This window comes from Microbacterium longlingense (assembly GCF_058349825.2).
In genome coordinates, this window is record NZ_JBYRJA020000001.1 from 113,861 (window position 1) to 171,239 (window position 57,379).

The window sequence follows — 57,379 nt, forward strand, 5'->3', positions numbered from 1 at the left end:
GGGCCGAGCACCTCAACTATGTGCGTGTGCGGGAATGGTTCGATGTGCACCGCCAGCTGCAGACGCTGGCCCGACAGCTCGGGGAACGGGACGCCCGTCCATCACGCGCGCGCGACGACACGCGGCGCCGCGATCGCCGCCCGGAGACTCCGCAGGACGCAGCAGGGGCGGAAGCGCCAGGGGGCACCGGCGCGGCAGACCCCGATGCCGTGCACCGCGCTCTGCTGAGCGGGCTGCTCTCGCAGATCGGCATCCTCGACGAGCGCACCGCGCAGAAGGAGGCCGGCCGCACCAGCCCCCACGAGCGCAAGCGCCGCGCCACGGAGTACCGGGGCGCCCGCGGCATCCGGTTCTCGATCTTCCCCGGCTCCGGTCTGCGCAAGAAGAGCCCCCCGGCGGTGATGGCCGCCGAGATCGTGGAGACCTCGCGCACCTACGCGCGGATGGTCGCGGCGATCGACCCCGCCTGGGCAGAGTCCCTCGCACCAGACCTCGTCAAAAGGCAGTTCTCCGAGCCGCACTGGTCGAAGGACGCCGGGGCCGCCGTGGCGTATGAGAAGGTCACGCTCTTCGGTGTCGACATCGTGCCGCGCCGCCGCGTGCAGCTCGCCCGCATCGACCGCCCCGCCGCCCGCGAGCTGTTCCTGCGGCATGCGCTCGTCGAGGGCGAGTGGGACCCGACGCGCATCGACCGAAGGGCCTCGGTGTTCTGGCGCAGCAACGCCGAACTGCGCAAGCGCCTGGAGAAGCTCGAGGAGCGCGAGAGACGCCGCGACATCCTCGCCGGCGACGAGGCGGTGCTCCGGTTCTACGACCAACGTATTCCGGTTGACGTATACGATGTGCGCTCGTTCGAGAAGTGGTGGCGCGAGACGCTGGAGCGCACACCCCGTCTGCTCGTGATGCGCGAGAACGACCTGGTGGACGCCGACGACCGTGCCGATCAGAGCGAGTTCCCCACCCGGTGGGCTCAGGGCGACCAGATCCTGGGGCTCGCCTACCGCTTCGAGCCAGGCGCGCCGGACGACGGCGTGAGCGTCGTGGTGCCGTTGGCCCTTCTTCCGCGCTTGCAGGACGCCGGCTTCGACTGGCAGGTGCCGGGGCTGCGCGCAGAGCTCATCACCGGGCTGCTGCGTGCGCTGCCGAAGGCGATCCGGCGGCACGTCGTGCCCGCCGCGGACTGGGCCGAGAAGTTCGGCGCCGAGCTGCAGGGTGCTGGCCCGGAATCGCACGGCGGCCTGCCGGAGAAGCCGCTGCTCGAGGCACTCGCACGGCTGGTCCAGCCCCTGGCGAACCAGCCGGTCAGCGCGGCCGACTTCGATCTCGGGCGCGTCCCGCCGCATCTGCTCATGGGCTTCCGCGCTGTGGACGAACGCGGCCGCGTCGTCGGAACAGGTCGCGACCTGCGCCAGCTGCAGGAGGAGCTGTCCGATCGCGTCCGCGCCAGCGTCGCGCGCACGGTGGCACGGCCGGATGCGGCGACCGCGCGCCGGGGCGCTCCCCGAGCGAATGCCGACGCCGTCGCCGCGGCGTCCGCCCGCGCCCCGATCGAACGTTCCGGGCTGGCGAGCTGGACGATCGGCGATCTTCCGGAGGTGCTCGACACCCGCGTCGCCGGTGGCATCGTGCGCGGTTATCCCGCTCTCGTGGACGAGGGGAAGACGGTCGCGCTGCGGGTCGAGGCGACCGCGGAGGCAGCCGCCGCTGCGACCCGCGACGGCGTGCTGCGGCTCGTGCTGCTGGCCGTGCCGTCCGCGTCGTCGTACGTGCAGGAGCATCTGACCGCGGCAGAGAAGCTCGCCATCGCCTCATCCCCCTACCCCTCCGCCGTCGCTCTGATCGAGGACTGCCGGGCCACGGTCGCGCGGGCGCTCATCGACCAGGAGGCTCCCTCCGGTGTGGTGCGCACCGAGGAGGAGTTCGCGCGGGTGCGGGACGCGGTGAGCGCCGGCCTCGTGGAGGCGCAGTTCGCGTGCGTGTCGCTCGTCGCGCGCATCCTGACCCTCGCGCGCGACGTGGAGCGGGGCATCAAGGGGCAGAACTCCCTCGCCCTGCTCGGACCGCTCAACGACATCCGCGGGCAGCTCACCGGTCTCGTGCACGCCGGGTTCGTCTCGGAGACCGGCCTGGCTCGGCTGCATCACCTTCCCCGATACCTCGACGGCATGCGCGAGCGTCTGCGCGGGCTCGCCGAGGCCCCGGGGAAGGACCGCACGCGGATGACCGAGTTCGAGCGGATGGCCGAGGCCTACGCCGCTGCCGGCGGAACCGTTCCCCCGGCGCCGGGCGCACCGCCCCGGATCATCGAGACGCGCTGGCTGCTGGAGGAGTATCGCGTGAGCCTGTTCGCGCAGCGCCTCGGCACCGCCCAGCCGGTCTCCCCGCAACGCATCCAGAAGGTCCTCTCCTCCTGAGCGCGCGACAGCCCCCACCGCGCCCAGCACGGGTAGCGTGGGGGCATGGCACAAGCGATCGTCTACACCGAGCTGGGCGGGCCCGATGTGCTCCGCCTCGAGACCGTCCCCGACCCCGAGATCCAGCCCGACCAGCTGCTCGTCCGGGTGAGCGCCGCCGGCGTCAACCCCCTCGACACCAAGCTGCGCGCCGGCCTTCGCCCGTCCCCGCCCATCACCGAGCCCCGCCGCGTCGGTTTTGACGGCGCCGGCACGGTCGAGGCCGTCGGCGCTGACGTCACCGGCTTCGCCGTGGGAGACCGGGTCGCGTTCCGCGACACCCCCGGCGCCTATGCGAACCTCGTCGCGGTGCGCGCCGACCGGGCGGTCCGGCTGCCGGACGCCGTGACAGACGCAGAGGGGGCCGCTGTCGGTATCCCCGTCGGCACCGCCTACCAGTGCGTGAAGTCTCTCGACGTCGGCCCCGACGACGTCTTCCTCGTGCACGGCGCGTCCGGCGCGGTCGGCCAGGCGGTCGTGCAGTTCGCGATCGCCGCCGGCGCCACCGTCATCGCGGTGGGCGGTCCGGCCAGCCATGAGATGCTCCGCGAGCTCGGCGCGATCCCGGTCGCCTACGGCGACGGGCTGGAGGAGCGCGTCCGCGACGCCGCCCCGGCACCGGTCACCGTCGCGCTGGATTGCGTCGGCACGGACGAGGCGATCGCCGTGTCGAAGGCGCTGGTCGCCGACGGCGACCGCATCGCGACCATCGTGCGGGGCCCCGACGCCGCCGCACTCGGCATCCGGGCGTTCAGCGGCGGCAGCCCAGACCCCCTCACCGATCAGGAGGTGGCGTGGCGCGAGGAGGCCCTCCCGGCCGCGATCGCGCTGCTCGCCGACGGACGGTTCCAGATCGGCTTCGGGCCGGAGCTGCCCCTCGCGCAGGCCGCCGAGGCGCATCGTCTGGTGGAGTCAGGGTCTGCGCACGGAAAAGTCGTCCTGCGCCCGTAACCGGTCCGGTCGCTCCCGCCGCGGCGCCCCGGCCTCCGCAGGGCCGGGGCGCTGCTCGCCGGGATGCTGACCGGAGACGGTGGCACGACGGGTCCGGGCGGAGTCCGTAGAATCGTGGGTGCCATGCCCTCACTCGAGCAGTACCCTGCGCCCCGCCTGGACACCCGCCCGGGAGAGCCGTTCCGCTCCACCCTCCGCGCGCTCTCCGATGCCCTCGGAGCGGCCGCCGCAGCCGTCCCGGATACCGCGTTCGCGGGTGTCGCGATGGCGACGGACCACGTGCGACCCGGCGACCTCTTCGTCGCGGTGCGCGGCGAGCGCTCGCACGGCGCCTCCTACGCTGCCCGCGCCAGAGACGCCGGCGCGACCGCTGTGCTGACGGATGCCGCCGGGGCCGCTCTCCTGCCGGACGACGTCCCGCGACTCGTCGTCCCCGATCCGCGGCGCAGCGCCGGACCGGCCGCCGCCCACCTGTACCGCGATCCCGCCGCGGCCATGACGACGATCGGCATCACCGGCACCCAGGGCAAGACGACCACCGCCTACTACGTCGCCGCGGCGATGGGGCTGAGCTCCTCCGGCACCATCGGATCGATCGGCACGACCGTCGGCGACGACTTCTTCCCCCCGGTGCTCACCACTCCCGAGGGGCCGGAGCTGCAGGCGCTGTTCGCCGTCATGCGCGAACAACGCATCCGCACGGTCGCCGTCGAGGCATCCAGCCATGCGCTCGTCCAGGGCCGCGTGGACGGATTCGCGTTCGACGCCGGCGTCTTCCTCAATCTCGGGCACGATCACCGCGACTTCCACCCGACCCAGGCAGACTACTTCGCCGCCAAGGCCGTCCTGCTCACGCCGGAGCACGCCACGACCGGCATCGTCGACATCGATTCGCACTGGGGCCGGGTGGCTGCGGAGCGAGCGACGGTGCCGGTGCGCACCGTCTCGGCTGCGGGAGCGCCGGATGCCGACTGGCGCGCCGAGCAGGTGACGGTACGTGCGGACGGCTCGTCGTTCGTGGTCGTCTCGCCCGCGGGTGAGCGCGTGGCGTTCCGCACCCAGCTCACCGGGGCCTTCAATGTGAGCAACGTGCTGGCCGCGGTGGCCGCTCTCGCCGAATCCGGGCATCCGCTCGCGGCGATGGCCGAGGGGATCGCCGCGCTGCCGAGCGTCGAGGGCCGGCTGCAGCGCTTCGACTTCGGCCAGCCGTTCACCGCGATCGTCGACTCTGCGCACAAGCCGGAGGCCGTCGCCGCGGCGCTCACCGCGATCCGCACCACGGCGCCCGAGACCCGCATCATCACCGTGCTGGGCGCCAACGGCAACCGCGATGCGAGCAAGCGCCGCATGATGGGCCGCTTCGCGGCGATGGTCTCCGACGTGCTCATCGTCACCGACGACAACCCCTATGACGACGACCCCGCCGCCATCCGCGCCGCCCTGATGGACGGCGCCCGGTCATCGCAGGTCGAGATGCACGAGATCGGAGATCGCCGGGAGGCGATTCGCGCCGCGGTCGCGATGGCGGGCCCTGGCGACACCGTGGCGGTGCTCGGCAAGGGGCACGAGCGTTACCACGCCCTCGCCGGCGGCGAGATCGGGTGGTACGACCCCGATGTGCTCCGCGAGGAGATCGAGGCGCGCTGATCCACACCGCCGCGGGAGACCCGCGGCGCCCGGCCCGCCGCGTCGGCGGCCAGGGGCGTCATTCCTCACCGGTCGCGACGGGACGTCCCGGGGTGTTCGACCAGGCGCTCCACGAACCGGGATAGATCCGCACATCCCGACCCGCGAGCGCACCAGCGAGCGCCAGCTGGGCCGCTGTCACGCCCGATCCGCAGTAGGCGGCGATGGGGACGTCTGCCGTCGCGCCGATGGCGTCGAAGGCCGCCGCGATCTCGGCGGGCGCCCGGAATCTCCCGTCCTGGTCGACCAGGCGCTGGCTCGGCAGGTTCCTCGCCCCCGGGATGTGCCCGGCCACCGGGTCGATCGGCTCCGTCTCGCCGCGATAGCGCGCGGGGGCGCGCGCGTCGAGGAGCACGCCATGCCGGGGCCACGATGCCGCCTGAGCGGTGTCGAGGATGTCGTCGTCCGACGGCGCCGTGAGCACGATGCCACCCGGCTGCGGCCGCACCTCCGCTGTCTCGGTCGCTCCCCCGGCAGCCCGCCACGCCGCCCAGCCGCCGTCGAGCACCCGAACGTCCGCCACACCGGCCCGTCGCAGCGCCCACCAGGCGCGGGAGGCCGGAAGCGACCCGGCATCGTCATAGACCACGACGGTGTCGCCCGCGTCGATGCCCCAGCGCCGCGCCGCCGCGGCGAGCACGGCGTGGGGCGGCAGCGGATGCCGTCCGTCGTGTGGTGCGCCGTGCCCGGCGAGCTCGGCGTCCAGGTCGACGAACACCGCGCCGGGGATGTGCCCGGAGAGGTACTGCTCGTGACCGTCGGTGCGCCCGAGCTGCCACCGCACGTCCAGCACCCGGGCGTCGGCGAGGGAGAGCAGTTCTGCGGCGGAGATGAGGGGCGACACGACCATGCGCCCATTCTGGCCCCTGAGGCCCGCACCGGACACGTTCCGCCCCGAACAGGGACGACCCCGCCGGCGCCGACGCACCCGCAGCGCGGCCGGATCGGAACCGTTCAGGCTCGCGGACTACCCTGGACACAACGACCGGCGCTTCCCGCGCCGAAGATCAAGAGGGCGGAGCACCCATGCCGGAGATCCAGGATTCACGCGTCGCTGTCTACCTCGACTTCGACAACATCGTGCTCTCCTGGTACGACAGGGTGCACGGGCGCAACGCCTACGCGAAAGACCGCCAGCGCATCCTGGAGAACCCCACGGACCCCGAGATCGCCGAGCGTCTGAGCCGGGCTCGGATCGACGTCGGCGCGATCATCGACTTCGCGTCGTCGTTCGGACCGCTGGTCCTCACCCGCGCGTACGCCGACTGGTCGTCGCCGGTGAACGCCGACTATCGGTCGCAGCTCGTGGCACGTGCCGTCGACCTGGTGCAGCTGTTCCCCGCCGCCGCCTATGCGAAGAACGGTGCCGACATCCGTCTCGCGGTCGACGCCGTGGAGGACATGTTCCGTCTGCCGGACCTGACGCATGTGGTGATCGTCGCCGGGGACTCCGACTACGTGCCCCTCGCCCAGCGCTGCAAGCGCCTGGGGCGCTATGTGATCGGCGTGGGGGTCGCCGGATCCACCGCGAAGGCCCTGGCCGCTGCCTGCGACACCTTCGAGTCCTACGACTCGATCCCCGGCGTCGCCGCGCCGGTGAAGAACCAGCCGGCGGCCAAGGACGACGCCGGCGCCACCCGCAAGGGCGGACTGCGCGCGAGCCGCAAAGCCGTGCAGGAGGAGCCGCCCGCCGACGACGAGGCGGCGGCGACCCGGCTCCTGGAGCGGGCCCTGCAGCTCGGTCACGACAAGAACGACGGGGAGTGGCTGCACAGCTCCGCCGTGAAGGAGCAGATGCGCCGCATGGACCCGTCGTTCAGCGAACGGAGCCTGGGACACCGGTCGTTCTCGGACTTCCTGAAGTCGCACGATGACATCGCCGAGCTCGAGGAGACCGGGCACGAGCGGCTGGTACGCCTGAAGGAGAGCTGAGCGGATGCGTTCCGACGGCCCGTATCTGCGGGCGCTCGGTGACCGGGCAGACCAGCTGCACCCGGCGCTACGTGCCTACTTCTCGGAGGTTCCGGCCGGCTCCGTCGGGATCGGCTCCGGGGTGTTCGAGCACGTCGGAACGTCCCGGCGCTGGCTGTGGCCCGTTCTGGCCCTCCTCGCGCGGCCGGGGGTGGTGGTCGCGTGCGATGAGCAGAACGTGCCGTTCACGGTGCGCAACACCACGGGGGGCGGCGCAGCGCACGCCCGCCGCGAGCTGCGCCTGCGGCGGCGCACCTGGACGATGACGGATGCGGTGACGCTCTCGCGCCCCGGGCGCGTCGTCGACCGGCTCGGCCGGGGCGGCAACGTCGCGGTCTCGTTCGAGGTGCGCGTCGAGTCCGGCGCCCTCGTGCTGGCCAGCCGTGCCGTGGGCGTTCGTCTCGGCCCGTTCGCCGTGAAGGCGCCCCCGCGATTCGCTCCGCGGATCCGCCTGCGCGAGAGCTGGGACGACGCCCGCGGGTGTCAGCGCGTCGAGCTCACCGTCGACGTCCCCGGAGTCGGCCGCGTCTACGGGTACGCCGGGACGTTCACGTATCGCGTCGAGGAGGACGCATGAGCGACGGACGGGTCGTGATCGGGGGCGCGTCCGGTTTCCTGGGGCGCCACCTGGCCGCGCACTACGGCGCGGCGGACCGGGAGGTCGTGACGATCTCGCGTCGCGGCGGGGATCTCACCTGGGATGACCACGACGGCATCCGTCGCGCCGTCGACGGGTCTGCGCTCGTCGTCGGTCTCGCCGGGAAGAGCGTCAACTGCCGGTACGCCCCGGAGAATCGCGCCGAGATCTTCCGCTCGCGGCTGGCCACCACCGATGCGCTCAGCCGGGCGATCGCCGCCTCGTCCGCTCCCCCTCCGGTGTGGATCAACTCCTCCACCGCCACGATCTACCGGCACGCCGATGATCGTCCGATGACCGAGTCGAGCGGGCAGCTCGGATCCGGGTTCTCGGTGGAGGTGGCCAGGGCATGGGAGCGAGCGCTGTTCGCCGCCGAGCTGCCCGCGACACGACGGGTGGCGATGCGCACCGCGATCGTGCTGGGCGACGACGGCGTGCTGGGCCCCCTGCAGCGGCTGGCCAGCCTCGGGCTGGGCGGCACGCAGCGCGACGGCTGGTGGCCGGTGTCGCCGGCCAGGCGTGAAGCCGGCACGGCGCACGACCCCGGCGCGCTCCGTGGACGTCAGCGGGTGAGCTGGATCCACATCGACGACGTGGTGCGCGCGATCGACTTCCTCGAGACGCATCAGGAACTCGACGGCGCCGTGAACGCGGCCGCGCCAGCCCCGGTCGACAACGTCGCGTTCATGGCGGCCATCCGCCGTGCGGTCGGCGTGCCGTTCGGGCTGCCGATGCCGCGGTGGATGCTCGAGCTGGGCGCCATCGCGATCCGCACCGAGACCGAGCTCGTCCTCAAGAGCCGCTGGGTCCTCCCGGAGCGCCTGCAGGCTGCGGGTTTCCTGTTCCGGCACCCGACGCTCGACGCGGCGCTCGCCGACATCGTGCGGCGCTGAGAGAGCGGCGCGCGGATCAGGCCGGGTCGCCCGGGTCGCCCTGCTCCCGCTGCGCCTGCTCCTTCTTGCGCTTCTCGATCTCCGTGCGCAGCCGCCACTCCTCGATCTCACGGTCGAGGTCCGCCATCTGCTCCTCTGTGGTGCGGCGGTCGAAGGCGACCGGCGCGATCGGCGGCTGTCCCTGCTGCGGGGCCTGCCGCACGGTCCGCTGCGGCATCCGGATACCGGCTCCGCTGTACTCGCGTCCCACGCCGAACCAGATGATGCTGCCGACGAAGGGCAGGATGATCACCAGGATGATCCAGAACAGCTTGGGCAGATGCTTCACCTGGCTCTCATCGCGCGTGATGATGTCCACGAGCGCGACGGCCATGAGGATCAGAGTGAGGACCGAGAGCAGGACCGGCATGTCACCAGCATAAACACGTTCTCCCGCACGCGGTCTCGGGATCGTCGCCGGGGTCGCTCAGGGCAGACCTTCGACGAGGTCACGCGCGTGCGCGGCGACGAGATCGGGCTCCGTGACCGGGACGAGATGCCCGGAGCGTTCGGCCGGCACGAACCGTCCGCCCGGCAGCTCGTCGGCCGTCTCGCGGTGCGCCGCGATCACCGCAGCACGGATCACCCGATCCGACCATCCGGACACCTGCCCGGAGATCACCCGGACCGGCACGCCGCCGAGGTCCGGCGGGTGATCGCGCAGGCCACGCAGCCCCGCCGTGATGCAGCGATCCTCCGCTGCCATCGCCCGCGCGGCGGCGACCGAGGATGAGGCCAGCGCCGCCTCATCGCGCAGGGGCGCCGGGAGCGCGCCGACCATCTGCCGGGCGAGCAGGCGCAGCAGCCCGACGCGTGCCAGGGGCACCAGCAGTGCGCGCTGGGCGGCGGCGGTCACCGCGAGCGCTCGCGAGAAGAACAGGGCGCAGTGCTCGTCGCTCTGATCGACCAGCACGATGCCGGCCGGCCCATGCCCGGCGGCGCGGAGGCGCGTGGCGGCGGCGCGCACGATCGGACCGCCCCAGCTGTGCCCGACCAGCACGAGACGACGGTGCGGGAAGGCCTCGACCACCGCGCAGAGGTCGGCGGAGAGCCGGGCCAGGTCGCGGGGCCCTGGCGCCCGGTCGCTCGCACCGTACCCCGCTCTGTCATAGGCGACCACGCGCGTCGCCGTCGCGATGCGATCCTGCACCGGACCCCAGAACAGCCCGCTCGCTCCGAGCCCCGCTTCGAGCACCACGAGGTCCTCGCCCTCACCGGCCACGATCGTGCGCAGGCGGCGCCCGTCGTCCGTGCGCACGATGCGCTCCTCGCGCGGCGTCGCGGATGCGGTCATGCCCTCAGACTACGGGCGGTTGCCGACCCGGGGGCGGCCGGACAGCGCATTCCGCCTGCTTGAATGAACTCATGACCTTCCGCGCCCCGCTCACCCCCGTCACGCTCACCGGTCGCGTCGTCGAGCTGCGTCCCCTCGAACGCTCCCACCACGACGGCCTGGTCGACGCCGTCCGGGAGGGAAACCTCTGGGAGACCGCCTGGTACACCTCGGTGCCCGCCCCCGAGGGGGTGGCCGCCGAGATCGACCGGCGCCTCGCGCTCCTGGACAAGGGCGAGATGGTGCCCTTCACGGCATTCGATCCCCAGGGGAAGGTGCTGGGCATGACGACCTTCTACGACATCGTCGCCGCGGTGCCGCGTCTGCACATCGGCTTCACGTGGAACCGCCCCTCCGCGCACGGCACGGGGACGAACGCCGAGTCCAAGCTGCTGCTGCTCACCCATGCCTTCGAGACTCTCGGGGTCTACCGGGTGGGGCTCACGACCCAGTGGGTCAACTTCCAGTCACGTGCCGCGATCGAACGGCTCGGCGCGAAGCAGGACGGCGTGATGCGCGCGATGTCGCGCTATCGCAACGGCGCCCTGCGCGACAGCGTGGAGTACTCGATCCTCGAGCCGGAGTGGCCCGCCGTGAAAGCGACGCTGGAGGCGAGACTCGCGAGGCATGCCTGACGCCGCTGCGCGGAGACCTCAGTCCGGCATCACCCGTCGGGTGATCGTCTGCACGTCGCGGTCGATGTCGTCGACGCGTTTCTCGAGCCGGTCGAGTCTTCCCTCGACGTTGTCGAGACGGACCTCGACCCTCTCGAGACGGTGCTCGACCCGCTCGAACCGCTCGTCGACGCGCTCGAAGCGCAGCACCATCTCGGTGCGCAGCCCTTCGATCTGCGCGCCGAGGGCGCGGCCCATGGACCTGGTCGACCCCGCCGACAGGCCGATCATGGTCGCGAACGCCGCCGCCAGCACGGCGATGACGCTCCACACCTGGGGATCGGTCACGGTGATCACTCCTTCATCCTGCACGTGATCCGCCCAGATTGCCACCGCCCACGAGTCGCAGATGGCGGTTTCCCGGCATCGGTGCAGAACCCGTCGACGAGCCGAGACGGTGGACGACGCGAGGCACGCCCGTCATGGGCTAACCTTATTGATAATTATTCTCAATAAGGAGCCTGATGCGCACTCTTCCCCGGATCCTCCTCGCCTCCGCGATCGCCCTTGCGGTCGTCTCCGCCGCCGGATGCGACGCCGGCGCACCCGCCGCGGAGCAGACCGCCCCCGAGACGATCACCGTCACCGACCAGTGGGAGCGCACCGTCGAGGTGCCGGCGAGCCCCGACCGCATCGTCGTGCTGGAGTGGGAGGGCCTCGTCTCGAAGACGCTGGAGATCCTCGGCGAGGCCGGCACGATCGTCGGAGCAGACCCGAACTCCCTGCAGCCCTTCCGCCTGACCGTCGTGCCGGAGCTCGAGCAGGCCGCCAACGTCGGCTCACCCTGGAGCGGACTCAACTACGAGACGATCGCGTCGCTCGACCCCGAGGTCGTCTTCCTCGAGGCCTGGGCGAACAGTCCGGAGAACAGGGAGATGCACCAGGGCATCATCGACCAGATCGAGGCGCTCGGCATCCCGGTCGTGGCGATGATGTCGCCATCCAACTTCGAGGAGGCCACGCTCGACCGCTCCTGGGAGATCGTCGACCTGATCGGCCAGGTCTACGACCGGCGCGACGACACGGATGCGGTGATCGCCACCGTCGAGGAGGGCATCGCCGAGGTGACCGCCCGCATCCCCGATCTTCCGGAGAACGAACGTCCGGATGCCGCGATTTTCGCCACGACCAACTACCTGATGGGCCCAGACAGCGTGCAGTCGCACCTGCTCACCGGCCTGCTGCGCGCGAACAACGTCGCCACCGGGAGCGGCCCGTTCCTCCCGATCTCCGAGGAGCAGCTGGTCGCCCTCGACCCGGGCGCGCTGATCGTGATCGGCCACGAGGGCTACCTCTCGGTCGACCAGATCCGAGCGGGCGAGAACATAGGCCTCAACTGGGCGTCGCTGCGCGACCTGAGCGCCCTGCGGAACGACCGGATCGTCGATCTCGGTTACGACGAGTGGCGTCCCACGATCGAGACCCCGATCGCGCTACTCAAGGCGGCCGCGATGCTCTACCCCGAGCAGTTCGCCGACGTCGATGTGCACGAGCGCGAGCTGCGGTTCTACCAGGACGTCTACGGCCTCACCGCCGACGAGGCGCACGAGGCGATCGAGAACCAGAAGTGGACCCCCGAGGACGAGGGCTAGTGCCCGGCCCGCGGCCGGCAGTCGAGGCTTCCGACGCGCTGCAGGATGCTGTCGCCCGCAGCGCGCGCACGCGGAACGCGGTGGTCGTCGCCGGCGTCCTGCTGGTCATCGTCTGCCTGGTGTCGCTGGCGATCGGCGCCTACGTCATCCCGCTGCGCGACGTCGGCGTCACGATCGCCGCGAAGATCACCGGTGGAGAGGCGGTGTCGGTGCACACGACGGTGATCTGGGACATCCGGCTCGTGCGCATCATCCTCTCCGCCGCCGTGGGCGCGGCCCTCGCGGTGAGCGGGGCGGCGTTCCAGGCGACCTTCCGCAACCCGCTCGTGGAGCCCTACGTGCTGGGAGTGTCGTCCGGCGCGGCATTCGGCGCGGGCCTCGTGGTCGTCTTCGCGATCCCCGCGCCGCTCGCGGTCTTCGCCTTCCTCGGCGGGATCACCGCGGTCAGCCTGACCTTCCTGGTCTCGCGCACGCGCGGAGAGCGGTCGACCCTCGTGCTCGTGCTGTCGGGCATCGTGGTGGGGTCGTTCTTCATGGCGCTGTTCTCGATCTTCCAGTACGTCGGGTCTGACGCCCAGCTGCGGCGTCTGGTGTTCTGGATCATGGGCGGCTTCTACTCCGCCGAGTGGCACCAGGTGTGGGCGGTGCTGCCGTTGACCGCGGTCGGCGTTGTCGTGCTGAGCGCGCTGGGCTGGCGGCTGAACCTGCTGACCCTCGGCGATGAGCAGTGCCGGGCGCTGGGCGTCGCGCCGCGCCCGCTGCGAGCGGGCGTCGTGGTGACCGCGACCGCGCTCACCGCGGTGGCGGTCTCGGTGTCTGGCGTGATCGCGTGGGTCGGCCTGTTGATCCCGCACGCGGCGCGTCTGATCGTCGGCACCGACAACCGCGCGGTCGTGCCAATGTCGGCCTTCCTGGGGGCGGCGTTCCTCGTGGTCTGCGACGACATCGCGCGCACCCTGCATTCGGGCGAGCTGCCCATCGGCATCATCACGTCGATGGTGGGCGCGCCGTTCCTGATCCTGCTGCTGCGGCGGCGCTCGACCCACTGGGGGACGGCATGAGCGTGGATGTGAGCGCCCTATCGTTCGCCTTCGAGACCGCGCCGGTGCTCGACCGGGTGTCGCTGACGGTGCCGCCGGGCCGCGTCACGGCGCTGTTCGGACCGAACGGCACCGGCAAGTCGACGCTGTTCCGCTGCATCCTGGGACTGCTGCCCCACTCCGGCGAGGTCGAGATCGACGGCGCGCCGACGCGCGGCTGGTCGGCCCGCCGCACCGCCCGGAACCTCGCGCTCGTGCCGCAGGACCACCTCGGCGGTTTCCCGCACACGGTGCGCGACATGGTCACGATGGGTGCCACGGCGCGTGGCGGCTCACTGTTCGGGCCCAGCCGGGAGAGCGTCGTCCTGGCGCTCGACAACCTCGACCGGGTCGGGCTGCTGCCGCTGGCCGAGCGGAGCTTCCCGTCGCTCAGCGGCGGCCAGCGCCAGCTCGTCCTCATAGCACGGGCCCTCACGCAGGACACTCCGTACCTCCTCTTCGACGAGCCGACCGCGAGCCTCGACTTCGGCAACCAGAACCTCATCTGGCACACGATCCGCGCGCTCGCGGACGAGAGCGGCAAGGGCGTCCTGGTGTGCTCGCACGACCCGAATCACGTGCTGTGGTTCTGCGACGACGCGGTGGTGCTCTCCCGCGACGGCACGACCGCGATCTCGGGACCGGTCGGCGATGTCGTGACAGAGGGCACCCTGCGCGCGCTCTACCCCGATGCGCCCATGCTCGCGGATGCCGGCGGCATCCCGGTCGTGCTGCCCGGCCGGCTGGCGGGCTCGTGACGGCCCGGCCCGCCGTGCCGGCGGAGATCGCGCGGGAGCGCTGCGCGGCGTGGGATCGCATGCACCACGCGTACTTCCCCGACCACGCCGAGCGCTGGGAGCGGGTAATCGAGCTGGTGCGCGCGCACGCGGGGCCCCGGGCGCGGATCCTCGACCTCGGCTGCGGGCCGGGGACCCTCACCGCCCGCATCGCGGCGGCTCTCCCCGACGCCCGCGTGGTCGGCGTCGACACGGATGCCCGGCTCATCGCCATCGCCGAGGCGGCGATGCCGGGATCCATCGCGTTCCGGTGCGCGCGGATGGGCACCGCCGCGGCGCACCGGCTGCTGCGGAGGCTCGGCCCCTTCGACGCGGTGGTCTCGTCGGCGTTCGTGCACTCCTTCGACCGCGCCGGTCTCGTGACGCTGCACCGCGGCATCCGCGCCCCCCTCTCGCCCGCGGGGATACTCGTCACCGCGGAGCGCTTCGCGTCCGGCGGCATCGACGATCCCGAGACGACGACCGGCCCGTCGCCCTGGGAGGCCTGGTGGGCGGAGACCCGGGCGCTCGTGCCCGATCTCCGCGAGCCGCCAGCGGAGGCCGCGGGGCCCGTGCCTCCGCTGACCGCCGAGACGTATCTCGCGGTGCTCGCCGAGACGGGGCTGCCGGCAGCCGAGATCGTCGAGACGGCGTTCAGCACGGTGGTCGTCGGCCGGCGGGCCCCTGAGCCGACGACGCCGATAACGGACAGGACCGCGCGGAGAGCGGATACCGGGCGGATGCCGGGCGCGGTTACCGTCGACGGGATCGGCCGCGATCGTCGTCGAACGGGGCCGTGATTCCGGCTCGCGGACCGCGCGTCCGACGAGCACGACCCCCAGAAGGAGGCAGCCGTGCCCGCACAGACCACCGAACCCGCCGCGGTCATCGACCCCGGCGTGATGCGCCGCGTCCTCGGCAGCTTCTGCACCGGGGTGACCGTGATCACCGCCGCGCAGGACGACGCACCCCGGGGCTTCACCTGCCAGTCGTTCTCATCGCTCTCGCTCGACCCGCCGCTGATCTCCTTCGCCCCGGCGCGGTCTTCCTCGACGTGGCCGGAGATCCGCCGCATCGGGCGCTTCGTCGTGAACATCCTCGCCGAAGACCACGCCGGCCTCAGCACCCAGTTCGCCCGATCCGGCTCCGACAAGTTCGCCGGGGTCTCGTGGCGGCCTGCGCCCGGGGGCTCCCCCGTGCTGGACGGCGCCGTCGCGTGGATCGAGTGCGATCTGCACGCCGAGCACGCCGGCGGGGATCACACGATCGTCGTCGGCGCCGTCCGCGCGCTCGGGACGGCGGAGGACGTCCGCCCGCTGCTGTTCTTCCGGAGCGGGTACCACGCCGTCGCCCCGCACGCGCTGTGACGGGGGCCCGCGGAGCAGACAGAACCGCCACGTCGCCCGGCGCCCATCGGCCGACGCCGCCGCTCAGCGCCCTGGCAGCAGGAGCTCGCCGCGCCGACCGCCGATCTCCGCGGCCAGCTCGCGCATGAAGGCGCTGGCCGCGGGATGGGTCGACGGCCGGTCGGCGATGCTCGCGTGCAGCTCCAGCTCCGCGTGGAAGTCGTCCGGGAGCACGTGCACGAGATCGGGCTCGGATCGCGCCAGGAAGAACGGGAGCAGTCCGATGCCCGCCCCGGCGACGGTCGCCCCGACCTGCATGAACACGTTCGGCGAACCGAAGCGGATGTTGGCCGCGGGGAAGTAGCGGTGCATCATCACGAGCTGATCGACGCGCATCTCCGGCTCGACGTAGTAGATGATCGGGTGGTCGGAGACCTCGTCGAGGCTGCGGGGCGCTCCGCGGGACGCGAGATACCCGTGGGAGGCGTAGAGCGCGAGATGGTAGGTCGTGAGAACGTAGTTGTGCGCCATCCGGCGCTCGGAGGCGGCCAGGCCGATCTCCACATCGGCCGCGATGGTCTGCGGGATCGGCCGCGTGCCGGTCGACATCTCGATCGACAGCGCCGGGTTCTGCGCGATCAGGCGCGCCAGCGCTGGCGTCGCGAATGCCTTCCCGAACCCCTCGACGCTGCTCACGCGCAACAGGCCGGACACCTGTTCCGCACCGCCCGCCGTGGCGGAGGAGAGCTGTTCCGCCTCGCGCAGCGCCTGCTCCATCCGCAGCGAGGAATCGAGCAGGAGCTCGCCGAGCTCGGTCAGTCGTACGCCCCGCGCGGAACGCGCGACGATCGGCGCGCCCATCTGCCTGTCCAGCTCCGCGATCCGCCGCGAGATGGTGCTGTGGTCGACGCCGAGCGCTTCCGCCGCACGCCCGAAACTCCCGGATCGCGCGACCTCCGCGAAGATGATGAGGTCGTCCGCACGCAGAGTCATGCCGCCACTCTATTCAGATGAACGGACAGCAGCCGCACCGGTGGTGCGGCTGCTGTCCGACGCCGTCAGGAGCGCTGCTCCGCCGCATCATCGGCATCGAGATCGTGCAGCGAGCTGCCCCGCGTCTCACGCAGGAACAGCGCTGCGATGAGCGAGATGACGGCCGCGATCGCGACATAGATCGCGATCGGCACCCAGGTGCCGTAGTCCCGCAGGAGCGAGGTCGCGATGACAGGAGCGAGCGATCCGGCGAAGATCGCCGTCACCTGGTAGCCGATCGAGACGCCGGAGTACCGCATCCGCGTGGGGAACATCTCGGCCATGAGCGCCGGCTGCGGGGCGTACATCACCGACCAGATGAACAACCCGAGGGCGATGCCGACGAACGCCAGCCACGGATCGCGGGTGTCCAGCAGCGGGAACATCACGAAGGTGTAGATCCCCGCCAGGATGACGCCCGTGATGTAGACGGGCTTGCGTCCGAGGCGATCGGAGAGGTGTCCGACCAGGGGGATCACGAAGATGTTCGCGAAGTGCGCCAGCAGCAGCATCTGCAGGATCTGGGCGGTGGGGACGTCGAGCTGGTTGAGATAGGTGATGGTGAACGTCGCGACGATCCAGTACCAGATGTTCTCGACGATGCGGATGCCCATCGCGGTGAGGAGGTTGCGCGGGTAGCGCCGGACCACTTCGAGCAGGGGGGCGCTGGAGGCCCGCTCCGCCTCGGCCTTCTCCATCGCCGCGGTGAAGATCTCCGCGTCCTCGACGCGGGAGCGGATGTACCAGCCGATGAAGACGATGACCGCCGAGAGGAAGAACCCGATGCGCCAGCCCCACTCCAGGAAGGCATTCTCCGGCATGATCGAGCTGAGCAGGAGCATCACCCCGGTCGCGAGCAGGTTGCCCACCGGCACGGCAGCCTGCGGGAAGCTGGCATAGAAGCCGCGGCGGTTGTCCGGGCTGTGCTCGGCGATGAGCAGCACGGCGCCGCCCCATTCCCCGCCGACCGCGAATCCCTGCAGGAACCGCAGCAGAACCAGGATCACCGGCGCCCAGTATCCGATCTGGTGGAACGTGGGCAGCAGCCCCATCGCGAAGGTCGCAGCGCCGACGAGCAGCAGCGAGAACTGCAACAGCTTCTTGCGCCCGTACTTGTCGCCGAAGTGACCGAACACGAGGCCGCCCAGCGGCCGGGCGATGAAGCCGACCGCGTAGGTGAGCATGGCCGCGATGACCCCGTCGAGCGGGTTCCCCGTCGACGGGAAGAAGAGCGGGCCGAACACCAGGGTCGCCGCGGTGGCGTAGAGGAAGAACTCGTACCATTCGACGACGGTGCCCGCCATCGAGGCTGCGACGACGCGGCGCAGGTTTCCGGAGCTCTGTCGCGCGTCGCTCGACGCGACACGCTCGGACGTTGTGGGACTCTCCATTGAATCGCCTTTCTCGTGAAGAGGAGTTGCCCCCGGTGCGCGGGCTGCCGCGCACCGGGCAGAGAGCTGCGGCCCGGGGGGCGCAGCGAACACAGGCGCTCCCGGCAGCCCCGGTGGGGGCCGGCCGGTTGCACCGGCGCTCAGGAGCTGGTGTCGTCCGCGGCCCTCCCGGTCATCTCCGGGTCGACGAGCGACAGCAGGTAGGTCGAGTCGCGTCCGCCGTGGCCGTCCGCGATGAGGCGGTCGAGATCGTCGGCCACCTGCTGCGCGTATCGCAACGGCAGGCCGTCGGCGGCGTCGAGAGCGAGGCCGAGGTCCTTCGCGAGCAGGTCGATCGAGAACCCTGGCTCGAAACCGCGGTTGGCGGCCGCGGAGTCGACGATGCCCGCGACCGGATACCACGAGCGCACCGCCCAGCTGTCGCCGGAAGACGCGGTGACCAGCTCGGCGAACCCGCGGTGATCGAGGCCGAGCCGTTCGGCCAGCGCCACCCCCTCCACAAGGGCTGCCGTGGAGATGGCGAGCATCATGTTGTTGGCGATCTTCGCCGCCTGCCCGCGGCCGGGGCCGCCGAGGTGGAAGATCCGCGAGCCCATCGCGTCGAACAGCGGGCGCGCACGTTCGAGGATCGCCTCGTCGCCGCCGACCATGAACGTCAGCGTTCCGGCGGCCGCTCCCCCGACCCCGCCAGAGACGGGGGCGTCCAGGAAGACGTGGCCGTGCTCGCCGGCGAGGGCGTGGAAACGGGCGGCGCTGGCCACATCGATGGTCGAGCTGTCGATGAACAGCGTGCCGGGCGCAACGCTCTCGAACAGCCCTCCCTCGGCCGCCAGCACGGCCGCGACGTGCTGCGCGCGCGGCAGCATCGTGATCACGGCATCCACGCCGTCCGCGGCCTCCGCGGCAGACGCGGCGATCACCGCGCCCGCCGCGGCGGCCTCCTGTCGCGCCTGCTCGGAGAGATCGAAGCCGCGCACCTCGTGCCCGGCGGCGAGCAGGTTGCGCACCATCGGCGCGCCCATGTTTCCCAGACCGATCCATGCGATCTTCATCGGAGACTCCTTCATCTTCCTTGGATCATCGCCGTCGCGGTCACATCGTCGGCATGACGAAGCTCGCGCCCTCACGGATCCCCGAGGGCCAGCGGCTCGTGACCGTCTTCGTCTTGGTGTAGAAGCGGAAGGCGTCCGTGCCGTGCTGGTTCAGGTCGCCGAACGACGAGCGCTTCCAGCCGCCGAAGGTGAAGTACGCGATCGGGACGGGGATGGGCACGTTGACGCCGACCATGCCGACGTCGACCTTGCTCGCGAAGTCGCGCGCGGAGTCACCGTCGCGGGTGTAGATCGCCACGCCGTTGCCGTACTCGTGCGTGTTGACCAGCTCGAGCGCCTCCTCGTAGCTGTGCGCGCGCAGGACGGACAGAACCGGTCCGAAGATCTCGTCGCGGTAGACGCTGTGCTCGCGCTCGACGTTGTCGAACAGCGTCGGGCCGACGTAGTAGCCGTCCTCGTGCCCCTCCACCACGAGGTCACGGCCGTCGGTGACCAGGGTGGCCCCCTCGGCGACACCCGCGTCGATCATGGCGATGATGCGCGCCCGCGCCTCGGCGGTGATCACCGGGCCGTAGTCGGATCCCTCGGCGAGGGCGGGGCCGACGCGCAGCTTGGCGATCCGCTCCGTCAGCTTCGCCACCAGCTTGTCGGCGACCTCTTCGCCCACCGGAACAGCCACCGAGATCGCCATGCAGCGCTCCCCGGCCGAGCCGTAGCCCGCTCCGATGAGAGCGTCTGCGGCCTGCTCCAGGTCGGCGTCCGGCATGATCACCAGGTGGTTCTTGGCACCCCCGAAGGCCTGCACGCGCTTGCCATGAGCGGTTCCTGTCGCGTAGACGTACTCGGCGATCGGCGTGGAGCCGACGAAGCCCACCGCGCGGATCCGCGGGTCGGTGAGGAGCGCGTCGACGGCCTCCTTGTCTCCGTTGACGACGTTGAGGACACCGGCCGGCAGACCGGCCTCGGTGAACAGCTCTGCGATGCGCAGGGGCACGGAAGGGTCGCGTTCGCTGGGCTTGAGGATCACCGCGTTGCCCGCGGCCAGCGCCGGGCCGATCTTCCACAGCGGGATCATGGCGGGGAAGTTGAACGGCGTGATCGCGGCGACGACGCCGAGCGGCTGCCGCATGCTGTAGACGTCGATGCCGCGGCCGACACCCGTGGAGTACTCGCCCTTGAGCAGGTGCGGCGCACCGAGGCAGAACTCGATCACCTCGAGCCCCCGCTGGATGTCGCCCTGGGCGTCGTCGAAGGTCTTGCCGTGCTCACGGGAGAGGAGGCGGGCGAGGCTGTCGCGCTCGCCCTCGATGAGCGTCAGGAAGCGCTGCAGCACACGCGCGCGCTTCTGCGGGTTCTGGGCGGCCCAGTCGACCTGCGCCCGCTCGGCCACCGTGATCGCGTCGGCGACCTCGTCGGCCGTGGCCAGGGCGACCCGCGCCTGGACGACGCCCTCGCTCGGGTCGTAGACGTCGGCGAAGCGCCCCGACGTTCCGTCGACGAGTGTTCCGTTCACGTAGTGTCCGATGTCACGCATGATGCACATCAACTCCTTTGTTTCTGGGCTGTTTCTTGCACATTAGGGAGCCGTTAACCCCCGCAGAAGTGCCAAGACCACACCCCCGGTCGTGCAGAAGTGCACGGCCCGGGGTGTGGGAGCAGGGCGCGGGGCGCGCCGCGCCGGCACGCCGATGACCCGCACGGCGTGGTGTCCGCGCGGGTCATCCGGGTGCGGCGGGAGGCCGCACCTCGCCCCGGGGCTCTCAGGCGAGCGTGCGCAGCACCACCAGGGTGATGGCGCCGAAGACCACGATCAGCGCGATGTCGGGAATCCGCCCGATCCGGTGCAGGAACGGCACGGAGGCGGCGAGCAGGATGCTGCCGCCGATCGCGGCCCACGCGGGGAGCCCGGCCTCCCCGGCGATGCGCGCGTTGGAGTGGAGCATCGACACGGCCGTGGATGCCAGCAGACCGCAGATGACGGGGAGGATGAAGGTCGACACGTTGCGGACCAGGAGCGAGTCCCGCGCGCGATCGTATCCGGCAAGGACCATCACCGCCACCGCGCTGCACGAGGCGACCGCCAGGAGGAAGGCGGCCCCGGCGAGCGCCCACCCCTGCTCCGCGCCGATGATGAAGGCGATCCCGGCGGCGATCTTCACCAGGATCGGACCGGGGAGGGCATTGGCGACCGGCACGATCTGGCCGTAGAACACCGACTGCTCCACCGAACCGGACGCGACGAAGAACCCGTCGGCGACACCGACATAGGCCTCGCCGCCGCCGAACGACGTCAGTGTCGACATCAGCACGGCGAGCATGGGGAACACGTGCTCGCCGACCGGCGGGACGGCCACGGCGACGAGCAGGGCGACGCCGGCCAGCACCGCCAGCCCGACACTGGCCCGCACCGCACGCCGGGTCTGCCGCGGGCGAGACGGCGTCAGCGGCTCCGGATCGCCCGCGCGACGGTGATGGCCGCGCATGTACTGCCACAGCGAGAACAGGCTGATGGCGGCCAGCGCGACGAGCACCAGGCCGAGCGCGGACAGCTCCGGCAGCACGAGCGGGAACGGTTCCCGGCTGCCGATCACCTCGCCGCCGAGCAGGACGGTCTTCCCCGCACCGGTGAGCAGGAAAGCCACGATCGCGATGATGAGGGGCACCACGCCCAGCACGCCCCCTGGCGCGATCACCTTGAGCACGTAGTGCGCGAGGAGGTAGAGGATGAACGCGGTGATCCCGAGCGAGGCGAACTCGATGGTCGTGATCGCCTGCGGGCCCAGGTTGGCGAACAGCGCCAGGAGGCCGACGGTGAGCAGCGTGCCGGGGAGGGCGACGGCGAGCGCGCCGCTCGCCGCGAGCCGCAGGCCGCCCAGCCGGGTCCCCGACAGGGCGGCGAGCTTGACCGGCAACGCCCCGGGGGTGATGTTGGCGATCACGGCGTCCTGCACGAACTCGCCCTGGCTGAGGCCGCCGCGGCGGACGAGCTCCTTCTCCATCACGGGGATGAGCGCGCTGCCCCCGCCGAAGCCGATCACGCCGACCTTCAGCATGGCAAGCGTATGACGCCACCCGGTCAGCGCCGGAGCCGGCTCCGGCTCGCCGGTCGCCATCCCGGCATGCGGGGGCGCGTCTGCGGCATCGGCGGCGTCGTCAGCTGTCACAGGAACTCCTATCGTCAAACGATTGCCACCCTCTCAGCGCAAGTCCATGCTTGCAAATCTACTAAGTACTCGCTAGGTTTTCTCCCAGCCTGAGCCACACTCAATGACGAGGAGCCAACACCGATGTTGACCACGGCACGCCAGAGACTCTCGACCGCCATAGCCGGAATCGCGGTGCTCACGCTCGCGCTCACCGGCTGCCAGTCCGCCGTCCAGCTCGAACAGAGCACCGGCGGAGAGACCGCCGCCCCCGTCGAGGGGGGCACTCTCACGGTCGCCCAGAGCGGCGATCTCCAACCCGCGAACCTGCTGGCGGGTCGGGCCGGCAACGGCTCGTGGGCCTCCAACGTGTTCGAGACCCTCACACGCTACGACGAGAGCATGCAGCCGCAGCCGCTGCTGGCGACCGGATGGACCGTCTCCGAGGACGGCCTCACCATGGACATCACGGTCCGGGACGACGTCACGTTCCACTCCGGCCGGGCCATGACGGCCGACGACGTCGCGTTCTCGCTCGAAGCGGCGGCAGACCCGCAGAACAACTCCCAGGTCGGCTATATCGCCCGCAGCTTCTCGTCCATCGAGGCGACCAGCCCGACCGAGCTCACGATCGTCTTCGCCGCTCCGACGTCGAACGTGTTCGACCTCTTCGAATACGCCTACATCGTCGATGCGGAGACGTTCACGGGGGTCGCAGACGGATCGCAGCTGGTCGGCACCGGACCGTTCACGTTCGAGAGCTGGAACCCCGGCTCCTCGGCGACGCTGCTGCGCAACGACGACTACTGGGGCGAGCAGCCGTACCTCGACGGGATCGAGATCGCGATCATCAGCGACAGCACGGCGATGCTCAACGCGGTCCGCAGCGACCGGGTCGACATCTCCACGACCATGAACGCGATCGACGTGCAGTCCCTCGCCTCCAACAGCGCGTTCACCATCATCGACTCGACCGGGGCGGCCTATCCGCTCGGCGTCGACACCACCGTGCCCCCCTTCGACAAGAAGGAAGCACGCCAGGCGCTGCAGTACGCCATCGACCGCGAACGTATCGCGACCCAGGTCTTCGGCGCCTCCGCCCGCCCGGTCGATCTGTTCTGGGAGCCGAACACGCCCGGGTACCCCGAGGACCTGGCGCAGCACTACGCCTACGACCCGGAGCGGGCCAGGCAGCTGCTGGCCGAGGCGGGAGCCGCGGGAGCCGCGATCGAGGTCTCGGTGATCGGTCTGCCCTCCAGCACCAGCCTCGCCGAGATCGTGCGGAACAACCTGGAGGAGGTCGGCCTCACGCCGACCATCACGGTGCAGGAACCCACCACGTGGGATCAGAACCAGGTCGCCGGAGACCTGGGCCCTGCTTTCCTGCCGCTCCACGGCACGAACGGCCTCGGCCCCGCCACGCTCATCGACGTCATGCCGTCCTTGCGCGAGGGGAACCCGTCCCAGTTCTGGACCGACGAGTACGTGCAGTTGCGCGACGACCTCAAGAGCGCCGGCCCCGACGAATACGACGACGCCCTGCACGCTCTGAGCGCGTACATCATCGACCAGGCGTTCACCGGCGTGGTGGTCATGGTCGTCGGCCAGATCGTCGAGTCCGTCCGGGTGCACGACGCCTCCTACACTGCGCGCGGCTACCTCGATGCCGGCCGCGCCTTCCTCGACGAGTAAGAGCCACGGTGGCTTCCTGCCTCCCTCGCAGGAAGCCACCCCGTCTGCAAGGACCCCCATGAACATCCATCGCCCGCGGTGCGCGACCGTGCCGAGCGTCACGCTCCCCCGCCCGGACGAGGTGCGCCGATGACACGTTTCCTCCTCCGCAAGATCCCGTCGATCCTGCTGGTGCTCGCGGCCACCTCCGTGATCGCCTTCCTGCTGCCGCGCTTCGCGCCGGGCGACGCGGCCCAGGCCATCGCCGGGTCCGAGGCGACAGCCGACCAGGTCGAGGCCATCCGCGCCCGGCTCGGCCTCGACCAGCCGCTCATCAGCCAGTACCTCACCTGGCTTGGCGGCCTGTTCCGCGGCGACCTCGGCACGTCCTACATCTTCAACCGCCCCGTCGCGGAGCTCATCGGCAGCCGCATCGAGAGCACGGTGTCTCTCGCGCTGCTCGCCGCGGTCTTCATGATCGTGATCGGCCTCGCGCTGGGCATCCTCGGCGGCTCCTCACGGTCGCGAGGCGCGCGGATCGCCGCGGACGCGATCAACACCCTCCTGATCGCCACGCCGGCGTTCCTGGTCGGACTGCTGCTGATCATCCTCTTCGGCGTCACCTGGCGCCTCCTGCCGGTCAGCGGAGAGGTCGCTCTGTCGGAGAACGTCGGCATCGGCATCCAGTACCTGATCCTGCCCGCGCTGGCTCTCGGGCTGGCGATGGCACCGGGCATCGCCCGGCTCCTGCAGACCACCATGCTCACCACCCGCGGCGAGGAGTTCGTCGACCTCGCGATCGCGAAGGGCGCATCACCCCGCCGCGTCACCTACCGCCATGTGCTGCGCACCAGTCTCGGCGCTGCGGTCGTGGCGATCGGCCTGCGCATCGGCGAGCTGTTCGGCGGCGCGATCATCATCGAAGCCATCTTCGCCCGCAGCGGCCTGGGCCAGCTGGCCGTGCAGGCGGTGAACTCCCGCGACTACCAGCTCGTGCAGGTGCTGGTCATGGGGGCCGTGCTCATCGCGGTGCTGTCGCAGCTCGTGACCGAGATCATCCTCGCCGCGCTTGATCCTCGAGTCAGATTGGACGCTTGACATGTCGCACCCCGACCCGACGAGGAACATCGCCGTCCCCTCGACCCACGCCGTGGCGACCACGCACCGGCGCCAGCGCCGCCTCACCCCGAGCGCGACCTTCCGCCGCTATCTGTCCGCCTTCCGCTCCCCGCGGGGTCTGGCTGGCCTGATCATCCTGGTCGTCCTGGTACTGCTGGCGACGCTCGCGCCGGTCCTCTTCCCCGGCGGATACGACAAGCAGAGCGGCAACTCCTTCCAGGGTCCGAGCGCGGCCCACCTGTTCGGCACGGACGAACTGGGCCGGGACATCTTCATCCGCACGGTCTTCGGCCTCCGCATGGATCTGTCGATCATCGCGGTGGCGGTCCCGATCAGCCTGGTGGCGGGAACGGCCCTCGGCCTCGTCGGCGCTCTCTCGCGCTTCGCCGGCTCCTTCGTGCAGCGCGTGATGGACATCATCCTCGGCTTCCCCGGGGTCGTCCTCGGGGTGTGCATCGTGCTGATCATGGGGCCAGGATGGGCGGCGCTGGTCGTGGCGATCGCGGTGAGCGGTCTGCCGATCTTCGCCCGCCAGGCCCGTGCCGCGCTGCTGGAGCAGTCGCAGCGCGAGTACGTCACCGCAGCACGCACCCTCGGCGTCGGCAAGGGCACCATCCTGGTGCGGCACATCCTGCCGAACGCGGTGGATCCGGTGCTGGTCAACGGCGCGATCTTCGTCGTCGTGGCGATCTTCATCGAAGCCGGCCTGAGCATCATCGGCCTCGGCATCCAGCCGCCAGAGCCCTCCCTGGGATCACTGCTGAACGTGGGGATCCGCTTCATCGAGCAGGCACCGATGTACATCATCGGCCCCACGCTGGCGCTCATCCTGCTGTCGATGTCGTTCAGCCTCATCTCCGACGCCCTCAACGGAACGGTCAACCGCACATGATCCGCGACACTGCTTCCCCCGTCCTGCGCGTGACGAACCTCCAGGTCACCTTCGACCTGCCGGAGGGCCCCCTCACGGCGGTCGACGGCGTCAGCTTCGAGCTCTCCCCCGGCCAGATCCTCGGCATCGTGGGCGAATCCGGCTCCGGCAAGTCGGTCACCTCCAAGTCGCTCATGCGGATGCTGCGCCATCCCGGCCGGATCACCGGCGGACAGATCGAGCTGCTCGGGCGCGACGTGCTCGCCCTCAGCGAGAAGGAGATGCTCGCCGTGCGCGGCAAGGAGATCGCCATGATCTTCCAGGATCCGCAGGCCGCGCTCAATCCCGTGATGCGCATCGGTGATCAGATCGTCGAGGCGATGCGCATCCACGGTGTCGAGCGGGACGCCGCCCGCAGACGCGCCATCGAGCTCCTCGAGAAGGTGGGCATCCCGAACCCCGAGGACGCCGCCGAGAAGTTCCCGCATCAGTTCTCCGGCGGGATGCGCCAGCGGGTCGTCATCGCGATCGCACTCGCCAACGAGCCGGCCGTGCTCATCGCCGACGAGCCGACGACCGCCCTGGACGTGACGATCCAGGCGCAGATTCTCGACCTCCTCCGCCGGCTGCGGGACGACCTGGGCATCGCGATCGTGTTCATCACCCACGACATGGGCGTGGTCGCCGAGCTCTGCGACGATGTCACTGTGATGTACAGAGGCTCGATCGTCGAGCGCGGCCCGGTGCGCCAGGTGCTCCCCGCGCCGCGCGAGCCCTACACGATCGGCCTCATGTCGGCCATCCCGAAGATGGACTCCCCGCTGCGCGCGGATCACCCGACCGCGGCGGCGGCGCCCGTGCTGGAACTGCGCGACCTGCGCGTGGACCTCAACGCGCACCGCCGCAGCATGTTCCGTGCGGCGAAGCCGTTTTACGCGGTGGACGGGGTCTCGCTGCACATCGGACAGGGCGAGACCCTCGCCCTGGTGGGCGAATCGGGGTGCGGGAAGTCCACCCTCTCCCGCACGGTGGTCGGGATCAACACCCCGACGGACGGGGCGATCCTCGTGCACGGAACGGACGCCGCGCACCGGAACGCGGACGAGCGCCGGACGATGACCAGAGCCATCCAGTACGTCTTCCAGGATCCCTATTCTTCGCTCAATCCACGTCGCACAGCGGGGCAGTCGCTCGAGGAGGCACTGAGCATCGCCGGTGTCCCCCGGCGCGAGATCCGCGACCGCAGCGTCGAGCTGATGCAGCGGGTGAGCCTGGGGCCGGAGCACCTGGACCGCTACCCCTGGGCGTTCTCGGGCGGGCAGCGTCAGCGCATCGGCATCGCCAGGGCCCTCGCGTCCGACCCGCAGCTGCTGATCCTCGACGAGCCCGTCTCCGCCCTGGACGTGTCGATCCAGGCGCAGATCCTGGACCTGCTGCGCGAGCTGCAGGACGTGTACGGCCTGGCATACCTGTTCATCTCGCACGACCTCACCGTGGTCCGCGAGATCAGCCACCGGGTGGCGGTCATGCGCACCGGCCGGATCGTGGAGACCGGAACAACGGCCCAGGTCTACGGCGCACCGCAGCACGCGTACACGCAGACGCTGCTGGCGGCGACGCCCGACCTCGACAAGGCCCTGGCGTGACCGTCGACGCCCGCGACGGCTGCGCCACCCTGCCCGCAGAGAGATCGGAAGAACCGTGACACAATCGCGTACACCGGCGACGGCCAACCGCCGCAGCAAGCCAGGCGTCACCGCCCGCCCCCGCGGCGAGGAGCGTCGCAAGGAGATCCTCGCCACCGCGATGAGCCTGTTCTCGCGCGGCGGCTTCCACTCGGTCAGCCTCGCCGACATCGCCGGCGAGATCGGCATCACCCAGGCGGGGCTCCTGCATTACTTCCCCACCAAGGCCGCCCTGCTCATCGCCGTGCTGCAGGAGCGCGATGAGCAGAACGCCGCAGACCGGAACGCCCTCGAGGCGGCCGGCGCGACGCCGCTGAACGCCTTCGTGGAGATGCTCTCGCAGAACGACCGGCACCCCGAGCTCGTCCAGCTGTTCGTGATCCTCTCCGCGGAGAGCACCGCCCCGGATCACCCCGGGCACGAATGGTTCCTGCACCGCAACCGCAACCTGGTCGAGATGCTGACCGGGTGGGCTGCCACAGCCATCGACGTGGCAAAGCTCCCCCCGGGCGTGGACGCGGAGATGATCGCCCGCTGGATACTGGCGCTGTCCCACGGCCTCGGCGCCCAGTGGGTCTTCGATCCCTCCGCGTTCGACCGCGGCGGCTCGGTCGCCCGGTTCCTCGATTTCTTCGAACCCTATCTGCTCGCGCAGACCCCACCCCCCGGGAAGGATCCGGCATGACCCGTCCGAACGTCATCATCATCCTCGCCGACGACCTCGGCTTCTCCGACATCAGCCCGTTCGGCGGCGAGGTCGACACGCCAGAGCTGGAGCGGCTCGCCGCCCGCGGCGTGCGGATGAGCTCGTACTACGTCACGCCGCGGTGCTCACCCTCGCGCGCCGCCCTGCTGACCGGACACCACCCCCATTCGGTCGGGATCGGCGTGCTCACCACCGACAATCGTCCGAACGGCTATCCCGGCTCGCTGACCACGGAGGTGCCGACCCTCGCCGAACGGCTCAAGGAACAGGGGTACGCCACCGGCATCTTCGGCAAGTGGCATCTGGCCAGCGACATGCGCACCCCCACCAGCACCTGGCCGACGCGACGGGGCTTCGATGAGTTCCGGGGCATCATCCCCGGTGCCACCAGCTACTACCGACCGCCGCTGATCGCGGGAGAGGAACGCGTACCGGAGGCGGATCTGCCAGAGGACTACTTCTTCACCGACGACATCACCGCCTCCGGCGTCGACTTCGTCCGTCGGCACGCCGCGGCAGAGCACCCCTTTCTGCTGTGCCTGACCTACACAGCGCCGCACTGGCCGCTCCATGCCGCGGAGCAGGACATCGCCAAGTACCGCGACCGGTATGACGCCGGGTGGTCGGCTGTCCGCGAGGAGCGCCTGCGCCGGCTCGACGAGACCGGCGTGGTGCCGGGGGCCGATCAATCCTCCGACCCCGCAGCGCTGCCGGAGTGGCCGGAGCAGGACCGCGAATGGCAGCGCGAGCGGATGGCGGTCTACGCCGCCCAGGTGGAATCGCTCGACCGCGGCGTCGGGCAGATCCTGGACGCGCTCGCCGAGAGCGGAGTGGAGGACGACACCCTGGTGCTGTTCTTCTCCGACAACGGCGGGTGCGCGGAGGAGCTCCCGCCGGGGCTGCGGGTCTTCAACGAGCTCGTCTGTCCCCCCGAGACAGCATCGGGGGAGACGGTCGTCGTCGGCAATGATCCGCAGGTCATGCCGGGTCCCGCGAACACCTATCAGAGCTACGGCGTGCCGTGGGCCACCGTCTCCAACACGCCGTTCCGGATGTGGAAACGGTGGGTGCACGAGGGCGGGATCTCGACCCCGTTCATCGCGAGCTGGCCCGGCGGCGGCGTGAACGCGAACGGGGCGATCAGCCGGGCGCCCGGGCACGTCATCGATATCGTGCCGACGGTGCTCGACGCCCTCGGTCTGCCGGCGGACACGGAGGGCCAGAGCCTGCTGGGCCTCTGGCGTGAGCCGGCGGACGACGGCGGCGAACGGGTGCTGCACTGGGAGCACGTCGGCAACGCGGCCGTGCGTCGCGGGCGCTGGAAGCTCGTCCGGGAGTGGGGCAGCGCGTGGGAACTCTACGATATCGAGGCCGACCGCGTCGAAGCGCAGGATCTGGCCAGCGAGCACCCCGGCCTGCTCGGCGAGCTCATCGCCGAGTACGAGGCCTGGGCGCAGGCGCACGGGGTCATCCCGTGGCAGGACGTCGTCGACGACCACCTCGCACGCGGACTCACCGTGCACCACGCCGAAGGCTGAGGCTCCCCGGGGCTTCTCGGGTCCGCCGGGAACGCATCGCCGTGCCGCACGAGCGGCCCCGGTGCGTTCCCGGTTTGTTATCGTCGTGCAGGACGGCGTGACCGATCAGATGGCTCCGTGCGAGCGGCGGTTTCCCCTCCGACGGGACGGTCGCGCCGCAGGATGCGAGGTGACGAACGTGCCGGATGTCACCCCCGCCGCGCTCCCCTCCGGCAGGGGAACAGTGCAGGAAGCACGGCCGTCAGCGCTCTGCTCCGGACGGCTTCACCGCGTCCGGCGCACGTCTGCCCGCCGTATCCTGGCCGCACGCGACGGCGCTGCCGAGGCCCGGTGGACCGGGCACGACGGCGTGCGAAGCGCACCGGAGCCGTGACCCCGGAAGGAGAGAGCATGTTCGGAGAGAAGCGGCGCGAAGAGCGCCGGGAGGAAGCCGCGCTGGCCGAGGCGAAGGAACAGGCCGCCGAGGCCGTCGAGGTGACCGAGACGGACGACTCGTCCGTCGACACGGACGAGCGGCTCGAAAAGGAAGAGGAACCCGGCACCGATCAGCCCACGGTGTGACGAGCGATCCGCCGAGCCCGGCTCACCGTCCTCGGCGGATGAGCCCGTGCGGAAGACGCTCAGCGCATCGTCCGCACGGGCTCTTCTGGTCGGATCAGGCCGTCCCGGACGCCGCGTTGGACGCGGCGATGAGCTGTTCGACCTGCTCGCGCGACACCGGCATGCCCGGGAAGCTCACGATGCGGCCGATCGGGAAGGACGCCATCATCTTCTGCACGGCTTCCTCGCTGGCCATCATCGAGGCACCAGCGGCATCCACGCCGTCGAGCTGGCCGCGCAGACCCTCCAGCGCCTGCTGGACGATCGGTCCGGCGATCGGGTGGGCGAGCACGTCCCCGATCGAGGAGTTGAGGGTGAGCGGCAGGCGCACCTCGTCGCCCGCGACGGTCACCGTGGTGCTCGAACGGATGTCACGGCTGGATGCCGCGGCCTCGATGCGGTAGGCGCCCTCCTCGACGATCCACCGGCCGACCCGGATGTCCCAGTAGGCGAGATCCTCCCGGCGCACGGTCAGCTCAACGCGACGGGTCTCCCCCGCGGCGAGCGCCACCGAGGCGAAGGTCTTCAGCTCGCGCGGGGCGCGCTGCACCGCGGACCGCTCGGGCGCGACGTAGACCTGGACGACCTCGCGCCCATCGCGGGACCCGGTGTTGGTGATGTCGAGGGCGACGGCGACATCGCCCTGCTCGTCGATCGATGCCGCGACCTGACCGTACGCGAAGGTCGTGTAGGAGAGGCCGTGGCCGAACGGGAAGGTGACATCGAGGTTCTTCGCGTCGTACCAGCGGTAACCGACGAGGATGCCCTCGCCGTAGCGGACGTGTCCGAACTCGCCGGGGAAGTTGCCGAACGACGGGTTGTCCTCGAGACGCACCGGAATGGTCTCGGTGAGCTTCCCGGAGGGGTTGACGACGCCGTAGAGCACGTCGGCGACCGCTCCGCCACCGGCCTGCCCGAGCAGCCACCCCTCCACGATCGTCGGCACACGGTCGGCGAAGGGCAGCGCCACGACACCGCCGTTGGAGAGCACCACGACGGTACGGGGGTTGGCCTCGAGCACGGCGTCGAGCACCGCCAGCTGGTCCGCAGGCAGATCGATGTGGTCGCGGTCGTAGCCCTCCGATTCCGCCACGGCAGGCAGACCGAGGAAGACCACCGCCACGTCGGCGTCACCGGCCGCTGCCACCGCCTCGGTGCGCAGGTCATCCGCTGAGCGGCCGGACGCCGCGACCGCGCCGCCCTCGATCGGGAAGCCCGGGGCATAGGTGACGGCATCGCCGCCGAGGGCACGGAGCTCGTCGAGCGCCGCGTCCAGCCGCGTGGGGTTGATGAACGACGACCCGGAGCCCTGGAAGCGCGGTTCCGCGGCGAACGTCCCGATCACGGCCACCCGGGTCTGCGGAGCGAGCGGGAGGATCCCGCCGTCGTTCTTGAGCAGCACGACCGAGCGGCCGGCCGCCTCGCGGGCGAGCGCGTGATGGGCGTCGACGTCGAGCGGACCGGAGACGGCGGGGCGCCGCTGCGCCTTGCGGACCAGATCGATGGCGCGCCCGGCGGCGACGTCGAGAACACGCTCGTCGAGCCGGCCGTCGCGGACCGCCTCCACCAGCTGGGCGTCGGTGCGCCCGCCCGAGGCGGGCATCTCCAGGTCCAGCCCAGCCGCGACACCGGCCACGCGGTCGTTGACGGCGCCCCAGTCGGACACGACGAGCCCGTCGTATCCCCATTCTTCGCGCAGCACCCGGGTGAGCAGCCACGGGTCCTCCGAGGTCCAGACGCCGTTGAGGCGGTTGTAGGAGCACATCACGGTCCAGGGCTGCTCGCTCCTGACCACGTGCTCGAATCCGCGCAGGTAGATCTCGCGCAGCGGCCGCGGGTCGATGTCCGAGCTTGCCCGCATGCGGTCGAACTCCTGGTTGTTCGCGGCGAAGTGCTTCAGCGACGACCCGACCCCGCGCGACTGGATGCCCCGCACCGAGGCCGCGCCGAGCACGCCGGAGACGATGGGGTCCTCGGAGTAGTACTCGAAGTTGCGCCCGCACAGCGGGGACCGCTTGATGTTGATGCCCGGGCCCAGCACGACAGCGACGTCCTCGATCGCCGCCTCGAGCGCGATCGCGGCGCCGACGCGCTCGACCAGCTCCGGATCGAAGGAGGAGCCGAGCCCGACCGCCGGGGGAAAGCAGGTGGTCGCGACGCTGCCGGCGATGCCGAGGTGGTCGGTGGCGCCGGACTGCTTGCGCAGCCCGTGCGGACCGTCGGTCATCATGATCGACGGGATGCCAGCGCGTTCGACGGCCTTCGTCGTCCAGAAGTCGGCGCCGCTGGTGAGCGAGGCCTTCTCCTCGAGGGTGAGGTCTGCGGCAGGTGACGTGGTCATGCGGGTCCTTTCCGAACGGGATGCGAGAGGGGCGAGGTCAGCGGACAGACTTGATCGGCCAGACGGAGAGCGCTCCCGCCGCACACAGCACGATGCCGACCGGGAACAGGGCGCTGTAGCCGAAGAGCAGCACGATCGCCCCCGCCACACCCGGCGCGACGGTCTGCGGAAGCGTCGCGGCGATGTTCACCACGCCGAGGTCCTTCGCATAGGAGGTCTTCGAGGGGAGCACCTCGGTGATCAGCGCGGTGTCGACCGAGTGGAAGCACCCCATGCCGATGCCGGCCAGGACGGAGAAGATGAACATGCCGGTCACGGTGGGCATGACCCAGGGCGCGATCAGGGCGACGGTGAGGATCGCGCCGGAGACGAAGATGAACAGCCGCCGGCGATCGAGCCGGTCTGAGAGCGGACCGGCCACCCCGGTCGCGATCAGCAGCGGGATGAGCGCGGCGAGCGCGAACAGCGGGGCGAGCGCCGCCGACGCGTCCAGGCCGACGCCGACATAGTCGGCCACGATGTAGAGCATGTAGCCGGAGACCACCGTGTAACCGGTGTTCAGCAGCAGCCGACCACTGAACGCCCAGAAGAAGTCCGGGTGAGCGACCGGGTTCACCCAGAAGGTCGACAGGAAGGTGCGCAGCGAGAACGGCTCGCGTGCCATGTCTGCCGAGGAGACGTCCCGGTTCAGGGCGCAGAAGACCAGGATGGCGACCAGCGCGACCAGCGCGAGCGTGATGTAGCCGACCGGGATGGCGGAGCGGTAGCCCGCTCCGACGAACTGGCCGCCGAGCATGCCGACCATGGTGCCGATGCCGGTGACCGCGGCGAAGCGCCCGCGAGCCCGTCGCGGAACCCGGTCGGGGAGGATCGCGGAGAGCGGACCCTGAGCGAAGTTGTAGCCGATCTGCACCACCATCCAGCAGATCGTGATGCCCACCAGGGAGCTCTGGAAGCCCAGCACCGTCAGCGCGGTTCCGCCCAGCAGCACGCCGGCGATCATCCAGGGTGTGCGGCGCCCGAACCGCGAACGCGTGCGATCGGAGACCACCCCGGCGACGGGCTGGGCGATCATCGCGCAGAACGCGCCGAGCGTGGCGACGATCGCGAGGTTGGCGACCTTGTTCTCCTCGTCCAGCGCGCCGACCTGAAGCGCGAGCAGGAGGCCGGGAACGGCACCCCAGATCACGAAGATCGCGACGTTGGCGGGGATCAGGGAGATCAGCAGGCGGCGGAGCGGGCCGCGGATGCGCACGGTCTCGTCGGAGGCGGGATCGGCGGGGGCCGTGGAGAGGGCTGACGGCGGTGTCATGACGAAAACGATATTCGATTCAGCTTTCAAAATCAAACACGATTTAGCATTAGACTCGCCCCATGGCTCAACGAGGCGCGTACGCGAAAGGGGTGGCCCGCCGCGAGGAGATCCTGGACGCCACGCTCGACGTGATCGGCCGCCACGGCATGTCCCGCGCCTCCCTGAAGGACATCGCCGCCCAGGTCGGCGTGACCCCGGCAACGCTGCTGCACTACTTCGGATCGAAGGAGCAGCTCTTCACCGAGGTCCTGCGCCGCCGCGACATCCGCGACCACATCAGCCTCTCCGCACCGGGTCCGGAGCAGCTTCGCGACGCCTACCTGGAGCTCGTCGAGCACAACGTCGGGGTCCCCGGACTGGTCGAGCTCTTCTCCCGCCTGGCGGTCGACGCCGTCGACCCTGGTCACCCCGCGCACGACTACTTCCGGGAACGCAGCAGCAAGCTCCGCGCGGACGTGGCCGAGAGCATCGGCCGCATGCCCGCAGGCTCCGCGGCGCCCGTCCTCGCGCCGGAGACCCTGGCACGCATCGTCCTCGCGGTGACCGATGGCCTCCAGCTGCAGTGGATGCTGGATCCCTCGGTCGACATGGCCGCGACCATCGGCGCGCTTCTGGAGGCTCTGGTGCCGGAGGCACAGGCCCCCGGCACCGCTCAGACCCCGGCTCCCGCAGCGGCGGACGAGAAGGATCGCCGGGCGGACGACAGCGCCTGACCCGGATCGCACGCCGCCGCAGCGCGGCGACCCGGGAGGCCTGGGCCGTCCGCCCGACGCCCTCAGCCGCGCACCGCGCTCCAGATCCCGGCCCACTGCTCGGGCGTCAGATCACGCGGGAGCCGACCAGCGGCGACACGGTGCCGCCTCAGGGCGGCCGAGACCCGGCCGGGGTCGACGCGGGCCGCCTGAGCGATGATGCGGCCGAGAGAGCGGCCTCGACCGGTGAACACTGCCCGCACGAATCGCTCATAGGCGGCCCGCTGTCCGTCGGGCACCAGCGGTTCAGCGCGGCGCGTGATCTGCATGATCCCGCCGTCGACGCTCGGACGCGGCCGAAACCCCCACGAGGGAGTTCTGCCGTGCAGCGAGAACGTGAACCACGGGGCGGTCTGCGCGGTCAGCAGGGTGGCGCCGCCGACCCCGCATCTCTTACGGGCGACCTCCCACTGGGTCAGCAGCACCGCGTCGCGCCAGGTGCCCGTGCGGAGCAGCCGTCGCAGGATCGGCGTGGTGAGATGGAACGGGATGTTCCCGACGATCACCGGTCGGTCCAGAGGCACCGTGAGGGCATCGGCATGCACGACCGTCACGTGCGGCAGCGTCCGGCGCAGCCGAGCGACCCGGTGCTCGTCGATGTCGATCGCGGTCACCGGCCTGCCGAGCTCTGCGAGCCGCGCGGTGAGGGCGCCGTCGCCAGCACCCACCTCAAGGATGGGCCCGCGGGTCGCGGCGGTCAGGGCCACGATCGTCGAGATGGTGGGGGTGTGGATGAGGAAGTTCTGGCCGAGTTCGTGTCGGCCGCCGTGGGATGAACGAGGCATGGTCGCGCTCCAGGAGAAGGGGAGAGCGCCTCGGGAGCGGACAGAGCGCGGCACCGAAAGACGGGTGCACGAGATCGCCGTTCCGAGACGCGAATGGTCTCTCGGACGGACGACGCGCGAAGCGTTCAGCGAAGCGCGCCGTCAGGCGCGGCGGTCGCGGACATCAAGCGTGCGCGTCGCAGCGAACACGCAGATCAAGTTCCCCATGCTCCCCACCCTATGTCACGACACCGCGGATATCACGACACCGCGGGCATTGTTCGAGCGGCGGATGCGCCGATCCCGATGCCAGGACGACCATGACCAGACGGCGCCCGGGTGGCAGACCGCGCCCGATGCCGCCCGGTCGTTCCGAGACCCCGCCGATCACGCTGAACGCATGAGGCGTTCCACGCCTACGGATCGTGGTTCGCGGGCGAGTGGAACCTGGAGAAGGCTCGCCCGACCCGCACCGTAGATTGGACCTACGGCGTCGCGATCCACCGCTGCAACTGGACAACCGCGACCCAGTACTGAGGCGAGCCCCAACGACGATCATGAGAAGGTAATGGCATGTCCGCTACCCAGACCCGGAGATGGTCACCTCGGAGGACCACCCTTGTCGTTTCGGTCGTGCTGACCGTCGTGCTGGCCGTCGTCGGAATTTGGTGGTTCACCGGTGGGCTGCAGGCGTTGAGAGACCGTCCGCTCGGGGACGTCCTGGCTTACGTCGACGACATCAATCCTCAGGAGATGACGACGGAGGTATGCACCGAGACGAGAGGACTCTGCATCGAAGGTTGGCGGACAGAGATTGGCGATTTCCAACGCTTTGACTCGGTCGGAGAGGCGGAGTACTGGGAAAAGGTGCTCGGTAATAATGGGCTGCGGAACGGAACGATCATCCTCAACATGACAGGCCTAGACCTGTCACTCGATGAGAAGCGCCAAGCGGTCGACGTGCTCTTCGCAGACAGAGACTGGAACTGACTCGATAAGGACGTTCTACTGCCCCGGTGAGGTACATTCATTTCACCGGGGCACTGGCGTCTCCAATGGCGGGGCGATGAGCCCGAATCTTCCTGGCGATTGAGCAAGCAGCGTGCCCACTCTACGGAATGCCTGATGCCGCGCTCTACGTATGTCACCTGCTGTCCCACGTTAGGCCGCGCACCTTGAGAAGCCCAGTTGCGCGCGTCAGCATGGCCTCCTGCGAGGCGCCTAGGTGTGATGTCCGGGGACGTTGTTTCGGCGACACGGCTGTGAGGGGCTGAGAGGTGAGGGCCTCCGGTTGTGAAGTGGAGCTGTTGAGTTCAACCGCTTCAGGAACCAGGAGGCCCTCGTGTCCCACGCTAACGCTGCCCTGACCCCGCGAGCCCGGCTTCGACTGGCGCGCCTGATCGTCGAGGATCATTGGCCACCGTCCGTGGCGGCGAAGATGTTCATGGTCTCGCCCGTCACCGCCCGAAAGTGGGCGGCCCGGCTGCGGTCGGAGGGACCCGGCGGGATGACGGATCGGTCGAGTCGGCCACGGTCGATGCCGACGAAGACACCGCTGCCCGTGGTCAAGCAGATCGTGAAGAGGCGGTGGCGGGGACGCCTCGGGCCGGTCCAGATCGCCGGCGAGCTCGGTCTGCCCGCCTCGACCGTTCACGCGGTCCTGGTGCGCTGCCGGATCAACAAGCTCCACGCGATTGACCGAGTCACGGGAGAACCGATCCGCCGTTACGAGCACGACTATCCCGGCTCGCTGATCCATGTCGACGTCACGAAGTCCGGCAACATCCCCGACGGCGGAGGCTGGCGGTTCGTCGGACGCGTCCAAGGGTGAGCGCAACCGCGAAGCCACCGCGACCCGCACGAAGAACAGGAACCACCGCCACGAGCCCAGGCTGTGCACCGCGTTCGTGCACACCGTCATCGACGACCACTCCCGCGTCGCTTACGCCGAGATCCACTCCGACGAGAAGGCCGCCACCGCGATCGACGTCCTCGAATGCGCCGTCGCCTGGTTTGCCGAACGCGGTGTCACCGTCGAGCGCGTCCTCTCGGACAACGGCTCCGCCTACAAGTCCCACGCCTGGCGCGATGCCCGCGCCCAGCTCGGGATCACCGCGAAGAAAACCCGCCCCTACCGGCCACAGACCAACGGGAAGATCGAACGCTTCCACCGCACCCTCGCTGACGGCTGGGCATACGCACGCTTCTACGGATCAGAAGCCGAGCGCCGATCCGCGCTCCCCGGCTGACTCCACTTCTACAATCATCACCGGCACCACTCCGCCATCGGAGCCCCACCCATCAGCAGAATCGAAAACAACCTCCCTGGACATCACACCTAGGACAGGGGGGTGCCAGCGCCCCCGGCTCGCAGCGGCTGTCCGCCGGTGACGATCCGGTGGATCAGCCGGGCGGCCGTCCGCGCGGTCCGATCGTCGATGTCCAGGTCGGGGTTGAGCTCTGCGACATCGACGAGGGCGAGCTTGCCGCTCCGGGCGACGCGATCGCACACATGCTGGATCACCGAAAGGGGCACGCCGTAGGCGGCGGGCGCGCTCACGCCGGGGGCGACGGCCGCGGGAAGCACATCCAGATCGATGGTGAGGTAGACCAGGTCCGCGTCGTCCAGAAACCGGGTGACGAAGCCGTCGACCGCGGCGATGTCCTGGCAGTCGTCGTCGAGGAGGTGCCGCACGCCGTGGGCGCGCGCTGTCTCGAACAGGATCTGGGTGTTGCTCGGCTGGCTGATCCCGAGCACGTCGTATCTCAGCGGGCGGCCGATGGACTGCTCCCGTTCGAGCATCTGCCGGAAACCGGTGCCGGACGACGGGACCGGGTCTGGGCGCAGATCGAAATGCGCGTCGAGGTTCAGCACGCCGAGCACGGGCTTGGCATCGCGCTCGGTGGTGTCTGCGATGCCCAGGTAACTGCCGTAGGCGACCTCATGACCGCCCCCCAGCACGACCGGAAGGTGACCGGCCGCACGGATCGCATGGACGACGCGGCCCAGGCGTTCCTGCCCGGCACCGAGGTCCCCGTCGGCCACGACCACGTCCCCGGCGTCCAGCAGAGCCTGGTCCGGTCGGGCCAGCGCCAGGCCGGCCAGGGCTGTACGCAGCGCGACGGGTCCGCGCGCGGCTCCCGCCCTGCCCCGGTTGCGCACCACCCCCTCATCGGAGGCGAACCCCACGATCACCGTGGCACCGGCGGCATGATCGTCGGTGAAGGGCCGCACCCGGTGATGCCACCGTCGGTGTTCCGGTCCTGGCCCGTCATCCCTCCCGTGCCACGGAGAAGGAAGCCGGTCGATCCCGGGGAGGGTCGTGGTCATGCGCGTTGTCCTTCCATGCTGGGCGTCATCCGCGGCGACCGGGCGATCCGGTGCGGGGGTCCGAGGGTCGCACCGTCCGATCGATGCGGAGGTCCTCCATCTGGGCGTCGGTGGGATAGATCATGCGCTCGGGCGGATGGTTCGTGCGCTTCGCGACGACGTAGTACAGCCCGCCGGTCACGAACAGACCGACGATCCACGAGATGTCCGCTCCGCCGAGCAGATGGGTGATGGGGCCGGTGTAGAGCTTCTGCGCGAGGAACGGGATCTGCACCAGCACCCCGGCCGCGTAGACGAGCAGCGTCGGCACATTCCATGATCCGTACCTCCCCTTCGGATCGTAGAGGGCGGGGATGTCGATCCGCTCCCGGGAGATCAGGTAGTAGTCGACGAGATTGATCGCCGACCACGGTGTGAACACCATCAGCAGCAACAGCACGAAGTTGCGGAAGTTGTCCAGGAACTCGGCGCTCGCGGCGAGCGCGATCACCATGGAGATGAGGATGAAGGCGACGATGTAGAGCGCGCGGGCCAGCCCGGAGATGCGGGCACGCCCCCGGAACGCGGTCACGGTGGTGAGCACCGACATGAACCCGCCATAGGCGTTGAGCACGTTCACGGCGAGCTTGCCGCACACGATCACCAGGTACAGCACGATCCCGATCAGCACCGGGCCGCCGAGCTCGCCGATGAAGCCGACCTGGTTGCCGAGGAACGCATCGCCCGCGACCGCTGCCACCAGCGCCCCCAGCGTCATCGACCACTGCGAGCCGATCACGCTGCCCGCGTACGTCGACCAGAAGGTGGTCTGCTCGCTGGTCGTGCGGGGCAGGTAGCGGGAGTAGTCGGCGACGTACGGCCCGAAGGTCAGCTGCCACCCGGCGCCGAGCGCGATCGAGAGCAGGAAGGTGGGGATCTCGAAGGGGATCACCCCGATGTGCGCGGGGATGTCGTACTCGAGGAAGAGACGGATCCCGAGATAGGTGAAACCGATGATTCCGGCGACGGTGGCGACCCGCCCGACGACGTGGATCAGCCGGTAGCCGAAGATCGCGACGATCGCCGTCAGCGCACCGAAGATGACGATCCCGACCGCGGGCGTCTCCACACCCAGGATCTTGTTGATCGCCTGGCCGGTGAGCACCGTGCCCGTCGCGGCGAAGCCGAGGTACATCAGAACGACCAGGACCAGCGGGATCGCGGCGCCCCTGACCCCGAACTGGGCGCGGCTGGAGATCATCTGCGGCAACCCCATGCGCGGCCCCTGCGCGGCGTGCAGGGCCATCACGACGCCACCGGCGAGGTTTCCGATGAGGAGACCGATGATCGCCCAGAGCGCGTCCGCACCGAAGACCACCGCGAGCGCGCCGTCGACGATCGCGGTGATCTGCATGTTCGCCCCGAACCAGAGCGTGAACTGGCTCCGCGGCGAACCGTGCCGCTCGGTGTCCGGCACGACGTCGATCGTGCGCGTCTCCACGGTCAGCATCTGTGTCGTGGGGGTGGGATCCTTCTCTGTCATCATTCGTCCTTCATTCGGATCTCACGGAATCATCCCCGATCCCGCATCGGCGACGCACCACCCCGCGATCGCGGCCGGCCGCCCCCTGCTGTGCTCGCCCCTCCCCCGCGGCGGCCGACCTGCCCAGCGGCAGCACCGGGAGCCGCCCGCGCAGGGGCGTTGCCCTAGTTCTTCAGCGCTGCGCTGTTGCCCGCCGCGGCCGCCGCACGGGCTGACTCGCCGCCGTCCCTGACCACCGGCGCCACCGGGATGCGCACCCCGCGCTCCCTGGCCACGTCGACCGCATGCTGATATCCGGCATCGACATGGCGGATCACCCCCATGCCGGGGTCGTTGGTCAGCAGACGCTGCAGCTTCTCGGCGGCGAGCGGCGTTCCGTCGGCCACCGAAACCTGACCGGAGTGCAGCGAACGGCCGATGCCGACGCCGCCGCCATGATGCAGCGACACCCAGGTGGCGCCGGAGGCTGTCGCGGTGAGGGCGTTCAGCAGCGGCCAGTCGGCGATGGCGTCTGAGCCGTCCGCCATCGCCTCGGTCTCCCGGTAGGGCGATGCCACCGAGCCGGAGTCGAGGTGATCGCGGCCGATCACGATGGGCGCGGCGAGCCGGCCTTCGGCGACCAGCTCGTTGAACCGCACCGCGGCTTTGGCGCGCTCGCCGTAGCCGAGCCAGCAGATGCGAGCCGGCAGACCTTCGTACTCCACGCGCTCCTGCGCGGCGCGGATCCAGCGGTGCAGGTGCTCGTTCTCCGGGAAAAGCTCGAGGATGGCCTCGTCGGTGACCCGGATGTCCTCGGGGTCGCCCGAGAGGGCCGCCCACCGGAACGGCCCGAGGCCCTCGCAGAAGAGCGGGCGGATGTAGGCCGGCACGAAGCCCGGGAACGCGAACGCGCGGTCGTAGCCGCCGGTGCGGGCCTCATCGCGGATCGAGTTGCCGTAGTCGAAGACCTCGGCCCCGGCGTCCTGGAACTCGACCATGGCGCGCACGTGCGCGGCCATGGATGCCTGCGCGTCGCGCGTGAAGGTCTCTGGGTCGTCCGCTGCGCGGCGCTGCCACTCCTCCACCGCATAGCCGACGGGCAGGTAGCTGAGCGGGTCGTGCGCGCTGGTCTGGTCGGTGACGACGTCAATCGTGATCTCCCCGGCACGATGCCTGCGCAGGATCTCGGGAAAGACCTCTGCCGCGTTTCCGACAAGGCCGACCGACCAGCCCCGCCGTTCGTCCTTCGCCTGCTGCACACGGGCGAGGGCCTCGTCGAGGTCGGTGACCACCTCATCGAGATAGCGCTTGCCCACCCGGCGGCGCAGGCGGGTCTCGTCGACGTCGACGATGAGGCAGGCGCCGTCGTTGAGGGTGACCGCGAGGGGCTGCGCTCCGCCCATGCCGCCGCACCCGCCGGTGAGGGTGATGGTGCCGGCGAGCGTGCCGCCGAACCTCTTCCTGCCCACCGCCGCGAAGGTCTCGAACGTGCCCTGCAGGATTCCTTGGGTGCCGATGTAGATCCAGGAGCCCGCCGTCATCTGGCCGTACATGATGAGGCCCTCGTCCTCGAGCCGGCGGAACTCCGGCCAGGTGGCCCAGTTGCCGACGAGGTTGGAGTTGGCGATGAGCACGCGCGGCGCCCAGACGCTGGTGCGGAAGACGCCGACGGGCTTGCCGGACTGGACCAGCAGCGTCTCGTCGTCCTCCAGGTCGCGCAGCGTGTCGACGATCGCGTCGAAGGCCTCCCAGCTCCGCGCGGCCCGGCCGGTGCCGCCGTACACGACGAGGTCGTCCGGTCGTTCCGCCACCTCCGGATCGAGATTGTTCATGAGCATGCGCAGCGGCGCCTCGGTCTGCCAGCTCTTGGCCGAGATCTCGGCGCCGCGGGGAGCGCGGACGGGGCGGGCCTCGTGCCCTGGGGACGTGATCGTCATGGATGCTCCATTCAGTCGTGCCGGTGCGCGTGACCCGGGCGTGACGTCGATCCTGCGCACAACGGCGATCGCACCCCCCGGTCCACCACCTGTATAGTGCGGTATATACAGGTGACTTGTCAACGACGAATCCGGGTGAGGGCGACGGCAGCCGGCACCGGCCGTTCGACGCACGAAGGGGGGAGGCCGATCGTGAGACCCCACTGCCGGCCGGCCGAGCGCAGCGCACCCGCGCCTGGTGATCCTCCGCCACCGTCCGGACCACCCCAGGCGGGCTCCGGATGAACGCCCCCGTAGACTCGCACCAGCAACATCTCGCCGACAGGCGACCGATGCACAGGCCAAGGAGGTGCGCGATGCCTGCGGTGAACATGCCAGAGCTCGTCCGCGCCTTCGCCGCGTCCACCGGCAACGGCCGGCCGGCCTATGAACGCCTGAAGCGCGTGATCAGCGACCGGATCCGCACCGGTCAGTGGGATGAGGGCGACCAGCTCCCCTCAGAGAACCAGCTGGTCGATGCGCTCGGCCTGTCGCGCATGACCATCAACAGGGCGCTGCGCGAGCTCGCAGCCGACGGGATCATCCTGCGCAGCATGGGCGTGGGCAGTTTCGTGGCCTCTGTGAAGGCCACATCCCCCCTGTTCGAGGTGAAGAACATCGCGGACGAGGTCCAGCGACGCGGCCACCGGCACCACACCAGGGTCGTGCTGCTGGAGGAGGCGGCCAACCCGATCGCGCGGCACTTCTCCGAGGACTTCTCGAGCGACGTCGTCTTTCATTCGCTGATCGTGCACTACGAGGACGACACCCCGATCCAGCTGGAGGATCGGGTGGTGAATCCGAGCTTGGCGCCCGACTACCTCGCTCAGGACTTCACGCAGACCACACCGAACGACTACCTCTCGCGGATCGCCCCGCTGGTTCGCGGCGAGCACATGGTCGAAGCGGTGCTGCCCACGGCAGAGGAGAGCGATCTCCTCGAGCTCGGGCCTCTCGAGCCCAGCCTCCAGATCCGGCGTCGCACGTGGTCTGCCCAGGGTCTGGTGAGCATCGCCCGGCTCCTGCAACCGGGGTCGCGCAGCCGTCTGGAAGGCGCATTCGGCGTGCCGTCGACCCAGCACGAGACGCTCCAGGGCTGAGGCGGGGTCGCTCTCCGGCCCGCTCCGCGCTGTCGGTGCGCGCACAGCGCCGCCGCGGTCCTGCCCGAGGAGGGGCCGGACCGCGGCGGCGCAAGCCGGTGCGGCGACGCTCAGTCGGCCGCCGCCGCCCCGGCCGCGGCACCCGGGACGCGCCGGGCACCGGTCGGGGACGGCACGCGCCGGATCAGCGGAACACCATCCCGCCGTCGACGACGATCGTCTGTCCGGTCAGGAAAGCCGCATCGTCGCTGGCCAGGAAGGCCGCAGCGCCGGTCAGATCCGCAGGAACCTGCAACCGGCTGATCGACTGCATCGTTGGCAGGTCGTCGAACATCTCGGCGAGCGGCGACGCCGCCGACGTCGCCGTGCGCACCAGGCTGGGCGCGATGGCGTTCACCGTGATGCCGTGCGGGCCGAGCTCCGCCGCCAGGCTCCGGGTGAAACCGATGTTCGCCGCCTTCGTGCTCACGTACGAGACATACTGCTCGATCTTCAGCCAGACCGCCGTCGAGGCGAGGCTGATGATCCGACCCCACCCGCGCTCGCGCATCCCCGGCACGAAGGCCTGCGACATGAGGAACTGCGAATCGCAGTTGATGGCGAACATCCGTTTCCATGCCTCGAAGGTGATGTCATCGAACGACGTCAGACCGTAGACGCCGACGTTGTTGACCAGGATGTCCGCGGTCCCGAGCTCGGTGCCGACCTCAGCGGCGAACGCCGCGACGTCCTCCGGCTGCGTCGCGTCGCACCGCACCGCCAGCACCCGCCGATTCAGCGCGGCGATCCGCTCGACCGTCTCGGTGGCCTCCTGAAGGTCGGCGATCGCGACATCGGCTCCCTCCTCGGCGAGCCGGATCGCGATGGCCTGCCCGATCCCGGCAGCCGCTCCGGTCACGACCGCGGTGCGCCCTTCCAGTCGATTGCTCATTCTCTCTCTTCTCTCTTCGATGGTCGATCGACGACGGAACGCGCCGCCGTTAGGAACGCGCAAGACAATGCGACACGAACGCCGCGGCCTCGGCCCGCTGTTCACCGGCGGATGGCACCACGAGCGACATCCAGAACGCTCCGTGCGCCAGGCCGTCGAAGCGACGCACGCGGGCATCGCCGCCGGCCTCCGTCACCTGCCGGGCGAAGAGCTCGGCCTCGTCACGCATCGGATCGCACTCGTTCGTGATGACGAGCACCGGCGGAAGGGAAGCGAGGTCGGCGTCCAGCAGCGCCAGACGACGGTCGGCTCGCTGTGCGGGGTCGGGGGCGTACTGCTCCCCGAACCACGCCACGTCGTCCGCCTCGATGACATAGCCTGCGGCGAATCGCCGGCGCGAGGCCGTGTCGACATCCAGGGCGACGAGCGGGTAGACCAGCAGCAGTGCGGACAGGCGCACACCGGCGCGCCCGGCACGGAGCGCCACCGCGATGGCCAGCATGCCCCCCGCGGAGTCGCCCCCGACGCCGATCCGTTCCTGGTCGCCGCCGAAGGCGCTGACGTTCGCCGTTGTCCACGCCAGTGCCGCGTCGGCATCGTCGTGCGCACACGGGAAGGTGTGCTCGGGCGCGCGACGGTACGTGGCAGAGACCACGATGCTCCCGCTCCGGGATGCCAGATCTCGTGCCACCTCATCCACGACGTCCAGCCCTCCGCCGACGAAACCGCCGCCGTGGAAGTACGTCAGAACGGGGAACGGCCCATCGCCGTGCGGCACGTACACCCGCAGCTGCTGCTCCGGGTCCGGCCCGTAGGTCGCGGAGTGGACCTCGCGGACCTCCGCGGCCGGACGCTGCATGCCGACGAAGGAGTCGATGGCGGCGCGGGAGGCCGCCACACCGGCGTCCCGGAAGCCGGTGAAGCCCTGCTGCCGAAGCGACTCTGCGACGAACATGAGTGACGGATCGAGAGCCGGGGAGTACTCCGCCTGTGCGAGCCCCTCCGTCGTCTGCGCGAAGCGGAACCCGCGGTACGCGTTGCGTTGCACGTTGTCGCAGACGGCGCGATAGCGCGGCGCCCCGCCGAGGTACACCAGAACGCGGCGCGGCTTGCCCGGCACGTTCGCCCCCATGTACCACGACGTCTGGGACGAGGGCAGCAGCGTGGCCTCCGCCAGCGCAGCGGTCTCGGCGACCCACTGCCGCTGAGCCTGCTCGCTCGGATCGATCAGCGTGTGCCCGTGATCGCGCATGTACTGGATCGTGTCCGCGGTGAGGTCGACATGATCCTCGATGGCCAGCGGCATATTGTAGAGCACGGACGGGCTCTGCGGCCCGGTGATCATGAACATGTTCGGGAAACCGGACGTGGTCAGCCCCAGGTAGGTCTGCGGTCCGTCCGCCCATTCATCGGCCAGGCGCCGCCCGTCTCGACCCGAGATGTTCATGGCCAGGAGGGGGCCGGTGCACGCGTCGAACCCGGTCGCGAGAACGAGAACGTCGAGCTCCACGACGGTGCCGTCTGCCAGCCGCACGCCGTCCGGAACAATCGTTTCAATAGGATTCGATCGCACATCCAGAAGAGAAACAGAATCACGATTGAATGCCTCGTAATAATCAGTCTCCAGCGGCGGCCTCTTGGTTCCGTATGGATAGTCCCGCGGGCAGAGGAGCTCGGCCGTCGCGGGATCCTTCACACGCTCCCTGATACGCGAACGAATGTAGTCGGACGCGGTTTCGTTCGCCGCGTCGTCGAAGAGGATGTCGCCGAAGCTGTCGATGAAGAATCGAAATCCGCCACGGTCCCATCGATCGTCGAAAACATTTCTCCGATGTTCGGGGGTCACCGCAAGCGCCGAGGGCTCCACCTCGTCGTACGGAACGCCGAGAAAATGATTTCGAGACGCCGCTCTGATATGCGCATAATCCCCCTTCTCCGCCTTTTCCTCCGCAGGGTCTGTCGGGTAGTTTCCCAGCGGCGTGACGTAGTTGGGCGTGCGCTGGAAGACGGTGAGCGACCCGGCGGACTTCGCGATCTCGCTGATCGCCTGGATACCACTCGAGCCGGTGCCGATGATGCCGACGCGCAGACCGGCGAGCTCGACCTCCTCACGCCAGTCCCCGGTCAGGAGGGTGCGACCGCGGAAGCTCTCGATTCCGGGGAACTCCCCGGTCTTGGGAACGGAAAGCGTGCCGGCGGCGGAGACGAAGAACCTCGCGGTATGGGTCTGCCCGTCACTGGTGCGCACCTGCCACGCATCGGACCGATCGTCCCACCGCACCGACTCGACGCGGATGTTGAAGGTGAAGTCGTCCGCCACGCTGTACCTGTCGGCGACGTGTTCGAGGTACCGGAGGATCTCCGGCTGAGCGGGGAAGCGTTCCGACCAGTGCCAGGTCTGCTGAATATCGTCATCGAACGAGTACGAGTAGTGCACGCTCTCGATATCGACGCGCGCCCCGGGGTACCGGTTCCAATACCAGGTTCCCCCGACGCCCTCACCGGCCTCGAATCCGTGGACGGAGAGACCGAGTTGATCTCGAAGTTTGTGCATGGCGTAGATTCCGGCGAAACCGGCTCCCACGATGATGACGTCATAGTCCGTCTTTGCAGGGCTCATTCTCATCAACTCCGATGAAGATCAACAGCCAATGGGCATAGCTGTGTTTCCCGATATCAGCGGGACCTCTTGCAACCTCTTTGTTGCTGTGCCCATGCTGACGTAGGCGCGCGCGGCGTGTCCAATAGACGTCCGCGATCGGTTCGATACGGAAGCCTGCTGAATGAAAATCGCGGCGCCGGTCACCTCAGCGCCGGCGGGACGCGTCGACCGCGGCGGGCACCCCGATGATGAGCAGCGGTGCGCTGTGCGTCATCGGCACCCCGCCGCGCCCTCCGTCCGGACGAGGTTCCACGGCGCGAGGTCGTTGTGCGAGACGATCTCATCCCCCGGCCGCCGCATCGCGGTCTCCCCGACGTCCGGCTCCCGCCGCGTGAACGATGCGCTCGCTTCAGGGAGGAGACGGATGATGTGGCCGACGCGCTCGGCCTCCGCGACGCTCAGCGGCAGCTCGGCCATCACGCCCTCACCCGGCACGAACTCCAGGATCTGGCGGCCCCGCTCATCCCGCCCGCGTGGCTCGGGGAGGAGATCCCCGACGAGGGGTGTCTCCGGGTGCTCCATGCCGCCTTGCCGTCCGCTCCGCGCCGAGGACGCGGCCCGATCATCGCACGCTCCGCCCACGCGATCACGGGCTTGCGCCGCAGTCTGCGCCGGCCAGGGGGCCGATACGCCGCGGCCGCACGCCTCAGGGGCGCGACCGCTCCTGATCGCGACGGGTGGCTGCGCGCACGATCAGCGCGGCGATCACGGTGAGGACGGCTCCGATCAGGAGCGCGGGAGCGAGGATGCCCGTCCCCGCCACGGCGATCACCGCGCCGATCGCGGGCGGGCAGATCACCGCTCCGACCATCGCCCCCGCGATCACATAGGCAAACGCAGAGCCGTGGGCGCGCCCCGTCGCCGCCAGCCACGTGAGGCCGTTGGGGAAGATCGGGCCGATGAACAGGCCGGCAGCCAGGTACGCCCAGACCGTCGCCGCCGGGATCAGGGCGACCAGGATCGCGACGGTCATGCCGATGGCGCTGACGATCACGATCGTCTCCGGATGCACCCGGTGCGCCAGGGGCACGACGAGGAACCGCCCGACGACCATCATGAGCCAGAAGCCCGCAGTGGCCAGGCTCGCGGCGGATGCACCGGAGCCGAGGTCGATCAGGCGGGTCGGCTCCCAGTTGCCGATGCCGGACTGCACCGCGAAATGCGCGATGTAGAGCACCAGCAGGCCACCGACGATCACCGCTCCGGTGGCGGTCACGCGCGGTCGACGCGTGTGTCGAACAGCATCGGCCGCCGCGACAGCCTCGGCAGGCGTCGGGCGCGGAACGAGCCCGTGCATGGTCGCGAGGGCGCCGAGGGCCACCAGGGCGATCGCCCCGAACATGAGCGGATAGCGACCCGCTCCGATGACCGCGATGAGCAGCGGAGATGCCACCGTACCGATCCCGAAGCACGCGTGCGCGACGTTGACAAGGGCATGCCCCCTGGTGCCCTGCCCGAGGATGAACAGCTGCGTGATCAGCACGTCGCAGCCCCCGAATCCGAGCCCCGCGATCACCGCACCGGCGAGCACCAGCGGCCAGGCCGGGGCCAGGCAGATCAGCGCGGCGCCGGCCGCGACCAGGGCCAGCGAGACCGAGACCGCGACCCGGTTGCCGAAGACGCGCAGGAGCGGTTGTGCGGCCAGAACGCCGGCCACAGCCCCCGCGGACTGCACGGACAGGCCGCCTCCCGCGGCGGCCTCGGACAGGCCGAACCGGGCCTGCAGCTCGGGGATGACGGGCCCGTACGCCGCCATCATCGCACCGACGGCCACCATCGCCAGGCAGGCACCGGTCGTCGCCGCACGCGTGAACAGCTGGGTCACGGCTTCTCCTCTCACTCCACGAAAGAGCATAAGAGCATCCCTATGTGATTTCCACTCGTGACCGACCCCTCCGCGCGGATGCCACCGGGGCGGCGGAGCGGAAACAGCTACGATACGAGGGGCGACCCGGCCACGGACGGACGGCCAGCCCCGCCCCGACCAAGGAGCCGCCCGATGACCTCGCCTGACGTGCCGAAGCGCTCCGCGCTGGTCAGTCAGCTCATCGACATCCTGCAGCGCGGCATCCGCGACGGCCGCTGGCCCGTGGGCTCCCGGCTGCCGATCGAATCCGAGCTGCTGGCCGAGTTCGGGGTGAGCCGGATGACCCTGCGGCAGGCCGTCCAGGCGCTCGTCCACGTGGGAATGCTGGAGACCATTCAGGGCAACGGCACCTTCGTGCGCGCCACCAGCGAGGTCGGCGCCGTGCTCGCTCGCTATCTGGGGGGCGAGGACACCCGGACACTCCTGGAGGTCCGGCTGGCGATCGAGGGCGAGACCGCGTCCCTGGCCGCGGCGAACGCCGATGCCGGCGACCTGCGTGCGCTGGAGGAGATTCTCGAGGCCTCCCGAGACCTCATCACGAACCAGGATCTCGGGGCCCTGGCGACCCTTTCCCACCGCTTCCACCGCGGCGTCGTGCGCGCCGCGGGCAATCCCGTGCTGCTCCAGTTCTACGATGCCATCGGCGCCGGCGCCGAGCGGTCTTTCCGGGAGCTCGACGGCCCCCAGTCGCCGGCCAGGTTCGTGGCGGAGCACGAGGGGATCCTCGACGCCATTCGCGCCCGCGATGGCGCGCGTGCCCACGAGCTCGCACGCGCACACCTGCTCCCCGTGCTCGACAAACACCGCGACCGATAGAGCATCCCTTGCGGCGCAAAGCTCCGCGATCGGCGCGCCCGGAGTAACCACCGCCACCGCTGCTGCCTCATCGTCACCCCGGAGTTTCAGGGATCTTTCCCGACCGGGCGTCGGACCCTCGCCGACCCCTTGGCAAGGATAGGGATGCCTAATATGCTCTTTGCGTGAGCAAGAATCCGGGAACAGCAGCGCTCGCGGCGCGCGGCATGCGCGTGACCATGAGCGGCCGGAGCATCATCGACGACGTCTCGGTGCACCTGGAGCCCGGCGTGGTCACCGCGATCGTGGGCCCCAACGGCTCCGGCAAGTCGACCCTCCTGCGCACGCTCGCCCGGCTGGTCCCCGCGTCCGCCGGCTCGCTGTCGCTCGGCGAGATCGACGACGCCTTCGCCCTCTCCGCCCCGGGGTTCGCCCGGCACCTCGCCCTGCTGTCTCAGCATGCCCCCACCCCGGCGGGGATGACGGTGCGCGATGTCGTGGGCTTCGGCCGCCACCCGCATCGCAGCCCCTGGCGGGGCTCCGATCCCGACGGCGCCGGGGCTATCTCCCGCGCTCTCGAGCTCACCGGCCTGGACGGGTTGGCGCACGCCCCGATGGAGACCCTCTCCGGCGGTCAGCTGCAGCGCGCGTGGATCGCCAGCGCGCTGGCGCAGCGAACCGCGGTGCTGCTGCTGGATGAGCCGACCAACCATCTCGATGTGCGCTATCAGGTGGAGATCCTGAACCTCATCCGCGAGCTTGCCGATGAGCAGCGCACCGCGATCGGCGTCGTGCTGCACGACCTCGAACAGGCCGATCAGATCGCCGACCGCCTCGTTCTGCTCGACGGCGGGAGCATCGCCGCGGCGGGGACGCCAGAGGAGGTCCTCGACGGCGCTCTGCTCAGCCGGGTGTACGGCACGGCCCTGTCCGCGAACCGCGATCCGCGGGACGGACGGATCAGCATTCGGCCAGAGCAGCTGCGCCGGCGCACCGCCGCGCCCGTGCACGCCGATCCCCGGGAGCCGTGAGCGCCCGCCCAGACCGGGCTGGGCGCACCCTGCGCGCAGCCGATCAGAAAGGAAGCAGACCCATGAGCGCTCCCCTGCGCAGAGCGGCCGTCACCGTGGCCGCCATCGTCAGCACCGCCCTGATGCTGACCGGCTGCGGCACGACCGCAGAGCCCGACGCCGCCGGCGGCGGGGAGAGCATCACCGTCACCGGCACGGACGGCCGCGAGATCACCCTTCCCGACGGACCGGCGCAGCGCATCGTGGCCCTCGAGTGGGAACACGCGGAGACGCTCGCGAGCATCGGTGCCGGCGATGCCGTCGTCGGGGTGTCCGACCTTCCCGGCTACGAGACCTTCGTCGCCCCGGTCGAGCCGCTCACCGGCGACCCCGCCGATCTGGGCCAGCTGGTCGAGCCCAGCGTCGAGGCCATCGCCGAGCTCGAACCGGACCTCATCGTCGCCGGAGACCACTCCACATCCAGCGACCTGCGCGAGCGGCTCTCGGCGATCGCCCCCGTTCTCCTCGTGAACACCGAAGACCCCGCGGACCCCCTCGGTGCACTCGAGGATGCCACCACGATCCTCGGACAGGCCAGTGGGCACGAGGAGGACGCCGCGACGCTCATCACCGACTTCCACGAGCACATCGCCACCGTCGCAGAGCAGGTCGACGCATCCGGAGCGGCCGGAGACCCCGCCGTGTTCGTGGCCGTCATCGCCCGCGGCGGCGACCTGCAGCTGCGCCTGCACGGCCGGGAGAATCAAGCCGGCGCTGTGCTGGACGCCATCGGCCTGCCCCCCGCCTACACCGGCGATGTGGACGGCTCCGGACTCGCCCACGTCGACGTCGAGGGCCTCACGTCGCTGCCGGACGACACCTGGTTCCTTTACTGGCTCGACTCCGGCGACGGAACAGACCCCGTCGCCGTGCACCTGACAGGGAACGCGGTATGGGACGGCCTCCCCTTCGTCTCCGACGGCCGGGCCCACGGTGTCAGCGAAGGGATCTGGATGTACGGCGGACTGGCGTCGATGTCGGCCTTCGCCGACGACGTCGCCCGGATCGTCACCGCCCCCGCGCGGTGAGCCGACGGCCCGAGCCTCCGCTGCCGACGCACCGGGCCATCGATTCCCCGCCGGGCCGGCGGGGAATCGCGGTCGGCGTCGCCATCGTGGCCGCGTGGCTGCTGCTCGCGATCGTCGCGCACCTCACCCAGGGCGCCGCGGACGGTATCGGCCTCGGAGCGATCTGGCAAGCGCTGACCGTCGGAGACGATGCCCAGGCGGTGGCGATCCTGACGCAGTCACGCCTGCCGCGCCTGGCCGCCGCGCTCCTGGTCGGCGCGGCGTTCGGCGCAGGGGGCGCTGCGCTGCAATCGCTCTCGCGGAACCCCCTGGCCTCTCCGGAGACCATCGGGGTGAGTGCGGGAGCCGCCCTCGCGCTGGCGGTGTTCGCCGCGGCCCGCGTGACCCTCGGCCCCGGAGCCGGGATGGCCGTCGCCTTCGGCGGCGGAATCACGGCGGCCGTGGCGGTGATCGGTCTGGCCGGGAGCCGCTCCCTGTCGCCGGTCCGACTGGTGCTGGCGGGTTCTGCACTGGCGATGGGCCTCAGCGCCGTGCAGTCGATGCTGGTCCTGCTCTTCCCCTGGGAGACCCAGGGGATCGTGCAGTGGAACGCCGGATCGCTCGCCCAGAACGGATCCGCCGCGACGGCCGCCGCTGCCCCGGTCGTCATCGCCGCGATCCTCGCTCTGCTGCCCTTCGCGCGCCGCCTGGACCTCCTGCAGCTCGGCGACGACACCGCTGCCGCCTTCGGGGTGCCCGTCGCCGGCACCCGCCGCTGCGTGCTCGTGATCGCGGTGATCCTGATCGCCGCAGCCGTGACCGTCTCCGGCCCGATCGGATTCGTCGGGCTGTGCGCACCGGCGGCGATCCGGCTCCTGGCCCGTCGTCTCCCCGGCCTGCGCCGGACCCGGGCGTTCATCCTCCTCAGCGCTGTGGCGGGGATCGCCCTGGTGCTGTCCTCGGACGTGCTGCTGCGCGCGGTGATCGGCGCGCAACGCGGCACCCTCATCCCCACCGGGGTGGTCACGAGCGTGATCGGCGCGGTGTTCCTCATCCTCCTCGCCCAGCGCCTGGCCGAGAGCGGAGACGGCGAGTCGCTGGCCTCCCTGCGCGCCGGGACCCGGTTCGGCAGCCGCCACCCGGCCCTGTTGCTGGCCACGGCCGGGATCGTGTTCGCCGCCGCGCTGGTCGCCGCGATGCTCCTCGGGGACACCCGGCTGCTCCTGGGGGATGTGTGGCTGTGGGTTAGGGGCTCCGCGCCGCCCCGGATCGACCTGATCCTGGATCTGCGCCTGCCCCGCGTCCTGGGTGCGCTGCTCGCGGGCATGGCGCTCGCGCTGGCGGGGCTGCTCGTCCAGGCCGCCACGCGCAACCCGCTCGCCGATCCCGGCATCCTCGGCGTGAGCTCCAGCGCCGGGCTCGGCGCGGTGATCGTGCTGTCGACCGTGTCGGGTGCGCACACCGCCCTGGTGTTCGGCGGAGCGGGGCTGGCGGCGATCGCCGCCGGTGCGCTGCTGTTGCTGGTGGCGCGGGCGCGCCCGTTGCGGATGGTCCTCGTCGGCGTCGGGATCAGCGCGGGGGCCGGCGCGCTGACCACGCTCGTGCTGGTGCGCACCGATCCCTACAATCAGGCCAAGGCCATGACCTGGCTCGGCGGGTCGACCTACGGCACCACGCTTCCCGCGCTCGCCCCGGTGGCGGTGATCCTCGCGCTCAGCGCTGTCGCTCTGATCCGCACGCACCGTGACCTCGACCTGCTGCAGCTCGACGACGTCACCCCGGCCGTGCGCGGGGTGCGCGTCCCCGCCACCCGGCTCTGGCACCTGACCCTGGCCGTCGCGCTGACCGCCGCCGCGACGACGGCGGTGGGCGTGATCGCCTTCGGCGGGCTCGTCGCCCCGCACATCGCCCGCCTCCTCATCGGCAAGAGACACCGTTTCCTCGTGCCGCTGGCCGCGCTGATCGGCGCGATCCTGCTGCTGCTCGCCGACACCGCCGGCAGAACCCTGCTCGCACCGACGCAGCTGCCCGCGGGACTCGTCGTCGCCCTCCTCGGCGCTCCGTTCTTCCTCTGGCTGCTCGCGCGTATCCGCGTGGACACCCGCTGATCGCCCGGCCTCGAGCGGCCGCCCCAGAACAGGCTGTCGGCACCGGAACAGGCAGTTTGCAGCGATTGCTGCCTGTTCCGGTGCCGACAGCCTGTTCTGGGGCGGCCCGGGCCGTCAGCTGAACGCCGGAAGGCCCGTCAGCGCCCGGCCGAGGATCAGCGCGTGGATCTCGTCGGTGCCCTCATAGGTCCGCACCGCCTCGAGGTTGGCCAGGTGACGCATCACCGGGAACTCTGCGGTCACGCCGTCGCCGCCGAGGATCGTGCGCGCCGCGGAGGCGATCGCGATCGCCTCGCGGACACTGTTCAGCTTGCCGACGCTGATCTGCGCCGGCGTGAGCGTGCCGGCGTCTTTGCAGGCCCCCAGGTGGACCGCGAGGAGGGTGCCCTTCTCATACTCAAGGAGCATGTCGGCGAGCTTGGCCTGCGTGAGCTGGAAAGACCCGATCGGGGCGCCGAACACCGCGCGCGACATGGCCCGGTCGATCGCGACCTCCAGACACGCCCGCGCGGCGCCCATCGCGCCCCAGACGATGCCGTAGCGCGCCTCGTTGAGACACGAGAACGGGCCGCGCAGCCCGCGCGCCTCCGGAAGCTCCGCATCGGCGGGCACGTGCACGTCATCGAGAGTGACATCGCACTGGATGGATGCGCGCATCGCATACTTGCCGACGATCGGCGTCGCGGTGAACCCCGTCGCGTCGGTCGGGACGATGAAGCCCCGGATGCCGTCGTCCGTCTGCGCCCACACGATCGCGATGTCGGCGAGGGAAGCGAGCCCGATCCACCGTTTGCTGCCGGAGATCACCCAGCCGTCGCCCTCCCGGCGTGCACGGGTGGTCATGGCTGCCGGGTCGCTTCCCCCGGCCGGCTCGGTGAGCGCGAAGCATCCGATGACCCTCCCGGCCGCCATCTCCGGCAGCCACCGCTGCTTCTGCTCCTCCGAGCCGAACTTGGCGATGGCGCTCATCGCGAGCGAGCCCTGCACGGACACGAACGTGCGCCAGCCGCTGTCGACCGCCTCCAGCTCCAGACACACCGCCCCGTACGCCGTGGCGGACGCCCCAGCGCACCCGTAGCCGGTGAGGTGCATGCCGAGGAACCCGGCCGCGCCCAGCGCCGGGATCAGCTCGCGACGGAAGTGCGCCTGCTCGAAGTCGTCCTCGATGAACGGGGCGATCTGCTCGCGGGCGAAGGTGCGGGCCTTCTGCTGCCAGGCGCGTGCCTCCGCGGGGAGGAGCGCGTCGACGGCGTAGACCTCGGCGAGCGCCTGCTCACCGGATGCCGATGTGTCGATGGAGGTCATGGCTGCCTTTCTGAAGCGGCCGCGGAGTCGCGGTCCTGGATACGGATGCGGGGGCCGATCGCCGGCGGCGGCGTGCGGTACGTGGCCGGGGTCTCGCTGAACCGGATCGGATGCGCGACCTGCCGCGATCCGTCGACGTCCACGACAGGGTCCAGCCCCAGGGAGGCCGCGAAGTCGAACGCCTCCGGGATCGTGTTGATGAGGCCGGCCGGCACGCCGCGGGCGATGAGGCGGGATGCCCAGTGCGCCGCGGGCTGGGTGACGAAGACGGCCTCCAGCGCGTCCCGCAGCTCCGCCCGGTGGGCGACCCGTCGCTCGTTCGTCGCGAATCGCGCGTCATCCGCCAGCTCCGCCCGGCCGATCTCCTGTGCGAGCGTGCGGAACTGCCGGTCCGTCCCCACGGCGATCGCGAAAGAACGGTCGGCGGCGCGGACGATCTCGTAGGGCGCGATGCTGGGGTGCGCATTGCCGAGGCGGCCCGGCGTCGCGCCGGCGATCAGGGCGGCCGATGCCTGGTTGGTCAGCGCCGAGAGGAGACTCGACAGAAGGTTGACCTCCACCTTCTGTCCGCGACCGGTCTCGGCTCGCGCATGCAGGGCGGCGAGGATGCCGGTGAGGGCGTGGAGACCGGTGATGATGTCGACCAGCGCGACCCCCGCCTTCATCGGCTCGCCGTCCGGGGTCCCGGTGATGCTCATCAGCCCGCCGGTCGCCTGGACGAGCAGATCGAAGCCGGGCAGGGACGCCCCTCCCCCGCCGCCGAAGCCCGAGATGGAGCAGTAGATGAGACGGGGGTTGACCGCGCTGAGGTCCTGATAGGACAACCCCAGGGCGTCCAGCGTTCCGGGGCGCGCATTCTCGATGAAGACGTCGGCGTCGGCGACCAGGGCTCGCAGCGCCGCGATGTCGGCCTCGTCGCGCAGGTCGGCGGTGACCGCCGACTTGTTACGGTTCACCGCCGCGAAGTAGGTCGCGACGCCGTCTGGCCCGGCAGGAGGAACCCAGGCGCGGGTCTCGTCGCCGGTTCCCGTCCTCTCCACCTTGATGACGTCTGCACCGAGGTCCGCCAGCAGCATCGTGGCGTAGGGGCCCGCGAGCACGCGGGACAGGTCGACGACCCTGATGCCGTCCAGCGCCCCGGTCATGCCGCACCTCGCAGATAGATCGTCGACGGCCGGGTGTAGAACTCCCGGGCAGCGGCTCCCTGCTCCCCCGGCCCGAGCGAGCTGCCCTTGACGCCGCCGAACGGGACGTGCGGGTCAGCGCCCGCCGTCTCGGAGTTGATGTGCAGCATGCCGACGTCGAGCCGATCCGCCGCTTCCAGAGCGAGGCCGATGTCGCGGGTGAACACCGCGGCGGACAGCCCGAAGGCGCTGTCGTTGACCAGGTCGAAGGCGTCGTCTGCGCCGTCGACGACGTGCAGCAGCAGGACGGGCCCGAACAGCTCCCTGGCCCAGAGCGCCGATTCCGGCCCCCCGGCCACGATCGTCGGATTGACGATGTGTCCCACCGCACCCGTATCGCCTTCCGGGCGGCGGGTGGTGAGGATCCGGGCGCCCTCGGCGACGGCCGCGGCGATCCCGGCGAGCACCGCGGCGCGCGCCGCGGCCGAGACGAGCGGCCCGACCTCGACGCCCGCGGTGACGGGGTCGCCCACGACGAGGGCGTCCGCGGCGGCGACGAGCCGCTCGGTGAACTCCGCCGCCACCGCGCGCTGCACGATCACCCGTGACGTCGCTGTGCACTTCTGACCGGTCGCCGCGAACGCACCGGCGATGACCTGCGAGACGGCGAGATCGAGGTCGGCGTCGCGCAGGACGACCGCGGCGTTCTTGCCCCCCATCTCGGCCTGCACGGGGATGCCCCGCGCAGCACCGGCCGCCGCGATCGCCCGCCCCACGCCGGTCGATCCGGTGAAGCTGATCGCGTCGATGCCCGGGTGGTCCACGATCGCGCGCCCCGCCGCGCCATCGCCGTGCAGGAGCTGCAGAACGCCCGCCGGGAGACCGGCATCGACCAGCGCCTCCGCGAGACGCACCGCGAGCAGCGGCACGGCGCCGGACGGCTTCCACACCACGGTGTTGCCGTGGACGAGGGCCGGAGCGATCTTCCATGCCGGGATCGCGAGAGGGAAGTTGAACGGGGTGATGATGCCGATCGTACCCACCGGACGCCGCGTGACCAGGATGCGCTCGCCGGGACGGGGCGATGCGAAGACCTGACCGTTGTCGCGATCCGCCTCCGCGCCGACGTAGTCGAGGATCTGTGCGGCGCGACGCGCCTCTCCCACACCCTCCGGCCGGGTCTTGCCCTCTT

Annotated in this window: 48 protein-coding genes and 1 pseudogene (2 of these 49 cut by a window edge); 27 read left to right on the forward strand and 22 right to left on the reverse strand. The window is 70.5% G+C overall.

Going from position 1 to position 57,379, the window contains the following annotated elements; all coding sequences use genetic code 11:
* The 3 genes from hrpA to AC3RXY_RS00525 all read left to right on the forward strand — a co-directional run.
* A protein-coding gene (hrpA, locus tag AC3RXY_RS00515; RefSeq protein ID WP_491508920.1) for an ATP-dependent RNA helicase HrpA crosses the window boundary here: on the forward strand, positions 1–2,414 show its 3' portion. The gene continues 1,591 nt to the left of window position 1, outside the view; the window shows 2,414 of its 4,005 coding nt (coding positions 1,592–4,005); its start codon lies off the left edge, out of view; the stop codon is at positions 2,412–2,414.
* A gap of 45 nt (positions 2,415–2,459) precedes the next feature.
* Positions 2,460–3,404 (forward strand): quinone oxidoreductase family protein, encoded by a 945-nt coding sequence (locus AC3RXY_RS00520; protein ID WP_491508921.1) that lies wholly within the window; start codon positions 2,460–2,462, stop codon positions 3,402–3,404.
* A 123-nt stretch (positions 3,405–3,527) separates the two neighbouring features.
* Entirely contained in the window at positions 3,528–5,051 is a 1,524-nt protein-coding gene (locus tag AC3RXY_RS00525; protein WP_491508922.1) for a Mur ligase family protein, read from the forward strand.
* 58 nt (positions 5,052–5,109) lie between these two features.
* Here AC3RXY_RS00525 and AC3RXY_RS00530 read toward each other — a convergent pair whose 3' ends face one another.
* A complete protein-coding gene (locus AC3RXY_RS00530) occupies positions 5,110–5,940 on the reverse strand; it encodes a sulfurtransferase (RefSeq protein ID WP_491508923.1) in 831 nt (276 codons plus the stop codon).
* Between the two features lie 176 nt (positions 5,941–6,116).
* On the opposite strand from AC3RXY_RS00530, the gene AC3RXY_RS00535 reads away from it, so the two are divergent.
* Genes AC3RXY_RS00535 through AC3RXY_RS00545 form a run of 3 tightly spaced genes read left to right on the forward strand, consistent with a single transcriptional unit; the run spans position 6,117 to position 8,591 of the window.
* Positions 6,117–7,022, forward strand: coding sequence for an NYN domain-containing protein (locus AC3RXY_RS00535; protein ID WP_491508924.1), 906 nt, complete (start codon positions 6,117–6,119; stop codon positions 7,020–7,022).
* A 4-nt stretch (positions 7,023–7,026) separates the two neighbouring features.
* Positions 7,027–7,638 (forward strand): DUF4166 domain-containing protein, encoded by a 612-nt coding sequence (locus AC3RXY_RS00540; RefSeq protein WP_491508925.1) that lies wholly within the window; start codon positions 7,027–7,029, stop codon positions 7,636–7,638.
* On the forward strand, positions 7,635–8,591 hold the full coding sequence (locus AC3RXY_RS00545) for an epimerase (protein ID WP_491508926.1): 957 nt from the start codon (positions 7,635–7,637) through the stop codon (positions 8,589–8,591). Before AC3RXY_RS00540 ends, AC3RXY_RS00545 begins: the two co-directional genes overlap by 4 nt.
* A gap of 16 nt (positions 8,592–8,607) precedes the next feature.
* Here AC3RXY_RS00545 and AC3RXY_RS00550 read toward each other — a convergent pair whose 3' ends face one another.
* The gene (locus tag AC3RXY_RS00550) at positions 8,608–9,000 is read right to left on the reverse strand and encodes a PLD nuclease N-terminal domain-containing protein (protein WP_491508927.1); all 393 of its coding nucleotides are present in this window, start codon (positions 8,998–9,000) and stop codon (positions 8,608–8,610) included.
* A gap of 57 nt (positions 9,001–9,057) precedes the next feature.
* Positions 9,058–9,924 (reverse strand): alpha/beta fold hydrolase, encoded by an 867-nt coding sequence (locus AC3RXY_RS00555; protein WP_491508928.1) that lies wholly within the window; start codon positions 9,922–9,924, stop codon positions 9,058–9,060.
* Positions 9,925–9,995: 71 nt separating this feature from the next.
* On the opposite strand from AC3RXY_RS00555, the gene AC3RXY_RS00560 reads away from it, so the two are divergent.
* Positions 9,996–10,598, forward strand: a complete 603-nt coding sequence (locus tag AC3RXY_RS00560; RefSeq protein WP_491508929.1) for a GNAT family N-acetyltransferase — start codon at positions 9,996–9,998, stop codon at positions 10,596–10,598.
* A gap of 18 nt (positions 10,599–10,616) precedes the next feature.
* Here the strand turns inward: AC3RXY_RS00560 and AC3RXY_RS00565 are convergent, their stop codons facing one another.
* Positions 10,617–10,925, reverse strand: a complete 309-nt coding sequence (locus tag AC3RXY_RS00565; RefSeq protein WP_491508930.1) for a hypothetical protein — start codon at positions 10,923–10,925, stop codon at positions 10,617–10,619.
* A gap of 176 nt (positions 10,926–11,101) precedes the next feature.
* Here AC3RXY_RS00565 and AC3RXY_RS00570 point away from each other — a divergent pair, with 176 nt between their 5' ends.
* From AC3RXY_RS00570 to AC3RXY_RS00590, 5 genes are read left to right on the forward strand one after another with little or no spacing between them, the layout of a single operon-like run.
* Positions 11,102–12,229: an ABC transporter substrate-binding protein gene (locus AC3RXY_RS00570; RefSeq protein ID WP_491508931.1), complete on the forward strand. Its 1,128-nt coding sequence runs from the start codon at positions 11,102–11,104 to the stop codon at positions 12,227–12,229.
* Positions 12,229–13,290: a FecCD family ABC transporter permease gene (locus AC3RXY_RS00575; protein WP_491508932.1), complete on the forward strand. Its 1,062-nt coding sequence runs from the start codon at positions 12,229–12,231 to the stop codon at positions 13,288–13,290. The genes AC3RXY_RS00570 and AC3RXY_RS00575 overlap by 1 nt, the downstream gene beginning before the upstream one ends.
* 8 nt (positions 13,291–13,298) lie before the next feature.
* Positions 13,299–14,066: an ABC transporter ATP-binding protein gene (locus AC3RXY_RS00580; RefSeq protein WP_491508933.1), complete on the forward strand. Its 768-nt coding sequence runs from the start codon at positions 13,299–13,301 to the stop codon at positions 14,064–14,066.
* Entirely contained in the window at positions 14,063–14,884 is an 822-nt protein-coding gene (locus AC3RXY_RS00585; protein WP_491508934.1) for a class I SAM-dependent methyltransferase, read from the forward strand. The genes AC3RXY_RS00580 and AC3RXY_RS00585 overlap by 4 nt, the downstream gene beginning before the upstream one ends.
* Before the next feature lie 54 nt (positions 14,885–14,938).
* The gene (locus AC3RXY_RS00590; RefSeq protein WP_491508935.1) at positions 14,939–15,451 is read left to right on the forward strand and encodes a flavin reductase family protein; all 513 of its coding nucleotides are present in this window, start codon (positions 14,939–14,941) and stop codon (positions 15,449–15,451) included.
* 63 nt (positions 15,452–15,514) lie between these two features.
* On the opposite strand, the gene AC3RXY_RS00595 is transcribed toward AC3RXY_RS00590, so the two are convergent.
* From AC3RXY_RS00595 to AC3RXY_RS00615, 5 genes are all read right to left on the reverse strand, one after another.
* Complete coding sequence (locus AC3RXY_RS00595) at positions 15,515–16,423, reverse strand: LysR family transcriptional regulator (protein ID WP_491508936.1); 909 nt, start codon at positions 16,421–16,423, stop codon at positions 15,515–15,517.
* 65 nt (positions 16,424–16,488) lie between these two features.
* Positions 16,489–17,853 carry an MFS transporter gene (locus AC3RXY_RS00600; RefSeq protein WP_491508937.1) on the reverse strand — a complete coding sequence of 455 codons (1,365 nt, stop codon included), beginning with the start codon at positions 17,851–17,853 and terminating at the stop codon, positions 16,489–16,491.
* Positions 17,854–17,993: 140 nt separating this feature from the next.
* Positions 17,994–18,905, reverse strand: a complete 912-nt coding sequence (mmsB, locus tag AC3RXY_RS00605; protein ID WP_491508938.1) for a 3-hydroxyisobutyrate dehydrogenase — start codon at positions 18,903–18,905, stop codon at positions 17,994–17,996.
* 40 nt (positions 18,906–18,945) lie between these two features.
* Entirely contained in the window at positions 18,946–20,442 is a 1,497-nt protein-coding gene (locus tag AC3RXY_RS00610) for a CoA-acylating methylmalonate-semialdehyde dehydrogenase (RefSeq protein WP_491509392.1), read from the reverse strand.
* 223 nt (positions 20,443–20,665) lie between these two features.
* Positions 20,666–22,069 carry a chromate transporter gene (locus AC3RXY_RS00615; protein WP_491508939.1) on the reverse strand — a complete coding sequence of 468 codons (1,404 nt, stop codon included), beginning with the start codon at positions 22,067–22,069 and terminating at the stop codon, positions 20,666–20,668.
* A 123-nt stretch (positions 22,070–22,192) separates the two neighbouring features.
* Between AC3RXY_RS00615 and AC3RXY_RS00620 the strand changes: the two genes are divergently transcribed.
* From AC3RXY_RS00620 to AC3RXY_RS00650, 7 genes are all read left to right on the forward strand, one after another.
* Complete coding sequence (locus AC3RXY_RS00620) at positions 22,193–23,740, forward strand: ABC transporter substrate-binding protein (RefSeq protein ID WP_491508940.1); 1,548 nt, start codon at positions 22,193–22,195, stop codon at positions 23,738–23,740.
* Between the two features lie 129 nt (positions 23,741–23,869).
* The gene (locus AC3RXY_RS00625) at positions 23,870–24,817 is read left to right on the forward strand and encodes an ABC transporter permease (protein WP_491508941.1); all 948 of its coding nucleotides are present in this window, start codon (positions 23,870–23,872) and stop codon (positions 24,815–24,817) included.
* A 1-nt stretch (position 24,818) separates the two neighbouring features.
* Complete coding sequence (locus AC3RXY_RS00630; protein WP_491508942.1) at positions 24,819–25,730, forward strand: ABC transporter permease; 912 nt, start codon at positions 24,819–24,821, stop codon at positions 25,728–25,730.
* Entirely contained in the window at positions 25,727–27,355 is a 1,629-nt protein-coding gene (locus AC3RXY_RS00635) for an ABC transporter ATP-binding protein (RefSeq protein WP_491508943.1), read from the forward strand. The genes AC3RXY_RS00630 and AC3RXY_RS00635 overlap by 4 nt, the downstream gene beginning before the upstream one ends.
* Before the next feature lie 55 nt (positions 27,356–27,410).
* Positions 27,411–28,079 carry a TetR/AcrR family transcriptional regulator gene (locus tag AC3RXY_RS00640; protein ID WP_491508944.1) on the forward strand — a complete coding sequence of 223 codons (669 nt, stop codon included), beginning with the start codon at positions 27,411–27,413 and terminating at the stop codon, positions 28,077–28,079.
* Positions 28,076–29,638: an arylsulfatase gene (locus AC3RXY_RS00645; protein ID WP_491508945.1), complete on the forward strand. Its 1,563-nt coding sequence runs from the start codon at positions 28,076–28,078 to the stop codon at positions 29,636–29,638. Before AC3RXY_RS00640 ends, AC3RXY_RS00645 begins: the two co-directional genes overlap by 4 nt.
* Positions 29,639–30,028: 390 nt before the next feature.
* Complete coding sequence (locus AC3RXY_RS00650) at positions 30,029–30,199, forward strand: hypothetical protein (protein ID WP_491508947.1); 171 nt, start codon at positions 30,029–30,031, stop codon at positions 30,197–30,199.
* Positions 30,200–30,293: 94 nt separating this feature from the next.
* Here the strand turns inward: AC3RXY_RS00650 and AC3RXY_RS00655 are convergent, their stop codons facing one another.
* The gene (locus AC3RXY_RS00655) at positions 30,294–32,579 is read right to left on the reverse strand and encodes a beta-glucosidase (RefSeq protein ID WP_491508948.1); all 2,286 of its coding nucleotides are present in this window, start codon (positions 32,577–32,579) and stop codon (positions 30,294–30,296) included.
* Between the two features lie 37 nt (positions 32,580–32,616).
* Positions 32,617–33,891: an MFS transporter gene (locus AC3RXY_RS00660; protein WP_491508949.1), complete on the reverse strand. Its 1,275-nt coding sequence runs from the start codon at positions 33,889–33,891 to the stop codon at positions 32,617–32,619.
* 62 nt (positions 33,892–33,953) lie between these two features.
* Here AC3RXY_RS00660 and AC3RXY_RS00665 point away from each other — a divergent pair, with 62 nt between their 5' ends.
* Positions 33,954–34,607, forward strand: a complete 654-nt coding sequence (locus AC3RXY_RS00665; RefSeq protein WP_491508950.1) for a TetR/AcrR family transcriptional regulator — start codon at positions 33,954–33,956, stop codon at positions 34,605–34,607.
* A gap of 62 nt (positions 34,608–34,669) precedes the next feature.
* On the opposite strand, the gene erm is transcribed toward AC3RXY_RS00665, so the two are convergent.
* Entirely contained in the window at positions 34,670–35,431 is a 762-nt protein-coding gene (gene erm / locus AC3RXY_RS00670; RefSeq protein ID WP_491508951.1) for a 23S ribosomal RNA methyltransferase Erm, read from the reverse strand.
* Between the two features lie 612 nt (positions 35,432–36,043).
* On the opposite strand from erm, the gene AC3RXY_RS00675 reads away from it, so the two are divergent.
* Together AC3RXY_RS00675 and AC3RXY_RS00680 are read left to right on the forward strand one after the other, a co-directional pair.
* Entirely contained in the window at positions 36,044–36,400 is a 357-nt protein-coding gene (locus AC3RXY_RS00675; RefSeq protein WP_491508952.1) for a hypothetical protein, read from the forward strand.
* Between the two features lie 352 nt (positions 36,401–36,752).
* Positions 36,753–37,752 (forward strand): annotated as a pseudogene (locus AC3RXY_RS00680) (IS481 family transposase).
* Here AC3RXY_RS00680 and hutG read toward each other — a convergent pair.
* The 3 genes from hutG to hutU all read right to left on the reverse strand — a co-directional run bounded on the left by hutG (position 37,749) and on the right by hutU (position 42,179).
* Positions 37,749–38,741 carry a formimidoylglutamase gene (gene hutG, locus AC3RXY_RS00685; RefSeq protein WP_491508953.1) on the reverse strand — a complete coding sequence of 331 codons (993 nt, stop codon included), beginning with the start codon at positions 38,739–38,741 and terminating at the stop codon, positions 37,749–37,751. The pseudogene AC3RXY_RS00680 and the gene hutG sit on opposite strands and share 4 nt — an antisense overlap.
* 25 nt (positions 38,742–38,766) lie before the next feature.
* On the reverse strand, positions 38,767–40,263 hold the full coding sequence (locus AC3RXY_RS00690) for a purine-cytosine permease family protein (protein ID WP_491508954.1): 1,497 nt from the start codon (positions 40,261–40,263) through the stop codon (positions 38,767–38,769).
* A gap of 164 nt (positions 40,264–40,427) precedes the next feature.
* Positions 40,428–42,179: a urocanate hydratase gene (hutU, locus tag AC3RXY_RS00695; RefSeq protein WP_491508955.1), complete on the reverse strand. Its 1,752-nt coding sequence runs from the start codon at positions 42,177–42,179 to the stop codon at positions 40,428–40,430.
* Positions 42,180–42,535: 356 nt separating this feature from the next.
* Here hutU and hutC point away from each other — a divergent pair, with 356 nt between their 5' ends.
* Positions 42,536–43,318, forward strand: a complete 783-nt coding sequence (gene hutC, locus AC3RXY_RS00700) for a histidine utilization transcriptional repressor HutC (protein ID WP_491508956.1) — start codon at positions 42,536–42,538, stop codon at positions 43,316–43,318.
* A gap of 184 nt (positions 43,319–43,502) precedes the next feature.
* On the opposite strand, the gene AC3RXY_RS00705 is transcribed toward hutC, so the two are convergent.
* The 4 genes from AC3RXY_RS00705 to AC3RXY_RS00720 form a co-directional block, all read right to left on the reverse strand.
* Positions 43,503–44,249 carry an SDR family NAD(P)-dependent oxidoreductase gene (locus tag AC3RXY_RS00705; protein ID WP_491508957.1) on the reverse strand — a complete coding sequence of 249 codons (747 nt, stop codon included), beginning with the start codon at positions 44,247–44,249 and terminating at the stop codon, positions 43,503–43,505.
* 49 nt (positions 44,250–44,298) lie between these two features.
* Entirely contained in the window at positions 44,299–46,869 is a 2,571-nt protein-coding gene (locus AC3RXY_RS00710; RefSeq protein WP_491508958.1) for a flavin-containing monooxygenase, read from the reverse strand.
* A 252-nt stretch (positions 46,870–47,121) separates the two neighbouring features.
* On the reverse strand, positions 47,122–47,433 hold the full coding sequence (locus tag AC3RXY_RS00715; protein ID WP_491508959.1) for a hypothetical protein: 312 nt from the start codon (positions 47,431–47,433) through the stop codon (positions 47,122–47,124).
* Positions 47,434–47,557: 124 nt separating this feature from the next.
* Entirely contained in the window at positions 47,558–48,736 is a 1,179-nt protein-coding gene (locus AC3RXY_RS00720; RefSeq protein WP_491508960.1) for an MFS transporter, read from the reverse strand.
* Positions 48,737–48,910: 174 nt separating this feature from the next.
* Between AC3RXY_RS00720 and AC3RXY_RS00725 the strand changes: the two genes are divergently transcribed.
* From AC3RXY_RS00725 to AC3RXY_RS00740, 4 genes are all read left to right on the forward strand, one after another.
* The gene (locus tag AC3RXY_RS00725; RefSeq protein ID WP_491508961.1) at positions 48,911–49,594 is read left to right on the forward strand and encodes a FadR/GntR family transcriptional regulator; all 684 of its coding nucleotides are present in this window, start codon (positions 48,911–48,913) and stop codon (positions 49,592–49,594) included.
* Between the two features lie 164 nt (positions 49,595–49,758).
* Positions 49,759–50,604, forward strand: a complete 846-nt coding sequence (locus AC3RXY_RS00730) for an ABC transporter ATP-binding protein (protein WP_491508962.1) — start codon at positions 49,759–49,761, stop codon at positions 50,602–50,604.
* 62 nt (positions 50,605–50,666) lie between these two features.
* Positions 50,667–51,671, forward strand: a complete 1,005-nt coding sequence (locus AC3RXY_RS00735; RefSeq protein ID WP_491508963.1) for an ABC transporter substrate-binding protein — start codon at positions 50,667–50,669, stop codon at positions 51,669–51,671.
* Complete coding sequence (locus tag AC3RXY_RS00740; protein ID WP_491508964.1) at positions 51,668–53,758, forward strand: iron ABC transporter permease; 2,091 nt, start codon at positions 51,668–51,670, stop codon at positions 53,756–53,758. Before AC3RXY_RS00735 ends, AC3RXY_RS00740 begins: the two co-directional genes overlap by 4 nt.
* Before the next feature lie 114 nt (positions 53,759–53,872).
* On the opposite strand, the gene AC3RXY_RS00745 is transcribed toward AC3RXY_RS00740, so the two are convergent.
* The 3 genes in view from AC3RXY_RS00745 to AC3RXY_RS00755 are tightly spaced (each overlapping or abutting the next) and all read right to left on the reverse strand, a layout consistent with a single transcriptional unit that may run on beyond the window.
* Positions 53,873–55,063, reverse strand: coding sequence for an acyl-CoA dehydrogenase family protein (locus AC3RXY_RS00745; protein ID WP_491508965.1), 1,191 nt, complete (start codon positions 55,061–55,063; stop codon positions 53,873–53,875).
* Positions 55,060–56,208, reverse strand: a complete 1,149-nt coding sequence (locus AC3RXY_RS00750; protein WP_491508966.1) for a CaiB/BaiF CoA transferase family protein — start codon at positions 56,206–56,208, stop codon at positions 55,060–55,062. The genes AC3RXY_RS00745 and AC3RXY_RS00750 overlap by 4 nt, the downstream gene beginning before the upstream one ends.
* Positions 56,205–57,379 carry the 3' portion of an aldehyde dehydrogenase family protein gene (locus tag AC3RXY_RS00755; protein ID WP_491508967.1) on the reverse strand. The gene runs 271 nt beyond the window's last position, so the window shows 1,175 of its 1,446 coding nt (coding positions 272–1,446); the start codon falls outside the window, past its right edge; its stop codon occupies positions 56,205–56,207. Before AC3RXY_RS00755 ends, AC3RXY_RS00750 begins: the two co-directional genes overlap by 4 nt.

Excerpts from the sequence above, each read along its gene's own strand:
- AC3RXY_RS00540 (WP_491508925.1), top strand. The coding sequence starts at position 7,027 with ATGCGTTCCGACGGCCCGTATCTGCGGGCGCTCGGTGACCGGGCAGAC.
- hutU (WP_491508955.1), bottom strand. The coding sequence starts at position 42,179 with ATGACGATCACGTCCCCAGGGCACGAGGCCCGCCCCGTCCGCGCTCCC.
- AC3RXY_RS00560 (WP_491508929.1), top strand. The coding sequence starts at position 9,996 with ATGACCTTCCGCGCCCCGCTCACCCCCGTCACGCTCACCGGTCGCGTC.
- AC3RXY_RS00545 (WP_491508926.1), top strand. The coding sequence starts at position 7,635 with ATGAGCGACGGACGGGTCGTGATCGGGGGCGCGTCCGGTTTCCTGGGG.
- AC3RXY_RS00665 (WP_491508950.1), top strand. The coding sequence starts at position 33,954 with ATGGCTCAACGAGGCGCGTACGCGAAAGGGGTGGCCCGCCGCGAGGAG.
- AC3RXY_RS00625 (WP_491508941.1), top strand. The coding sequence starts at position 23,870 with ATGACACGTTTCCTCCTCCGCAAGATCCCGTCGATCCTGCTGGTGCTC.
- AC3RXY_RS00745 (WP_491508965.1), bottom strand. The coding sequence starts at position 55,063 with ATGACCTCCATCGACACATCGGCATCCGGTGAGCAGGCGCTCGCCGAG.
- AC3RXY_RS00750 (WP_491508966.1), bottom strand. The coding sequence starts at position 56,208 with ATGACCGGGGCGCTGGACGGCATCAGGGTCGTCGACCTGTCCCGCGTG.
- AC3RXY_RS00645 (WP_491508945.1), top strand. The coding sequence starts at position 28,076 with ATGACCCGTCCGAACGTCATCATCATCCTCGCCGACGACCTCGGCTTC.
- AC3RXY_RS00555 (WP_491508928.1), bottom strand. The coding sequence starts at position 9,924 with ATGACCGCATCCGCGACGCCGCGCGAGGAGCGCATCGTGCGCACGGAC.
- AC3RXY_RS00550 (WP_491508927.1), bottom strand. The coding sequence starts at position 9,000 with ATGCCGGTCCTGCTCTCGGTCCTCACTCTGATCCTCATGGCCGTCGCG.
- AC3RXY_RS00530 (WP_491508923.1), bottom strand. The coding sequence starts at position 5,940 with ATGGTCGTGTCGCCCCTCATCTCCGCCGCAGAACTGCTCTCCCTCGCC.
- AC3RXY_RS00600 (WP_491508937.1), bottom strand. The coding sequence starts at position 17,853 with ATGGAGAGTCCCACAACGTCCGAGCGTGTCGCGTCGAGCGACGCGCGA.
- AC3RXY_RS00520 (WP_491508921.1), top strand. The coding sequence starts at position 2,460 with ATGGCACAAGCGATCGTCTACACCGAGCTGGGCGGGCCCGATGTGCTC.
- AC3RXY_RS00660 (WP_491508949.1), bottom strand. The coding sequence starts at position 33,891 with ATGACACCGCCGTCAGCCCTCTCCACGGCCCCCGCCGATCCCGCCTCC.
- AC3RXY_RS00715 (WP_491508959.1), bottom strand. The coding sequence starts at position 47,433 with ATGGAGCACCCGGAGACACCCCTCGTCGGGGATCTCCTCCCCGAGCCA.
- AC3RXY_RS00725 (WP_491508961.1), top strand. The coding sequence starts at position 48,911 with ATGACCTCGCCTGACGTGCCGAAGCGCTCCGCGCTGGTCAGTCAGCTC.
- AC3RXY_RS00535 (WP_491508924.1), top strand. The coding sequence starts at position 6,117 with ATGCCGGAGATCCAGGATTCACGCGTCGCTGTCTACCTCGACTTCGAC.
- AC3RXY_RS00525 (WP_491508922.1), top strand. The coding sequence starts at position 3,528 with ATGCCCTCACTCGAGCAGTACCCTGCGCCCCGCCTGGACACCCGCCCG.
- AC3RXY_RS00690 (WP_491508954.1), bottom strand. The coding sequence starts at position 40,263 with ATGACAGAGAAGGATCCCACCCCCACGACACAGATGCTGACCGTGGAG.
- AC3RXY_RS00705 (WP_491508957.1), bottom strand. The coding sequence starts at position 44,249 with ATGAGCAATCGACTGGAAGGGCGCACCGCGGTCGTGACCGGAGCGGCT.
- AC3RXY_RS00570 (WP_491508931.1), top strand. The coding sequence starts at position 11,102 with ATGCGCACTCTTCCCCGGATCCTCCTCGCCTCCGCGATCGCCCTTGCG.
- AC3RXY_RS00655 (WP_491508948.1), bottom strand. The coding sequence starts at position 32,579 with ATGACCACGTCACCTGCCGCAGACCTCACCCTCGAGGAGAAGGCCTCG.
- hutC (WP_491508956.1), top strand. The coding sequence starts at position 42,536 with ATGCCTGCGGTGAACATGCCAGAGCTCGTCCGCGCCTTCGCCGCGTCC.
- AC3RXY_RS00620 (WP_491508940.1), top strand. The coding sequence starts at position 22,193 with ATGTTGACCACGGCACGCCAGAGACTCTCGACCGCCATAGCCGGAATC.
- mmsB (WP_491508938.1), bottom strand. The coding sequence starts at position 18,905 with ATGAAGATCGCATGGATCGGTCTGGGAAACATGGGCGCGCCGATGGTG.
- AC3RXY_RS00710 (WP_491508958.1), bottom strand. The coding sequence starts at position 46,869 with ATGAGCCCTGCAAAGACGGACTATGACGTCATCATCGTGGGAGCCGGT.
- erm (WP_491508951.1), bottom strand. The coding sequence starts at position 35,431 with ATGCCTCGTTCATCCCACGGCGGCCGACACGAACTCGGCCAGAACTTC.
- AC3RXY_RS00635 (WP_491508943.1), top strand. The coding sequence starts at position 25,727 with ATGATCCGCGACACTGCTTCCCCCGTCCTGCGCGTGACGAACCTCCAG.
- AC3RXY_RS00630 (WP_491508942.1), top strand. The coding sequence starts at position 24,819 with ATGTCGCACCCCGACCCGACGAGGAACATCGCCGTCCCCTCGACCCAC.
- AC3RXY_RS00735 (WP_491508963.1), top strand. The coding sequence starts at position 50,667 with ATGAGCGCTCCCCTGCGCAGAGCGGCCGTCACCGTGGCCGCCATCGTC.
- AC3RXY_RS00595 (WP_491508936.1), bottom strand. The coding sequence starts at position 16,423 with ATGACTCTGCGTGCGGACGACCTCATCATCTTCGCGGAGGTCGCGCGA.
- hutG (WP_491508953.1), bottom strand. The coding sequence starts at position 38,741 with ATGACCACGACCCTCCCCGGGATCGACCGGCTTCCTTCTCCGTGGCAC.
- AC3RXY_RS00650 (WP_491508947.1), top strand. The coding sequence starts at position 30,029 with ATGTTCGGAGAGAAGCGGCGCGAAGAGCGCCGGGAGGAAGCCGCGCTG.